General features: G+C 71.9%; 46 protein-coding genes. 20 read left to right on the forward strand and 26 right to left on the reverse strand.

The window, feature by feature from the left end; genetic code table 11:
• Window positions 1–1195: PucR family transcriptional regulator ligand-binding domain-containing protein (locus tag ABZ297_RS24965; RefSeq protein ID WP_355350548.1), on the reverse strand; the 1195-nt coding region annotated here is incomplete at its 3' end.
• A 210-nt stretch (window positions 1196–1405) separates the two neighbouring features.
• Between ABZ297_RS24965 and ABZ297_RS24970 the strand changes: the two genes are divergently transcribed.
• From ABZ297_RS24970 to ABZ297_RS24980, 3 genes are read left to right on the forward strand one after another with little or no spacing between them, the layout of a single operon-like run.
• Entirely contained in the window at window positions 1406–3562 is a 2157-nt protein-coding gene (locus ABZ297_RS24970; protein WP_355350550.1) for a molybdopterin cofactor-binding domain-containing protein, read from the forward strand.
• 41 nt (window positions 3563–3603) lie between these two features.
• Entirely contained in the window at window positions 3604–3837 is a 234-nt protein-coding gene (locus ABZ297_RS24975) for an EF-hand domain-containing protein (protein WP_350806272.1), read from the forward strand.
• Window positions 3838–3889: 52 nt separating this feature from the next.
• Window positions 3890–5281, forward strand: coding sequence for an NCS2 family permease (locus ABZ297_RS24980; RefSeq protein ID WP_355350553.1), 1392 nt, complete (start codon window positions 3890–3892; stop codon window positions 5279–5281).
• Here the strand turns inward: ABZ297_RS24980 and ABZ297_RS24985 are convergent.
• Window positions 5274–6251 (reverse strand): excalibur calcium-binding domain-containing protein, encoded by a 978-nt coding sequence (locus ABZ297_RS24985; protein ID WP_355350555.1) that lies wholly within the window; start codon window positions 6249–6251, stop codon window positions 5274–5276. The genes ABZ297_RS24980 and ABZ297_RS24985 overlap by 8 nt on opposite strands.
• A gap of 170 nt (window positions 6252–6421) precedes the next feature.
• Between ABZ297_RS24985 and ald the strand changes: the two genes are divergently transcribed.
• A complete protein-coding gene (gene ald, locus ABZ297_RS24990) occupies window positions 6422–7537 on the forward strand; it encodes an alanine dehydrogenase (protein WP_355350557.1) in 1116 nt (371 codons plus the stop codon).
• 1 nt (window position 7538) lies between these two features.
• Here ald and ABZ297_RS24995 read toward each other — a convergent pair whose 3' ends face one another.
• Window positions 7539–8258 (reverse strand): DUF3105 domain-containing protein, encoded by a 720-nt coding sequence (locus tag ABZ297_RS24995; RefSeq protein WP_355350559.1) that lies wholly within the window; start codon window positions 8256–8258, stop codon window positions 7539–7541.
• A gap of 120 nt (window positions 8259–8378) precedes the next feature.
• Between ABZ297_RS24995 and ABZ297_RS25000 the strand changes: the two genes are divergently transcribed.
• The 3 genes from ABZ297_RS25000 (at window position 8379) to ABZ297_RS25010 (ending at window position 11474) form a co-directional block, all read left to right on the forward strand.
• Window positions 8379–9023: a DUF305 domain-containing protein gene (locus ABZ297_RS25000; RefSeq protein ID WP_355350561.1), complete on the forward strand. Its 645-nt coding sequence runs from the start codon at window positions 8379–8381 to the stop codon at window positions 9021–9023.
• Window positions 9020–10423, forward strand: a complete 1404-nt coding sequence (locus ABZ297_RS25005; RefSeq protein ID WP_355350562.1) for an NAD(P)/FAD-dependent oxidoreductase — start codon at window positions 9020–9022, stop codon at window positions 10421–10423. Before ABZ297_RS25000 ends, ABZ297_RS25005 begins: the two co-directional genes overlap by 4 nt.
• A 271-nt stretch (window positions 10424–10694) precedes the next feature.
• Window positions 10695–11474, forward strand: coding sequence for a M23 family metallopeptidase (locus ABZ297_RS25010; RefSeq protein WP_355350563.1), 780 nt, complete (start codon window positions 10695–10697; stop codon window positions 11472–11474).
• A gap of 45 nt (window positions 11475–11519) precedes the next feature.
• Here the strand turns inward: ABZ297_RS25010 and ABZ297_RS25015 are convergent, their stop codons facing one another.
• From ABZ297_RS25015 to ABZ297_RS25025, 3 genes are read right to left on the reverse strand one after another with little or no spacing between them, the layout of a single operon-like run.
• Window positions 11520–12578 (reverse strand): low specificity L-threonine aldolase, encoded by a 1059-nt coding sequence (locus tag ABZ297_RS25015; RefSeq protein ID WP_355350564.1) that lies wholly within the window; start codon window positions 12576–12578, stop codon window positions 11520–11522.
• Window positions 12575–13204: an SDR family NAD(P)-dependent oxidoreductase gene (locus ABZ297_RS25020; protein WP_355350566.1), complete on the reverse strand. Its 630-nt coding sequence runs from the start codon at window positions 13202–13204 to the stop codon at window positions 12575–12577. The genes ABZ297_RS25015 and ABZ297_RS25020 overlap by 4 nt, the downstream gene beginning before the upstream one ends.
• On the reverse strand, window positions 13201–15288 hold the full coding sequence (locus ABZ297_RS25025) for a DUF6421 family protein (RefSeq protein WP_355350568.1): 2088 nt from the start codon (window positions 15286–15288) through the stop codon (window positions 13201–13203). Before ABZ297_RS25025 ends, ABZ297_RS25020 begins: the two co-directional genes overlap by 4 nt.
• A gap of 162 nt (window positions 15289–15450) precedes the next feature.
• Between ABZ297_RS25025 and ABZ297_RS25030 the strand changes: the two genes are divergently transcribed.
• Window positions 15451–16155, forward strand: coding sequence for a hypothetical protein (locus ABZ297_RS25030; RefSeq protein ID WP_355350570.1), 705 nt, complete (start codon window positions 15451–15453; stop codon window positions 16153–16155).
• On the opposite strand, the gene ABZ297_RS25035 is transcribed toward ABZ297_RS25030, so the two are convergent.
• From ABZ297_RS25035 to ABZ297_RS25045, 3 genes are all read right to left on the reverse strand, one after another.
• The gene (locus ABZ297_RS25035) at window positions 16095–16757 is read right to left on the reverse strand and encodes a response regulator transcription factor (protein ID WP_355350629.1); all 663 of its coding nucleotides are present in this window, start codon (window positions 16755–16757) and stop codon (window positions 16095–16097) included. The two genes, ABZ297_RS25030 and ABZ297_RS25035, sit on opposite strands and share 61 nt — an antisense overlap.
• Window positions 16758–16874: 117 nt before the next feature.
• On the reverse strand, window positions 16875–18464 hold the full coding sequence (locus ABZ297_RS25040) for a serine/threonine-protein kinase (protein ID WP_355350572.1): 1590 nt from the start codon (window positions 18462–18464) through the stop codon (window positions 16875–16877).
• A complete protein-coding gene (locus tag ABZ297_RS25045; protein WP_355350574.1) occupies window positions 18464–19948 on the reverse strand; it encodes a S1C family serine protease in 1485 nt (494 codons plus the stop codon). The genes ABZ297_RS25040 and ABZ297_RS25045 overlap by 1 nt, the downstream gene beginning before the upstream one ends.
• 104 nt (window positions 19949–20052) lie before the next feature.
• On the opposite strand from ABZ297_RS25045, the gene ABZ297_RS25050 reads away from it, so the two are divergent.
• Window positions 20053–22050: a hydantoinase/oxoprolinase family protein gene (locus ABZ297_RS25050; RefSeq protein ID WP_355350576.1), complete on the forward strand. Its 1998-nt coding sequence runs from the start codon at window positions 20053–20055 to the stop codon at window positions 22048–22050.
• A complete protein-coding gene (locus tag ABZ297_RS25055) occupies window positions 22047–23714 on the forward strand; it encodes a hydantoinase B/oxoprolinase family protein (protein WP_355350578.1) in 1668 nt (555 codons plus the stop codon). The genes ABZ297_RS25050 and ABZ297_RS25055 overlap by 4 nt, the downstream gene beginning before the upstream one ends.
• Before the next feature lie 24 nt (window positions 23715–23738).
• On the opposite strand, the gene ABZ297_RS25060 is transcribed toward ABZ297_RS25055, so the two are convergent.
• The 7 genes from ABZ297_RS25060 to ABZ297_RS25090 form a co-directional block, all read right to left on the reverse strand.
• On the reverse strand, window positions 23739–24512 hold the full coding sequence (locus ABZ297_RS25060) for an ABC transporter ATP-binding protein (protein WP_355350580.1): 774 nt from the start codon (window positions 24510–24512) through the stop codon (window positions 23739–23741).
• Window positions 24509–25555 (reverse strand): iron ABC transporter permease, encoded by a 1047-nt coding sequence (locus ABZ297_RS25065; protein ID WP_355350582.1) that lies wholly within the window; start codon window positions 25553–25555, stop codon window positions 24509–24511. Before ABZ297_RS25065 ends, ABZ297_RS25060 begins: the two co-directional genes overlap by 4 nt.
• Entirely contained in the window at window positions 25555–26526 is a 972-nt protein-coding gene (locus ABZ297_RS25070; protein ID WP_355350584.1) for an ABC transporter substrate-binding protein, read from the reverse strand. Before ABZ297_RS25070 ends, ABZ297_RS25065 begins: the two co-directional genes overlap by 1 nt.
• 198 nt (window positions 26527–26724) lie before the next feature.
• On the reverse strand, window positions 26725–27585 hold the full coding sequence (locus ABZ297_RS25075) for a Gfo/Idh/MocA family oxidoreductase (protein WP_355350586.1): 861 nt from the start codon (window positions 27583–27585) through the stop codon (window positions 26725–26727).
• A 76-nt stretch (window positions 27586–27661) separates the two neighbouring features.
• On the reverse strand, window positions 27662–28852 hold the full coding sequence (locus tag ABZ297_RS25080) for a cytochrome P450 (protein WP_355350588.1): 1191 nt from the start codon (window positions 28850–28852) through the stop codon (window positions 27662–27664).
• Window positions 28849–29805, reverse strand: a complete 957-nt coding sequence (locus ABZ297_RS25085) for a phosphotriesterase-related protein (protein ID WP_355350590.1) — start codon at window positions 29803–29805, stop codon at window positions 28849–28851. The genes ABZ297_RS25080 and ABZ297_RS25085 overlap by 4 nt, the downstream gene beginning before the upstream one ends.
• On the reverse strand, window positions 29790–30575 hold the full coding sequence (locus ABZ297_RS25090; RefSeq protein ID WP_355350592.1) for a phytanoyl-CoA dioxygenase family protein: 786 nt from the start codon (window positions 30573–30575) through the stop codon (window positions 29790–29792). Before ABZ297_RS25090 ends, ABZ297_RS25085 begins: the two co-directional genes overlap by 16 nt.
• Before the next feature lie 198 nt (window positions 30576–30773).
• Between ABZ297_RS25090 and ABZ297_RS25095 the strand changes: the two genes are divergently transcribed.
• A complete protein-coding gene (locus ABZ297_RS25095; RefSeq protein ID WP_355350594.1) occupies window positions 30774–31685 on the forward strand; it encodes a TIGR03621 family F420-dependent LLM class oxidoreductase in 912 nt (303 codons plus the stop codon).
• Between the two features lie 107 nt (window positions 31686–31792).
• On the opposite strand, the gene ABZ297_RS25100 is transcribed toward ABZ297_RS25095, so the two are convergent.
• Window positions 31793–32761: a zinc-binding dehydrogenase gene (locus ABZ297_RS25100; protein WP_355350596.1), complete on the reverse strand. Its 969-nt coding sequence runs from the start codon at window positions 32759–32761 to the stop codon at window positions 31793–31795.
• Window positions 32762–32820: 59 nt separating this feature from the next.
• On the opposite strand from ABZ297_RS25100, the gene ABZ297_RS25105 reads away from it, so the two are divergent.
• Complete coding sequence (locus tag ABZ297_RS25105) at window positions 32821–33405, forward strand: histidine phosphatase family protein (RefSeq protein WP_355350598.1); 585 nt, start codon at window positions 32821–32823, stop codon at window positions 33403–33405.
• Between the two features lie 147 nt (window positions 33406–33552).
• Entirely contained in the window at window positions 33553–34710 is a 1158-nt protein-coding gene (locus tag ABZ297_RS25110; protein WP_355350600.1) for a DUF418 domain-containing protein, read from the forward strand.
• Here the strand turns inward: ABZ297_RS25110 and ABZ297_RS25115 are convergent.
• The 4 genes from ABZ297_RS25115 to ABZ297_RS25130 all read right to left on the reverse strand — a co-directional run bounded on the left by ABZ297_RS25115 (window position 34685) and on the right by ABZ297_RS25130 (window position 36884).
• Window positions 34685–35434, reverse strand: coding sequence for a hypothetical protein (locus ABZ297_RS25115; protein ID WP_355350602.1), 750 nt, complete (start codon window positions 35432–35434; stop codon window positions 34685–34687). The two genes, ABZ297_RS25110 and ABZ297_RS25115, sit on opposite strands and share 26 nt — an antisense overlap.
• 46 nt (window positions 35435–35480) lie before the next feature.
• On the reverse strand, window positions 35481–35726 hold the full coding sequence (locus ABZ297_RS25120; protein ID WP_355350604.1) for a hypothetical protein: 246 nt from the start codon (window positions 35724–35726) through the stop codon (window positions 35481–35483).
• Between the two features lie 99 nt (window positions 35727–35825).
• Window positions 35826–36062, reverse strand: a complete 237-nt coding sequence (locus ABZ297_RS25125) for a DUF397 domain-containing protein (protein ID WP_350806233.1) — start codon at window positions 36060–36062, stop codon at window positions 35826–35828.
• Window positions 36063–36884: a helix-turn-helix transcriptional regulator gene (locus ABZ297_RS25130; protein WP_350806658.1), complete on the reverse strand. Its 822-nt coding sequence runs from the start codon at window positions 36882–36884 to the stop codon at window positions 36063–36065.
• Between the two features lie 223 nt (window positions 36885–37107).
• Here ABZ297_RS25130 and ABZ297_RS25135 point away from each other — a divergent pair, with 223 nt between their 5' ends.
• Window positions 37108–37611: an ATP-binding protein gene (locus ABZ297_RS25135; protein ID WP_355350607.1), complete on the forward strand. Its 504-nt coding sequence runs from the start codon at window positions 37108–37110 to the stop codon at window positions 37609–37611.
• 78 nt (window positions 37612–37689) lie between these two features.
• Window positions 37690–40092, forward strand: coding sequence for a helicase-associated domain-containing protein (locus ABZ297_RS25140; protein ID WP_355350609.1), 2403 nt, complete (start codon window positions 37690–37692; stop codon window positions 40090–40092).
• 184 nt (window positions 40093–40276) lie between these two features.
• Here ABZ297_RS25140 and ABZ297_RS25145 read toward each other — a convergent pair whose 3' ends face one another.
• The gene (locus ABZ297_RS25145) at window positions 40277–40873 is read right to left on the reverse strand and encodes a helix-turn-helix domain-containing protein (protein ID WP_355350611.1); all 597 of its coding nucleotides are present in this window, start codon (window positions 40871–40873) and stop codon (window positions 40277–40279) included.
• A 98-nt stretch (window positions 40874–40971) separates the two neighbouring features.
• Window positions 40972–42225, reverse strand: a complete 1254-nt coding sequence (locus tag ABZ297_RS25150; RefSeq protein ID WP_355350613.1) for an ArgE/DapE family deacylase — start codon at window positions 42223–42225, stop codon at window positions 40972–40974.
• A gap of 55 nt (window positions 42226–42280) precedes the next feature.
• On the opposite strand from ABZ297_RS25150, the gene ABZ297_RS25155 reads away from it, so the two are divergent.
• Together ABZ297_RS25155 and ABZ297_RS25160 are read left to right on the forward strand one after the other, a co-directional pair.
• Entirely contained in the window at window positions 42281–43216 is a 936-nt protein-coding gene (locus ABZ297_RS25155; protein ID WP_355350615.1) for an endonuclease/exonuclease/phosphatase family protein, read from the forward strand.
• A gap of 97 nt (window positions 43217–43313) precedes the next feature.
• The gene (locus ABZ297_RS25160; RefSeq protein ID WP_355350617.1) at window positions 43314–43634 is read left to right on the forward strand and encodes a co-chaperone GroES; all 321 of its coding nucleotides are present in this window, start codon (window positions 43314–43316) and stop codon (window positions 43632–43634) included.
• On the opposite strand, the gene ABZ297_RS25165 is transcribed toward ABZ297_RS25160, so the two are convergent.
• Together ABZ297_RS25165 and ABZ297_RS25170 are read right to left on the reverse strand one after the other, a co-directional pair.
• The gene (locus tag ABZ297_RS25165; RefSeq protein WP_355350619.1) at window positions 43631–44518 is read right to left on the reverse strand and encodes a hypothetical protein; all 888 of its coding nucleotides are present in this window, start codon (window positions 44516–44518) and stop codon (window positions 43631–43633) included. The two genes, ABZ297_RS25160 and ABZ297_RS25165, sit on opposite strands and share 4 nt — an antisense overlap.
• A gap of 55 nt (window positions 44519–44573) precedes the next feature.
• Complete coding sequence (locus ABZ297_RS25170; protein WP_355350621.1) at window positions 44574–45026, reverse strand: TIGR02611 family protein; 453 nt, start codon at window positions 45024–45026, stop codon at window positions 44574–44576.
• A 171-nt stretch (window positions 45027–45197) separates the two neighbouring features.
• Between ABZ297_RS25170 and ABZ297_RS25175 the strand changes: the two genes are divergently transcribed.
• The 3 genes from ABZ297_RS25175 (at window position 45198) to ABZ297_RS25185 (ending at window position 48375) form a co-directional block, all read left to right on the forward strand.
• Complete coding sequence (locus tag ABZ297_RS25175) at window positions 45198–46094, forward strand: aryldialkylphosphatase (protein ID WP_355350623.1); 897 nt, start codon at window positions 45198–45200, stop codon at window positions 46092–46094.
• A gap of 278 nt (window positions 46095–46372) precedes the next feature.
• The gene (locus ABZ297_RS25180; protein ID WP_355350625.1) at window positions 46373–47605 is read left to right on the forward strand and encodes a histidine kinase; all 1233 of its coding nucleotides are present in this window, start codon (window positions 46373–46375) and stop codon (window positions 47603–47605) included.
• 128 nt (window positions 47606–47733) lie between these two features.
• Window positions 47734–48375: a response regulator transcription factor gene (locus ABZ297_RS25185; RefSeq protein WP_355350631.1), complete on the forward strand. Its 642-nt coding sequence runs from the start codon at window positions 47734–47736 to the stop codon at window positions 48373–48375.
• Between the two features lie 145 nt (window positions 48376–48520).
• On the opposite strand, the gene ABZ297_RS25190 is transcribed toward ABZ297_RS25185, so the two are convergent.
• A partial coding sequence (locus tag ABZ297_RS25190; RefSeq protein WP_355350627.1) for a nuclear transport factor 2 family protein occupies window positions 48521–48959 on the reverse strand: 439 nt, incomplete at its 5' end.

Here is a 48959-nt window from a genome sequence, read left to right on the forward strand (position 1 = left end):
CGACGCAGAGGCGGACGTCCGGGAGCGCCGACAGCATCTCCGCGCCGGCACGCAGCCGCGCGGCCAGCTCGCCCACGCTCTGCCCCCGCAGCGGCACCACCGCGACCGCACCGCTGCCCACTCCCGCATCACCGCCCCCGCTCGCCCCGCTGGCGCGATCGGGTTCTCGGGCACCGCCAGAACCAGGCACCCCGCTGGGACGATCGGGTTCTCGAGGACCGCCGGCGGGAGCGGCCGGAAGCACTGCCGCGACCACCTCGCGCCCCAGCAGCTCCTCCACGATCTGGCCGCCGAGCGTCGCCGGGTCGAGGGCGCGCTGGACGCCGGGGCTGGGCGCGGCGACGTTCACGACCGCGTACGGCTCCGCGCCGTCGATCCCGCAGGTGCGGAGCCGGGCGGTGAGGTCGGCGGCGTCCGAGCCGGAGAGCGCGGCCGCGACCAGTTGCTCGGCCAGCCGCCGCTCGACGCGCCGCCCCTCCTCCATCCGGCTGCGTTCCAGCGCGACGGAGGCGGCCAGCTCGTAGCCGAGGTCGGCCCGGCCGAGCAGGTCGCCCTCGCAGGCCAGCACCCAGCCGGCGGCCCGGTGGCCGCGTCCGACACCGAAGATCGTGTGCTCGCCCACGAGACAGGGCAGCCGCGGCGCGGTCAGGTACGCCCGCGCCAGCGCCGCCGGATCCGGCACGGCACCCACGACCATCTGCCCGGACGCCGACACGACCGCGCCCCTCACACCCAGCTCGGCGGCGGCCAGCGCGAACAGCTCGGGCAGGTCGGTCCCCTCGGCGACGGCGGCGACCAGCCGGCGGTGCCGTCCGAGCGCGTCGCGGACGTCACCGGACAGGCGCGGCGCCGCGAACTCCGCGAGCGTGCGGAAGGAGACCTCGGTGGGGACCTCCAGCAGCGGCAGCCCGGCCTCCCGGCAGGCTTCGACCAGATCGTCCGGGACGTGCCCGAGCCACGCCTGGCCTGCGCCGACCGCCGCCACCCCGGCCTCGACCAGGGCGGTCACGAATCGTGCCGAGTCGCCGGGTGAGTGCCGCCACATGAGGCCCGTCAGCACCAGCTCGCCGCCTGACAGGTAGCGTCCGGGCTCGGGCAGGTCGGTGATGTGCACGGTGCCGAACTCGCGCTCGGGATCGCCGGTGAGCAGCCTCAGCCCCAGTTCCTCGACGGCCAGCAGGTCAACGATGCGCACTTGGAGGAATATACAATCCCGAGTTCACGCCATTCCCTACGCTTCCGCCCAACTTTCGGCTTCTGGCTCGCTTCCCACCGTTACCGCTACTCCCCAGGTTCTCCCCCGTTGCGGGCTTGGAGGAAGGTACGAAGTCCGGCCGCGAAGACCTGGCAGTGATTTCACCTTCCACGCATAGGAGCCGCCGGGCCGCGGTGCTCTACTCGGAGGATGACCGAGACGGCGAACGTGACGCGGCAGGGCGTCGGCGAGAGCGCGCGGCGGCCCGACGCGACCCTGAAGGTGACGGGTGAGTTCGCGTACGCGTCCGATCTGTGGCTCGACGGCATGGTGTGGGGTGTGACGCTGCGCAGCCCGCACGCGTCGGCGTGGATCAGGTCGATCGACGTGGGGCCCGCGCTCGCGATGCCCGGCGTGCTGACCGTGCTCACGCACGAGGACGTCCCGGGCGAGAAGTTCTACGGTCTGGAGCTCAGGGACCAGCCGGTACTCGCCATCGACCAGGTGCGCTACCAAGGCGAGCCGGTGGCGCTGGTGGCGGCGGACCATCCGGAGACGGCGCGCAGGGCCGCCGCCGCGATCGTGGTGGAGTACGAGCCGCGGGACGCGGTGACGGACCCCCGCGAGTCGCGGACCTTCGTGCGGCGTCAGCCGGTGCGGCGGGGCGACACCTTCGTCGCCGACGTCGTCGTGACCGGCGAGTACGAGGTCGGCATGCAGGACCAGGCCTTCCTCGGCCCCGAGTCCGGGCTGGCCGTGCCCGCCGAGGACGGCGGCGTGGACCTGTACATCGCCACCCAGTGGCTGCACGTGGACCGCGACCAGCTCGCCCCCTGCCTCGGCCTGCCGCCGGAGAAGGTCCGGCTCACGCTGTCGGGCGTGGGCGGCGCGTTCGGCGCCCGCGAGGACCTGTCGATGCAGGTCCACGCCTGCATGCTGGCGCTGCGCCTGGACCGTCCCGTCAAGATCGTGTACGGACGGGAGGAGTCGTTCTTCGGCCACGTGCACCGCCACCCGGCCCGGATGCGGTATGAGCACGGCGCGACCCGCGACGGCAGGCTCGTCTACGTCAAGGCCGACATCCTGCTCGACGGCGGCGCGTACTGCTCCTCCTCCCCCGCCGTGGTCGGCAACGCGGCCTCGCTGGGCGCCGGCCCCTACGAGGTGCCGAACGTCGACGTGGTGGCGACCGGCGTCTACACCAACAACCCGCCGTGCGGCGCGATGCGCGGCTTCGGCGCGGTGCAGGCGTGCTTCGCCTACGAGTCGCAGATGGACCGGCTGGCGGAGGCGTGCGGCCTGTCGCCCGTCGAGATCCGGGTGCGCAACGCCGTCTCGCAGGGCTCGTCCCTGATCACCGGGCAGGTGATCGACTCCCCCGCGCCGCTCGCCGGCATGCTGCGCGAGCTGGAGTCGTTCCCGCTGCCGCCTCCCGCCGGGCAGGACCTGCGGGCGCTGCCCGGGGGCGTGTCACAGACCACCCACGGCGAGTCGGTGCGCCGCGGCGTCGGGTACGGGGTAGGCATCAAGAACATCTGCTTCTCCGAGGGCTTCGACGACTACTCGACGGCCAGGGTGCGGGCGGAGCTGATCGGCGGCGAGCCGCACGTCACCGTGCACACCGCCGCCGCCGAGGTGGGGCAGGGCCTGGTGACGCTGCAGGCCCAGATCGCCCGCACCGAGCTGGGCGTCCACGACGTGACGGTGGCGACGGCCGACACCGCGGTGGGGTCGGCGGGGTCGTCGTCGGCGTCCCGGCAGTCGTACGTGACGGGCGGCGCGGTGAAGGCGGCCTGCGAGGCCGTGCGGGCTCGCTTCGAGGGGCTGCCCGCCAGGGAGGCGCTGGAGAAGTTCGGGCCGATCGAGGAGACCCGGGAGTTCCGGCACCGGCCCACGTACCCGATGCACCCGAAGACCGGGCAGGGCGACTCGCACACGCAGCTCGCGCTCTGCGTGCACCGCGCGGTGGTGGACGTGGACGTGGAGCTGGGCCTGGTCAAGGTGGTCGAGCTGGCGGCGGTGCAGGACGTCGGCCGGGTGCTGAACCCGCAGGCGCTGGAAGGCCAGATCCACGGCGGCTCGGCGCAGGGGCTCGGGCTGGCCCTGATGGAGGAGATCCAGGTCCGTGACGGGCGGGTGCTGAACCCGTCCTTCACCGACTACCTGATCCCCACGATCCTCGACATGCCGCCCATGGCGATGAAGATCCTGGAAAATCCGGACCCGGCCGCACCGTACGGGCTGCGTGGCGCGGGCGAGCCGCCCACGCTCTCCTCGACGCCCGCCATCGCGGCGGCGGTGCGGGCGGCCACCGGGCTGCGGTTGACTCGCGTTCCGATCAGACCCGAAGATATCGCCTTGGTCTGATTGCGGGGCTCACAGCGGGCTCCGCCATGGGGAGGGATCCGATGACAGACGCGCGTGACGCGGCCAGGGCGGAGTTCGAGCGGTTCGACGCCGACGGCGACGGCCTGCTGACCGCCGACGAGATCAGGCAGGCCAACCAGGCCCTGGGCGGCAGCGGCGCCGGCGACGCCGAGATCGAGCAGTTCATCAGTGCGGCCGACGGCGACGGCGACGGCCGCATCGGGCTGGAGGAGTTCGTCGCCCTCGTGGGCGGCGGCAGGCACGAGAAGGCGTGATCATCTCGCCCGCCGGGTAGGGCACCGGCACTCCCCCTGATCGTGAAGGGGGATGGCGGTGCTCGACAGGTTCTTCCAGCTGTCAGCGCGTGGCACGACCGTCGGACGTGAGGTGCGTGGCGGTGTTACCACCTTCATGGCCATGGCCTACATCATCCTGCTCAACCCGATCATCCTGGCCGGAGCGCACGACGTCACCAGGGCCAAGCTCACGATCGGGCAGCTCACCACGTCCACGGCGCTGGCGGCGGCCGTGTCGACGCTGCTCATGGCCTTCATCGGGAACGCGCCGTTCGGCCTGGCCGCCGGGCTCGGGCTGAACGCGGTGGTGGCCTACCAGGCCGCCCCCTTCATGACCTGGGCACAGGCGATGGGCCTGGTCGTGCTGGAAGGCGCAGTGATCATCGTGCTGGCCGTGACCGGCCTGCGCACGCTGATCATGAACGCGATCCCGCTGGCGCTCAAGCACGCCATCAGCGTCGGGATCGGGCTGTTCATCGCGCTGATCGGGTTCGTGGACGCCGGGTTCGTGACCGCGGGCACCGGCACGCCCGTGCAGCTCGGCCGGGCCGGGCACCTGGCGGGCTGGCCGGTGACGGTGTTCTCCTTCGGACTGCTGCTGATGATCGTCCTGTACGTGCGCAGGACGCCCGGGGCCATCCTGATCAGCATCGTCGTGACCACCGTGCTGGCGGTGGTGGTGAACTCCGTCAGCCGGGTCCGCCCCGGCGCGTGGGGCGTGGTGACCCCGCGGATGCCGCGATCGCTGATCTCCGCGCCGGACTTCGGGCTGGTGGGGCAGGTCGACCTGTTCGGCGGATTCGTCAGGGCCGGAGCGCTGACGGCGACCGTGGTGCTGTTCACGCTGGTGCTGTCGGGGTTCTTCGACGCGATGGGCACGATCATCGGCGTGAGCGACGAAGCCGGGATGGTCGACTCGCTGGGACGGGTGCCGCGGCTGGGCGCGATCCTGACCGTGGACGGCGTCGCCGGCATGGTGGGCGGCGCGGCGAGCGCGTCGGCGAACACCGTGTTCGTGGAGTCGGCGGCGGGCGTCGGCGAGGGGGCCCGCACCGGGCTGGCGTCCGTGGTGACGGGGGCGCTGCTCGGGCTGACGATGCTGTTCACGCCGCTGGCGGCGGTCGTGCCCGCGGCCGCCGCGGCGCCCGCGCTGGTGCTGGTGGGGGCGCTGATGATGACGCAGAGCAGGAACGTGCCGTGGGTCGACCTGGAGCTGGCGATACCGGCCTTCCTGACGATCGCGCTGATGCCGTTCACGTACTCGATCACCAACGGGGTCGGCGCGGGGCTGATTTCGTACACGCTGATCAAGGCGGCACGCGGGAGGTTCGCGGAGATCCCCTGGCTGCTCTGGGTCGTCTCGCTGATCTTCCTGGCCTACTTCGGGATCACCGCGCTGGAGGAGCTGTTCGGCGCTAGGTGATGTCGGCCGAGTTGCAGGCCACGCCGTTGTGGTCGATGTCGCGGTACCAGTCGTACTCGGGGTGGACGCCCTTGGAGTAGGGGCCGTCGCCCGCCGCCCTGGCCGCCTTGCAGCTGGCGTACTTGGGGTCGAGAGCCCCCGTGGCCCCGCGGCTGACCGGCGCGGTGGTGGGCGCAGTGGTGGGCGCACCCGCCTGCGGTGACCCGTTCTGTGGTGTGCCGTTCTGCGGTGTGCCGTTCTGCGGCCCGCCTGTGGGTGGCGTGCCCGTCTGCGGATCGCCCGTCTGCGGCAGGCCCGTCTGGGGTGCGCCCGTGGACGGCAGGCCGGTCTGCGGGTCTCCCGTCGTGGGGGCTCCGGCGGACGGGTCGCCCGTGGAGGGCTCCGCCGAGCCGGGCGCGCCACCGAGGAGGCGGGCTGCCAGGGCGTCGGCGTCCTCCTTGGTGAAACCGGTGATGCTCAGGCTGTCGCCGTCCATGCCCTGGACCACCACGGGGGCGGCCACCACGGTGCGCGGCACGATCACCACGGCCACCTGCCGCTGCTTGGGCGCCAGCTCGTCGATGAGCCCCACCAGGCGCTCCTTGAAGGCGGGCGCGACCGCGATGCGCACCGAGTACGTGCCGTCCTTCTCCCGCACCGGCTCGATCCGCTGCACGGCGTTGACCGTGACGCCGTCCTCCAGCAGGTAGCAGGTCGTCTGCTTGTCGTCGAGAGCGGCCTCGACGCCGGGGCACGGCGCGTTCTTGGTCTCCCGGACGGCGGCGAAGTGGATGGGCACGACCAGCCGCTGCGGCGGCACGCCGCCGAGCAGCGGGGCGTCGGGGCTTCGTGTCATGAGCACCGCCACCGTGCCGAGCACGCCTGCGACCAGCACGACGAGGACGAGCGAGACGATCAACACGATGGTGGTGAGTCTGCTCGCCTGAGGCTCCCCCGGGACCGCGGGTTGCGGCTCTTCCGGCTTCTCCATCGTTGGCGACCCCATCCTGACGTTCGGGCTGCGGCGAGCCTATCGAGGACGGGCTGAACCGAGGTAATCAGCCGAATAATCTTCATATTTCTGGACAGCGAGGAGAAGCATGGAGGAACCATTACAGATTGCCGATGGTTCCCTGCGCTCGGCGAAGCGAGAGTGAAGGCATGAAGGTCGGTGTTCCACGCGAGCTCAAGGACCACGAATACCGCGTGGCGCTCACCCCGGCGGGCGCCCTCGAACTGGTACAGCACGGCCACCAGGTGCTGGTGGAGCGTGACGCCGGTCTCGGCTCCGCGATCCCAGACAGCTACTACCAGTCGGCGGGCGCGCTCATCGTCGACGGCGCTGACGAGCTGTGGGCCGAGTCCGACCTGGTGCTCAAGGTGAAGGAGCCGGTGGCCGAGGAGTACCACCGGATGCGCAAGGGCCAGATCCTGTTCACCTACCTGCACCTGGCCGCCTCGCCGCCCTGCACCAGGGCCATGCTCGACTCGGGCGTCACCGGGATCGCCTACGAGACCGTCCAGACGCCCGACGGGGCGCTGCCGCTGCTCGCGCCCATGTCGGAGGTGGCGGGCAGGCTGGCCCCGCAGGTCGGCGCGTACCACCTGATGCGCTCGCAGGACGGCAGGGGCGTGCTGATGGGCGGCGTGTCGGGCGTGCACGCGGCGCGCGTGGTGGTGATCGGCGCGGGCGTCTCCGGCATGAACGCGGCCGTCATCGCGCTGGGCATGCAGGCCGAGGTGCTGCTGCTCGACCGGAACATCGACAAGCTCCGCCAGGCGGACATGATCTACCAGGGGCACTGCCAGACGGTCGCCTCGAACATACTGGAGATCGAGCGGGCGGTGCTGGAGGCCGACCTGGTGATCGGCGCGGTGCTGGTGCCGGGCGCCAAGGCCCCCAAGCTGGTCAGCAACGAGCTGGTCAGCCGGATGAAGCCGGGCTCGGTGCTGGTGGACATCTCCATCGACCAGGGCGGCTGCTTCGAGGACTCACGGCCGACCACGCACGCCGACCCGACGTACCGCGTGCACGACTCGATCTTCTACTGCGTGGCCAACATGCCGGGCGCGGTGCCGCACACCTCGACGTTCGCGCTCACCAACGTCACGCTCCCGTACGTGCTGGCCATCGCCGACCTCGGCTGGAAGGACGCGCTGCGCCAGGACGGCTCGCTCGCGCTCGGCCTGAGCACCCACGACGGCCACCTGACCAGCGAGCCGGTGGCGGAGGCGCACGGCCTCGACTGGGTCGCCGTCGAGGCCGTGCTGGGCTGACCTACTTCTTCTGGGCCGGCGACTGGGTCGGCGACGGGGAGATGGTCTCCATCGGGACCTGCGACTGGTTCTTCGGCTCCGGCGGGAGCGGCGCCTGGTCGGCGGTGGTGGTGATGGCGTCGGGGCCGCCGCAGATGGCGCCCGGCTCAGGGGTGTCGGGGCCGTTCTGGAACTTCTTGATGAAGGCCGGCAGACGCGGGTCGTCGGGATTGTCGAGCTTGAGCTGGTGCCCCCAGGCGGTGGCCACGACCGGCGACGGCAGGTTCGGGTACGGGCTGACCAGCATGTAGTCCTGCTGGCCCGTCGAGGTGGCCACCGCCTTGAGCGCGTCGACCTGCTGCTTGGGCAGGTCGGGACGGTAGGTGATCCAGACGGCGCCGTGCTCCAGCGAGTGGACGCCGTGCTCGTTGTGGATCGGCTTGTCGTAGACGGCGCACTGCTGCCAGTAGTTGTTGTGCTGGCCGCCCACGGGCGGGGTCTCCTTGTAGGTGACCTGGTTCCAGACGTGCTGGCCGGCTTCGTACTTGGCAGAGGAGACGGCGTCGAGGGAGGTCTCTCTGGCCTGCTTGACCAGGTAGAAGCCGACCAAGCCCACCAGGAGCACGATGACGAGGCCGCCCGCCCCCCACATGAACACCGCGGTACGGCGCTCCTTGCGCTTCTGCTCGGCCCGCATCTTCTGCAGATGCTCGCGCCGCGCCTGCGCCTTCTCCTTCGTCATCGGCCCTCCATAGGCGTAACAACTCCGGGTCACCCTATTCCCTTGGGGCGTATATGGAGAATAAGAGCGGCCCAAGCCGCCGATCACAGCTCGGCGACGGGTGGGTACGCTTGACGAGCCATGGAAAAGCGCGCCGGAAAACCACTTCTGTTCGCCCTCGCGGTGCTGGTCGTCGCTGTCGCGGCGGCCTTCCTGCTGTTCAGCAGGAGCGGCACGCCCGGCGACACCTCGCCCGAGGCCGGGTTCGCCCGCGACATGGCCACGCACCACGCGCAGGCCGTCGAGATGTCCTTCGTCATCCGCGACAAGTCGCAGTCGAAGGAGATCAGGAACCTGGCCTACGACATCATCACCACGCAGTCCAACCAGCGCGGCATGTTCCAGGGCTGGTTGCAGCAGTGGGGCCTCGACCAGGCAGGCGGCGATCGGCCGATGGCCTGGATGAGCGGTCACGGGCACGGTGGCGGCACGGCCGCGGCGCCGGCCACGACGCCGGGCGTGATGCCGGGGATGGCGACACCGCAGGAGCTGGCCAAGCTGAAGGAACTTCAGGGCACGGCGGCCGAGGTGCTGTTCCTGCAGCTGATGATCCGCCACCATGAGGGCGGGGTGGAGATGGCACAGGGGCTGCTCAAGCTGTCGAACCGCGACGAGGTGGTCGGCATGGCACAGAAGATCGTCAACGGTCAGACCGGGGAGATCAAGTTGATGACCGAACTGCTCAGGCAGCGCGGCGCGCAGCCGTATCCGTCGATCCTGAAATGACGCACGACGCGGTCGTGGTGGGGTCGGGCCCGAACGGGCTCGTCGCGGCCGTCCTGCTCGCCCAGACGGGGCGCAGGGTGCTGCTGCTGGAGGCCGCCGAGCGGTTCGGCGGCGGGCTCCGCTCCGAGGAGCTGACCCTGCCAGGCCGGGTCCACGACGTCGGCGCGACCGTGATGGCCATGGCTCTGGCCTCCCCCGCGTTCCGCGACGCCCTCGGCGGGCTCGCGGAGGTGGAGTTCGCGCATCCGCCCGTCGCCGCCGCGCACCCGCTCGACGACCGTCCCGCGGTGCTCGTCCACCGCGACGCCGGGCGTACCGCCGAGGGGCTGGGACGCGACGCCGCCGTGTGGCGGGCGAGCGTCGGGGCGGCGGCGCGGGCCGGGTTTCCGCTGGTCGACCTGCTGCTCAAGCCGCTGGGCCCGTGGCCGGCCGACCCGCGGGCGTTCGCGGCGGCGGCCAGGTTCGCCGTAGCCGCGGTCCTGCCCGCCACGACGCTCGGCCGGCGGGCCTTCAGGACGGTCGAGGGTCGCGCGGTGCTCGCGGGCATGGCCGCGCACTCCATGCTGGACCTCCGCGCGCCGATCACCAGCGGGTACGGCCTGCTCCTCGCGGCGCTGGCGCATCTGGTGGGGTGGCCGCTGGCCAAGGGCGGCTCGCAGGCCGTGGCCGACGCCCTGGTGGCCAGGTTCAGGGCGCTCGGCGGCGAGGCCGTCACCGGCCACCCGGTGCGGAGCCTCAGAGAGCTCAACGCCCCCACGATCGTGCTGGACGTGACCCCCAGGCAGTTCCTCGCCATGGCGGAGCTTCCCCCGCGCTACCGCCGGCGGCTGGAGCGTTTCCGCTACGGGCCGGGCGTGTTCAAGCTGGACTGGGCGCTCGACGGCCCCGTCCCTTGGCGGGATCCGGCCGTCGCCGCGGCGGGCACCGTCCACCTGGGCGGCACGCTGGAGGAGATCGCGCTCAGCGAGGCCGAGATGGCGAGCGGCCGGCACTCGCCCCGCCCGTACGTGCTGCTCGTCCAGCCGTACGCGGCCGACCCGACCAGGGGCGGGCACACGCTGTGGGCCTACTGCCACGTGCCGAACGGCTCGGCCGTGGACATGACGGGGGCGATCGAGGCGCAGATCGAGCGGTTCGCCCCCGGCTTCCGCGACCGCGTGCTGGCCCGGCACGCGATGACGCCCGCCGATCTGGAGGCGTTCGACCAGAACCTGGTCGGCGGCGACATCGGCGGCGGGCTGGCCAGTCTGGGCCAGTTTGTCCGGCGCCCGGTCTGGTCGCCGTCGCCGTGGCGCACCCCGCTGCCGGGCGTCTTCCTCTGCTCCGCCTCGACTCCGCCCGGCGCGGCCGTCCATGGGATGGGCGGCTGGCAGGCCGCGCGTCTCGCCGTGCGGGGCTAGTCAGCCCGGCCCACTTCTTCTGGCCGAAATTGACGATTTATCCCGACCTGGCTACGAGATCAACACATATCAACTCATCGCGTGAACAGTTGGTGCGTGATCTAGACGTACTGATCATCGGGATGGGAGCCTTTCCCGCATGCGGATGAAGATTCTTTTAGCGGGCCTGTGCGGCGCCGCTCTTCCTCTCGCCGGACTGGGCCTGACCAGCGCGTCCGCGCGAACGGCAGGGCCCACGTTCCAGCTTCCCTTCCCCTGCGGGGAGACCTGGGTGGGCAGCAGCAAAAGCTACGCCCACACCGGCAACGAGATCGACTTCAACGGCAGCGCCGGCGACGGCGACGCGGACCGCGGCAGGACCGTGGTGGCCTCGGCGGCGGGCACCGTGGTGATGTCGGAATATCGGACCACCGACGGCTTCGGCAACGTGGTCAAGATCCGTCACTCTGACGGCAGCGTGACCCTCTACGCCCACCTGAAGTCCCGCGCGGTCTCCAACGGCCAGAACGTGGCGCAGGGTCAGCAGGTCGGCGCGGTCGGCAACACCTCGGCCAAGTACAAGATCATCTCGCACCTGCACTACGAGCAGCGCAGCTCTTCCGGCGAGATCCTCCGCGCGAGCTTCAACGGCAGCCCCTACCGCTACCCGAACCAGACGCTGACCTCGAACAACAACTGCGGCAGCGGCACCACGGGCAAGCCCACGACCAAGGCCAACACCAGCACGTCCAACCCGTACTCGCCCGAGCAGGTGTGCGGCGCGGGCTTCGCGCAGGTCGACTCGGCCACGCTGGGCAAGCAGGGCCGGGTCTTCCTGCTCTACTCGGCCTCCACCGGCCAGAACTGCGTCACCACCGTGCGCAACGGGACCAACGGCAAGGTGTCCGCGAAGGCGTACCTGGAGGTTAAGGGCAAGCGGCGCGTCACGGACTCCGGCAGCTTCCAGTACTACGCGGGCCCCGTCCGCGCCAAGGCCGCCCACACCTGCGTCAAGTGGGGCGGCGCGATCGGCTCGGACGTCTACGACAGCCCGTTCGAGCACTGCGACTGACGTCCAGGGGCTGTGCCGAAGACCGGCACAGCCCTAGGCGCAGCCCTAGCCCAGTTCCTCCGCGACCGCGGCGGCGAAGGCGTCGACGTCCGCTTCGGTGGTGTCGAAGGCGCACATCCAGCGCACCTCTCCGGTCGCCTCGTTCCAGGTGTAGAAGCGGAAGCGCTTCTGCAGCCGCTCGGTGACGTCCTTCGGCAGGACCGCGAAGACGGCGTTCGCCTCCACGGGACGCGGTACCTCGACGCCCGGGATGTCCCGGACCGCCTCCGCCAGCCGCCTGCCCATCGCGTTGGCCTGCCGCGCGTTGCGCAGCCACAGGTCGCCCGACAGCAGCGCCTCGAACTGCGCCGACACGAACCGCATCTTGGACGACAGCTGCATGAACGTCTTGCGGATGTAGTCGACCCCGGTGGCGGCCTCGGGGTTCAGCACCACGACCGCCTCCCCGTACAGCATGCCGATCTTGGTGCCGCCGAACGACAGCACGTCCACGCCGGCGTCGGTGGTCAGCGCCCGCATCGGGACGTCCAGCGCGGCGGCGGCGTTCGTCAGCCGCGACCCGTCGAGGTGGACCAGCAGGCCGAGATCGTGCGCGTGCGCGCAGACGGCCGCCACCTCGTCGGGCGTGTAGACGGTGCCGAGCTCGGTGGTGTTCGAGATCGACACGACGCGCGGCTGGGCGCGGTGCACGTCCCCGAAGCCCCACGCCTGGCGGTCGATCAGCTCGGGGGTGAGCTTGCCGTCGGGGGTGGGCCCGGAGGTCGGCACGGTGAGCAGTTTGATGCCGCCCGCCACCTCGGGCGCGCCGCCCTCGTCGGTGTTGATGTGGGCGGTCTCCGCGCAGATGACCGCCTCCCAGTGGGCGGTCATGGCGCGCAGCGAGACCACGTTGGCGGCGGTGCCGTTGAACACCGGCCAGGCCTGGGCCTGCTCGCCGAAGTGCTTCTTGAAGACGTCCTGCAGGGCCTCGGTGTAGACGTCGTCGCCGTAGGCGATCTGGTGGCCGCCGTTGGCGACGGCGATGGCCTGGAGGATCTCCGGGTGCACCCCGGCGTAGTTGTCGCTGGCGAAGCCCTTGAGCTGGGGGTCGTGCCTGAGGGTCACGTGGTGAGATCCAATCGGGTGCCGTTGATGTCGGCGGCGGGCCGGTCGTAGAGCCCGCCGATCGCCTCCGCCAGGTCGCGGACGTCGGTGAACCCGGCGAACCTGGCGTCCGGCTTGGCCGCGCGCATGGCGTCGTTGACCAGGGCCTTGACGACCAGGATGACGGCCGCGCTGCCGGTGTCGCGCAGGGCGTCGGCCAGGGAGAGCGTCCACGCCTCCGAGGCGGCCTTGGCGGCGGCGTAGGCCGCGCCGCCCGCGGTGGGGCGCTCGGCGGCCTTGGCGGAGACGATCACGAAGCGGCCGTTCTCGCTCCTGCGCAGCAGCGGCTCGAAGGCCAGCGACACGTGCTGGAGCGTGCGCACGAGCAGGTCGTGCAGGGCGTCCCAGTCGCCGAGGTCGGTCTCGGCGAAGCTCTTCGCGCCTCGCCAGCCGCCGACCAGGTGCACCACCCCGTCGACGTGGCCGTGCTCCTTCTCGATCCGTTCGGCGAGGTCCTGGACGGCGGCACGGTCGAGCAGGTCGACGTCGTCCTTGTCCACTCCGATCACGGTGTGACCGTGATCGGTGAAGTATCCGGTGACGGCCTCGCCCGTGGGCCCCGCTGACCCTGTAACAAGAATGATCACGCCCGGATCCCCTTAGTTGATTCGACCACTTCGCCCAGCTTACGGCGGAGTGCCTCGTAGAACATGCTCAGGGGGAACTCGTCCGGAAGCACCGCGTCCACCTTGGCCTTCTGCTCCTCGGGCAGCGCCGCGACGCCCTTCGCCCAGGTGGAGGCCGGATGCGGCTCGACGTAGCCGCTCACCAGCTCGTAGGCGGCCAGCCAGTGCGCCAGCTTGGACCTGTCGATGCTGTCGCGGTACAGCTTCTCCACCTCGCCCCGCAGGTCGGCGACCCCGTCGGCGACCCGCTCCCAGTCGACGCTGAGCCGGTTGTCGGTCCAGCGGACGATGTCGTTGCGGTGCAGATAGGCGAACAGGAGCTGCCCGCCGAGCCCGTCGTAGTTGCGCACCCGCTCGCCGGTGATCGGGAACCGGAACAGCCGGTCGAACAGGACCGCGAGCTGGACGTAGCGGGCGTGCGGCACCCCCTGCCGCTCCAGCTCCACGGCCTCGCCGAACGCGGTCAGGTCGCAGCGCAGCTCCTCCAGCGAGTACAGCCAGTACGGCATCCGCTGCTTGATCATGAAGGGGTCGAACGGCAGGTCGCCGTGGCTGTGCGTGCGGTCGTGGATCAGGTCCCACAGCACGAACGTGTCCTGGGCGAGCTGCTGCGAGTCCAGCAGCCTGTCGGCCTCGGGCGGCAGGTCGAGCTGGAGCGTGTCGGTCGCGGCCCTGGACACCCGCCTGAACCGGGCGGCCTCGCGGTCGGCGAAGATCCCGCCCCAGGTGAAGCGCGCGGGCGTGGTCCGCACGGCCACGGTCTCGGGGAAGAGCACCGCGGAGTGGCTGTCGTAGCCGGAGGTGAAGTCCTCGAACGCGATCGGCACGAACATCGGGTTGTCGTACCCGGTCGACTCCACCCTGGCCAGCCAGTCGGGCCAGATCGTGCGGATCCAGACCGCTTCGAGGTTGCGGTTCGGGTTGCCGTTCTGGGTGTACATCGGGAACACCACGACGTGCTCCAGGCCGTCCACGCGCTGCGTGTCGGGGTGGAAGCGGTCGAGCGAGTCGAGGAAGTCGGGCACACCGAGGCCCTGCTCCGCCCACTTGGCCAGGTCGTCCTGGACGGCCCGCAGGTACGCGGCGTCGTGCGGGAAGTGCGGGGAGAGCTCGCCGACCCGGGCGGCGACGGCGGCGACCAGCGCCTTGGCCTCGTCCTTGGCCTCGGGCACCGAGCCGTCCTTGACCTGGAGCGGGCGCAGCTCCTCGACGGCCGCCTTGAGCGCGCCGAACAGCCGGGCGACCTCGGGGTTCCCGCGGCCGGCTACCTCGTCGCCCGACGGCACGCGGGCCGCCCAGGTGACCACGTTGCCCCAGAGCGCCTGGTGGTCGTAGTCGTCGATCGAGTCGTCGCCGAACAGGTCGGAGTCGGCGAACACGACGACGCGTCCCTCGCCGTGCCGGAGGGCGACGGCCAGCGGCGCCCCGGCCGGGTCGGCGGTCGGCGAGGTCGCGAACAGGACGGTCGCCTCCGGCGCGGCGTCGGGCCGGGCGGCCTGCGCGACGCTCAGCACGCCCGCGCGGTAGAAGCACGCCTGCTTGACGCCTGCGAGCAGGCCGTCGCCGGTGGCGCGGTCGGCGAGGACCCAGGTGGCGACGTCGCGGTGGGCGTGGCGGGGGTCGCGCACGGTGGTGTGCTCCACCGTCACGCCGAACCGGGCGAGCAGCTCGTTCAGGTTGTTGCCGTACTTGTCCTGCTCTTCCTCGGCCAGCACGACCAGTCCGCCGCCGGCCGCGACGAAGGACTCGACGGCGTCCAGCTCGGCGGCGGTGAAGACCGGGCTGCCCTGGCCGGTGGTGCGCTCCCACCGCTCACCCGACGGGTGCGCGATGACCAGGACGTCCTGGTCCTGGAGCGTTCCCTGGTCGAGCGGGCCCTGGGTGTGGGCCGTCACCGTCTGTCCCAGGTGCCGCAGCAGCCCGGCGGCGCGGGAGTAGCTGTTGTCGTCGGGATGTGCGGGGTTGATGGTCTCGGCCACCTCGCGCCGGATGGTCCACGACTCGCTGTGGGCCTCATCGAACAGCACCCTGGGAAACGCCTTCATGAAAAATCTCCTGCAACAGACGCTCTTTCACGAAAAATATACACATAACCGGGCAATGCTCCACCAGACCCTTCCGCATGCTGAGATCCGCCGCCAGGATGGCCCCGGATCGCCCCCCAGGCGGACGACGCAGGAACCGCCGCGCGCCTAACGTTCCCGGACATGTTGAACAACCAGGTGACCTTCCGCCGGATCGCCGCCGGAACCCTGCTGATCGTCGCGCCGTCGCTGCAGGCGCTGGCCGTCGTCCTCGACCCGGGCACCTGGGGCGACGACCGCGAGAGCGTCAGCTTCGGCCAGAACCCGGCCCTCGCGCAGACGCAGTCGGCGCTCTACCACTGGAGCTGGCTCCTCATGGCCGTCGCCGTGTTCGGCCTGGTGCACCTCACCAGGCGCAGGGCGACCGGGCTCGGCCACGTCGCGGGCGCGCTGACGGCGGTCGGCTACGTCAGCGCTTCGGGCCTGCTGATGACCGACCCGGTCGAGTGGTGGCTGGGCAGGCACCACCCGCCCGAGCAGGCGCAGCGGATCCTGGACGAGATGCTGAACCTGCCCGGGGTGATCTACGGCTTCCAGCTGCCGTGGATGTTCTTCGCCGTCCTCGGCCTGCCCGTGCTGACCGTCGCCGTGTGGCGGGCGGGCTTCGTCGGCTGGTGGGTGCCGCTGCTGGTCACGATCGGCTACGTGGCCTCGTTCCCCGTCCCGTACGGCCCGCTGACCGCGGCGTTCTGGACCGTTCCGGTCGCCGCGCTCGGCTGGACCGGGCTGAAGATCCTGCGCATGGGCGACGAGGCGTGGGCGTCGTACTACCCCGCGACGGCTCCCGGCCTGACGACGCCCGACTCGTACGCGAACACCACCGCCTGAGCCCTGTCGCGCAGCCCGAGCTTCATCAGCACCCTGGCCACGTGCGTCTTGACCGTGGCCTCGCCGACGAACAGCTCCCGCGCGATCTCGGCGTTGCTGATGCCGCGCGCCAGCATCCGCAGCACCTCCAGCTCGCGCGGCGTCAACTCGGCCAGCCGGGGCGACGGCCTCGGGTCGGGGGCGGCGGCGAAGGTGGCGATCACCCGGCCGGTCACGGCCGGGTCGAGCAGCGCGTCACCGGCGTGCACCACCCGGATCGCCTCGATGAGCTGCTCGGGCGGCGAGACCTTCAGCAGGAAGCCGCTGCTGCCCGCGCGCAGCGCGGCGTAGAGGTTCTCGTCGGTGTCGAAGGTGGTCAGCGTGATGACCTTGGGCGGCGCGGGGTCCTCCAGCAGCTCCTTGGTGGCCGACGGCCCGTCGAGGCGCGGCATGGTGATGTCCATCAGCACGATGTCCGGGCGGGTCCGCCTGGCCACGGCGATGGCCTCGCGGCCGTCGGCGGCCTCGCCCACGACCTCCATGTCCGGCGCGCTGTCCACGACCATGCGCAGCCCTGCCCGGACCATCGCCTGGTCGTCCACGATGACGATGCGGATGCCCACAGCTCGTATGCCCACAGCCGCGAGGGTAGACGCCGGGCGCCGCCTTGGACACCCGGCTCAAGCCGGGCACAAGCCGGTTCCAAGTCAGGCCGGTTCCAAAGTCAGGCCGGTTCCAAGTCAGGAGGGCCTGATGCTCTGCCTGATGCGGCGCTGAGTGGCGTCGTCGCAGCTGTTCTTGGCGCAGAAGTAGAGCAGCAGCATCGGCTTGGGCTTGCGCTCGATCACGTAGCTGACGAAGCCGAGCCTGGAGCCGCCGCCCTTGGGGTCGTGCAGGGAGCCGTCGTAGCGGGTCGCGGGCGCGGTGCCCGCCTGGTCCTGGACGGGCCGGGCGAGGTCCACCTCGCCGGGCAGCAGCCCTTCGAGCGTGGCCTTCATCTGCTCGGCCGTGGCGGCGGCGTCCAGCGTGTCGGAGACCTGGACGTAGAAGCCGGACGCGGCGTCGGGGTCGTCGGTGATGGTCGGCGCGACCGTGGACCAGTCGGCGCCCACCCCCGCGACGAACAGCGTCTCGAACTCCTCCGCGTGCGGCGAGACGAGCGCGAACAGGTCGCCGTGCGTCCTGACGGCCCAGCTCGCCGGGTAGTCGAAGGCCACCGGGGCGGCCGTGGTCACCTTGTAGTGCGACCACACGTCGCTGCGCTGCCCCATGATGACGAGCACGATCATCACCAGCGCGGCGACGGCGGCGGTCAGCGTGACCAGGATCACCGGCAGCCGTCCGGGACGGCGGTCGGCCTCCTGCCCGGCGGGGGGATCGGCCGGAGGAGCGGGCGGGGAGTCCGCCGGGGAAACGGCCTCGTCCACGGGTGGCCGGCGCGGGAACGTGAGCGGTGAGCTGGGCGCGGCGGGCTCGCCGGGCTCGGCGAGGTGGCCGCCCATCGCGTCACGCAGCGCGCTGACGAACTCGGCGCAGCTCGGGTAGCGCTCGTCCGGGGACTTGGCCAGCGCCCGTCCCATCACGTCGTCCACCTCGCGCGGCAGTTCGGGCCTGATCCGAGACAGCGGCGGCGGCTCCTCCGCCAGGTGGGCCCAGAGCAGCGCGATGTCGTTGTCGCGCTGGAACGGCAGGCGGCCCGACAGCGCCTCGTAGGCGACGCAGGCCAGCGCGTACTGGTCGCAGCGGCCGTCGATGTGCTCCTTGTTGATCTGCTCGGGGGACATGTAGCGGGGTGTCCCGATGAACTGATCCGTCTGGGTCAGACCGGAGATCGAGGTGCGGTGCTTGGTGATGCCGAAGTCGGTCAGGTAGACGTGGTCCTGGGCGAGCAGGATGTTGGCCGGTTTGACGTCCCGGTGGATGAGGTCGTGCGCGTGCGCGGCGTCGAGCGCCGCCGCGACCTGGGCGAAGATCTGGTTCGCCTGGCCGAGCGGCAGCGCTCCCCGGTCGTAGATGAGGCGGCGCAGGTCCAGGCCGTCGACGTAGCGCATGGCGATGTACAGCACGCCGTCGGCGTCGGCGTTGGCCTCGTAGATCGGGATGATGTTCGGGTGCTCGATGCTGGCGACCGTCCTGGACTCCAGGATGAAGCGCTGCCTGAACCTGTCGTCGACGCTGAGCAGCGGGTTGAGGATCTTCAGCGCCACCCGGCGGCTCAGCCTGGGATCGAGGGCGAGGTAGACGACGGCCATGCCGCCTTTGCCGACGATGTCCTCGATGTAGTAACCGGCCACTTCCTGGCCGATCAACGAACGCTCGTTCAAGTGCATCACGTCTCGCTGGGGTGACCGCAGTAGCCGCAGAACCGGTGCGCGTGGCCCAGCCGCATCCCGCACGCGGTGCAGTACTTCGTGGCCGTCTGCTGGGCGGTGAGCACCTTCTTCTGCTGGGGGATCGCGTGCAGCGGCAGCTGCGTCCTGCGCACCATGACGGTCTGGCCGGCGCCGTCGTCGTTCGCCTGCGGGGTCGCGACCAGCGGCGGGGGCAGGTCGGGTTCCTCGTCAGGACCTCGCCGCCGCCACAGCAGGAACGCGCCCGCCCCCGCCGCCAGGAACAGCACCGCGGCGGCCACGCTGACCGGCCAGAGCGGCGTCGACTTGGCCGCGGGCGCCGCCGCCTGCTTGGTGCCCGCGTCCTCGGGGCCGCCCCGCTTGGACAGGGACGTCTTGAGCAGCCCGGCGGCCACCACGTTGCCCGGGTACAGCTCGAGCACCCGCTGGAAGCCCGGCGCGGCGTCGGTGTAGTAGTGGGTGTGGTAGCGGGTCAGCGCCGCCTCGAAGGTCGAGTCGATCGCGCCTCTGCGGGGGGCGACCTTGGCCTTGGCCAGGGCGGCGGCGACCTCCCTGACGCCGATCATCCTGGCGTCCTTGCCGCCGCCGATGAGCAGCCCGATGACGTGCCCGTCCTTGTCGCCGATCACCGGCGCTCCGCGCATGCCGCGGTCCACGAGGCCGCCGAGTTTGACCGGTTCGTCCACCTTGTTCTCGGGGTCGGCGAACTGCCTGCCGTTCTCGCCGGTGCCGCCCTTGCCGAGGTGCGCGATCTCCACGGTGTGCTGGACGTTCGGGCCCGGCCTGCCGAGGAAGCCCGCGACGTTGGTGGGCGAGCCCTGCTGGTCGGGGACCTTGTCGGCGAGCGGCGCCGTCGGCATGCCGACGCTGCCGACGACCCGCCCTGACGGGACGAGCACGGCCGGGCTGTCGGGCTGCGACCCGGCGTAGACCAGGTCGGCCTTGAGCCCCTTCGGGTCGGCGGGCGAGACGTTGGGGAAGATCGTGATCTCGGTGGTCACGTCGATGATGCAGGTGGCGGTGTCCGTCTTGGGCGGGTAGCACTCCTTCAGGTGGTGGTTGAGCAGGTCGTCCTTGAGCTTGTGCCGTTTGAAGTCGGCCGGGATCTTCACCTTGTGGTGCTCGGCGAAGACCCTGTTGGCGGCGTAGACCGCCACGTCCTGGTCGGTCCGCACCACGCGGGTGAGCGTGACCACCGCGCCCTCGGGGTTGACCACGGTGCCCGTCCCGACGCCGATGGGGACGTCGTAGGAGCGCTCCACGTGGACCAGCTCGCCGATGTGGTCGAGCAGGGTGATCTTCACATGGGACGTCGCTTCGACCCGCACCACGGCCGGTGTCACCAGGTCGGTGATCCCGCTGGGATGCTCGTGTGCCATCGCGGGCATCGCGGGCAGCACGATCGGCACCAGCGACACCAGGGCCACCGCGACGCCACCTGCCAGAGCTGTGAGACGCGCCATCTCCGCTCCCAACTGTGGGGATGTAACCAGAGTCCCAAGCACCTGCCGTAAGTCAAGAGACCCGTACATAGACAAGCGCTTGCTTGTGCCCCTACCGTGCCAGCATGGGCTACGCGATCGGGGTGGACGTCGGCGGCACCTTCACCGACGTCGTCCTGCGCGGCCCCTCCGGCGACGTGACCGTCGCGAAGTGTCTGAGCACCCACGACGACCCCATCGCGGGCATCGTCACCGGCGTTACGCGCGTCCTCGCCGACCTGGACCCGGCCCTCGTCACCAGGGTCGCGCACGCCACCACCCTGGCCACCAACGCCATCCTGGAACGCACCGGGGTGCGGGTCGCCTTCGTGACGACCCGCGGCTTCCGCTCCGTCGTCCCGCTCGGCCGGTACGCCCGCGTCGAGGAGGACCGCTACGACCTGCGCTTCACGCCGCCACCCCCGCCGGTCGCCCCCGGCGACTGCTTCGAGGTGGACGAGCGGGTCTCCGCGCGAGGCGAGGTCCTGACGCCCCTGGATCCCGGCTCGGTGCGGCGGGTGGCGGCGGAGATCGCCGGGCGCGGCATCACGTCCGCGGCCGTCTGCCTGCTGCACTCCTACGCCAACCCCGCGCACGAGCGGGAGGTGGCGGTGATCCTGCGCGCGTCGATCCCGAACGTGGTGGCCTCGTCGGAGGTGTGGCCGGAGATCCGCGAGTACGAGCGCGCCACCACCACCATCATGTCCGCGTATATCGGCCCGTTGATGGCGTCGTACCTGTCGAGGCTCCGCGCCCGGCTCGCCGAGCTGGGCGTCACCGCGCCGATCCACGTCATGGAGTCGGGCGGCGGCGTGATCTCCGCCGAGCTCGCCGCGCGGCGGGCGGTGGCCACGATCGAGTCGGGCCCCGCGGCGGGCGTGCTGGCCGCGGCCTCGGCCGGCTTCCGCGACGTGATCTCGTTCGACATGGGCGGCACCACGGCCAAGACCTGTGTCGTCCGCGACGGCAGGCCCGAGATCACGCACGAGTTCCACGTCGGCGGCAAGGGCAGCTTCGGCGGGCGGCGGGCCGGCACCGGCGTGCCCATCAAAACCCCCGCCATCGACCTCGCCGAGGTCGGCGCGGGCGGTGGCAGCATCGCCTGGCTGGACGCGGCCGGCGCCCTCCACGTCGGCCCCCGCTCGGCGGGCTCCTCCCCCGGGCCCGCCTGCTACGGCCTGGGCGGCGCCGAGCCCACCGTCACGGACGCCGACCTCGTGCTCGGCTACCTCTCCTCCGCCTCCATCCCCCTGTCTCCGTCGCTGGCCGCCAAGGCCTTGGACCGGCTGGCGGGTCCGCTCGGCGTGTCCAGGGCGGAGGCGGCGCACGCCGTCCACGAGATCGTCAGCGCCTCGATGGCGGCGGCGGTCCACGTGGTGACCGTGCAACGCGGCATCGACCCGCGCGGCTTCCCGCTGGTGGCCTTCGGCGGCGCGGGCCCCATGCACGCGGCGCGGGTCGCCGAGCGCTTCGGCATCGGCACGGTCGTGGTGCCCGCCCACTGCGGCGTCGCCTCGGCGGCCGGCCTGCTCGCGAGCGCGCCGTCCACAGACCGGGTCCTGTCCCGGCTCGACGCGGGCGACCCGGAGGAGGTCTTCGCCTCGCTGGAGCGGGCCGCGGCCGGCGACCTCGGCGTGGCCCTGACGGACGCGGGGGTGCGGGTGTCGCGCTCGGTGGACGTCCGCTTCAGGGGCCAGTCGCACGACCTGACCGTGGCCTGGTCGCCGTCCCGGCCGGTGCTGGAGTCGCGGTTCTTCGCCCGGTACGCCGAGGTGTACGGGATCGACCAGCGCGGCGAGACGGAGCTGGTGAGCTACCGCGTCCGCCTCACCCTCCCCCGGGCACCCAGCGCACCGCCGGTGAGCGGCTCGCCCGGCTCGGCAGGCCCGGTGGGCACGCGGCCCGCGTACTTCGCCGCTCTGGGCGGCTACGCGGACGTACCGGTGCACACCCGCGACACGCTGGACGTCCTGGCCGGGCCGGGGATCGTCGAGGACGCCGAGTCGACGATCGTCGTCCCGCCGGGCTGGACCGCCCGCCTCGGCCCGGACCGCGCCGTCCGCCTGCTGAGGGAGGCGCCATGAGCGACGGGCTCACCGCGGAGGTGCTGCGCAACGCGCTGGTGGTGGCCGCCGAGGAGGCCAGCATCGTGGTCGTCAGGTCGGCGTACTCGACGTTCATCGTCGAGGGCTCCGACGCGTCCGCCGCCATCCTGGACGTCCGGGGGCGGCTGATCGCGCACTCGACGGCGACCACGCTGATGAACAGCATGGCGCTCAAGGTCGCGCTGCCCGAGCTGCTGCGCGACGTGCCGCCCGGCACGATGCGGCCCGGCGAGGTGTACGTGCTCAACGACGCCTACCGGGGCGGCGTCCACACCAACGACCTGCTCGTCTACCGGCCCGTCTTCGTCGGGGACGCGCCGCGCTATTTCACCGCGACCATGATCCACGTGTCGGACCTCGGCGGGCTGTCGGCCGGCGGGATGGCGCCGCTGGCCACCGACATCTTCCTCGAAGGGCTGCAGCTGCCGCCCGTCAGGCTGGCCACCGCGAACGGGCTCGAACCGGCCGTCGAGGCGATCCTGCGGGCCAACAGCCGCACCCCCGACAAGGTCATGGGCGACGTCCGGGCCCTGGTCGCCGGGGCGGCCGTCGCCGCCGCCCGGGTGGCGGCCCTGGTCGAGGAGTACGGCGAGGACGGCTTGGAGGCGGGCGTCGAGGACTACCTCGACCACACCGAGGCGAGCACCCGCGCGGCCCTGTCCGACCTGCCCGAGGGCCGCTTCGAGGCGTCCTACCCGATCGACGACGACGGGGTGCACCCGGGCGAGCCCCACCACGTGCGGGTGGCGGTCACCCTCGGCGGGCGGCGGGCCGTGGTGGACTTCGCCGGGACGGGGCCGCAGGTGCCCGCGGCGATCAACGCGTCGGCGTCGCAGTCCATGGCCGCTGCCGTGTTCGCCGTGCGGTGCTTCCTCGACCCGTCGATCGCGATGAACGACGGCTGCCTGCGGGCGATCGAGGTGCGGCTGCCCGAGGGGTCGCTGCTCAACGCGCGCTCCCCGTTCCCGTGCGGGGGGCGGTTCGTGCCCGTCTACGCGGCCATGGAGGCGATCTTCCAGGCGCTGTCCGACGCGGTGCCCGAGCGGGCGATCGCGGCGAGCGGGATCCTGCAGCCGTTCTCGATCGCAGCCGTGGGCGCGCCGTACTGGATCCACCTGTCGTACGACTTCGGCGGCGTCGGCGCGCGGCAGGGGCTGGACGGGCCGGACGCGACGGGCGTCCACTTCGGCATCGGGCGGAACTCGGTGCCGCAGGCCGAGCCGGTCGAGAGCCGCTGCCCGCTGGTGGTCGAGTCGATCGAGACGGTCCCGGACTCCGGCGGCCCCGGCAGGCACCGGGGCGGCCTGGGCTCGCGGACCGTCTACCGGTTCCTGGCCGACTGCCACGTCACGACCCGGGGCGACCGCCTCCGTCTCGCCCCGCCGGGACGCGACGGCGGCCTGCCCGGACGCCTCGGCGGCTTCTTCCGACGTCACCTGGACGGCACGGTCGAGCCGCTCGCGTCCAAGGTGAACAATGTCCGGTTCGCTGCGGGTGAGGCGTTCATCGTGGAGACGACGGGCGGCGGCGGCATCGGCTCCCCGGCCGAGCGTGATCGCGAGGCGGTGCTCGCCGACCTCGAGGCGGGCCGCGTCACCCCGCGCGGCGCCCTGGAGGACTACGGCGTCAGCCCGGACGGCTGAGGACGGGCAGCAGGAGGGAGAACGTCAAGATCCTCCTCTGAGCAGGTGGACGACGGGCCGCCCGCCGGGGCCCGGCTCGATCGTGACATGGGCGTCGAAGTGCTTGCCCACCAGTGTCTCGGTGAGCACCTGATCTGGCCTGCCGACGGCGGCGGCGTGCCCGCGGGCGAGCAGCAGGAGGGTGTCGGCGTACTGCCCGGCCACCGTCAGGTCGTGCAGGGTGGTGACGACGGTGAGGCCGTCGGCGAGCCTGAGCCGGTCGACGAGTTCCAGGACCTGCTGCTGGTGCCCGAGGTCGAGGGCGGTGGTGGGCTCGTCGAGCAGCAGCACGGGCGCCTGCTGGACGAGCGTCCTGGCGAGCACCACCCGCTGTCGCTCACCGCCGGACAGCTCGCCGAGCCTGCGGCCGGCGAAGCCGTCCAGATCGAGCCGGTCGAGGACGGACGCGGTCACGTCCCTGTCGCGGCGGCCCTCCCTGCCGAGGTAGGGGATGTACGGGGTGCGCCCGAGCAGCGCGTAGTCGAAGACCGTCATGTCGGGCGGCAGCGCGGGCGTCTGCGGGGCGTAGGCCACCAGCCTGGCCCGGTCCCTGGGCCGGAGCGCGTCGGCCGGCCTGCCGTCGATGGTCACCTCGCCGCCGTGCGCGACCAGGCCCATGACGGCCTTGAGCAGGGTGGACTTGCCGGCGCCGTTCGGCCCGATGACCGCCAGCCACTCGCCTGCCCGCACCTGGACGTCCACCTCGTCCAGCACCTGGCGCTCGCCGAGCCGCACCGACAGGGACGTGGCCGAGATCACGTGGCGGCCCGCCTGGTCATGCGCAGGACGCCCACGAAGAACGGCGCGCCCACGAACATGGTGACGACGCCGATCGGCAGCTCGGCGGGGGCGATGACGGTGCGCGCGATCAGGTCGGCCAGCACCAGGAAGGCCGCGCCGCAGATCAGCGAGAGCGGCAGCACGATCCGGTACGAGCCGCCCGCCAGCCGCCGCACCACGTGCGGGACGACGATGCCGACGAACCCGATCAGCCCGCTCACCGCGACGGCCGCGGCGGTGGCGAGCGAGGCGGCCAGCAGCACCGCCAGCCGCACCCGGGACGCCCGCACCCCCAGGCTGACGGCCTCCTCGTCGCCCACGGACAGCACGTCGAGCATCCTGCCGTGCAGGAGCAGCAGCACAGCCGACACCGCCGCGTACGGCAGGACCAGCCAGAACTGGTCCCAGCCGCCGCCGACGTCGCCCAGGATCCAGGCGTAGATGCGTTGCAGCTCCTCCACCTTGAACTGCTGGATGAACGTCTGGATCGAGGTGAGGAACGAGGTGACCGCGACGCCGGCGAGCACCAGCGTCGCGGTGCCGCCGGAGCGTCCGGCGGTGTTGCCCAGCAGGTACGCCAGCAGCACGCCGCCCACCGCCCCTGCGAACGCGGCCACCGGGATCGTGCCCAGCGGCGCCGGGAACAGCACGATGACCACCGTCGTCGCGAGCCCGGCGCCCGCGGCGGCGCCCAGCAGGTACGGGTCGGCGAGCGGGTTCCTGAACACGCCCTGGTAGCCCGCGCCCGCCATGGCGAGCAGCCCGCCGACCACGGCCGCCACCAGCACCCTGGGCAGCCGCAGCTCGAACAGCAGGGTCTGCTCGACCGGCGCGAGCCCGGAGTCGACGTCCGTGAACGGCAGCCAGTCGACCACCTGGAGGACCACCTGCCAGGGCGAGATGCTCGCGGCCCCGGCGAGCAGCCCGGCGACCATGCAGGCGGCCAGCACGCCGAGCGCGCCGACCACCCACACGGGTCTGGCCCTGGACGCCCGAAGGACGGGCACCTGAAGCGCAGGCACTAGGACTTCGCGGCCTTCGCGGCCTTGCCGACGGCGTCGCCGATCGTCTGGGCGAGGTCCACGACGCGCGGCCCCCAGCGGGAGGCGATGTCGTCGTCGAGCTGGACCACCTGGTCGTTCTTGATCGCCGACAGGTCCTTCCAGCCGGGACGCTTGGCGAGCGTCTCCTTGCTCTGCTGGCAGCACTTGGTGTCGGCGAGGAAGATCAGGTCGGGGTCGGCCTGGGCGACGAACTCGGCCGACAGCTTGGGGTAGCCGCCCGCCGGGTCGGGCGCCTTGTCGGCGATGTTGGTGAGCCCGAACAGGCCGTAGATCTGCCCGATGAAGGTGCTGGACGTCGCCGCGTACGGCGTCTGGTCGAGCTCGTGGTAGTAGGTGAGCTTCTTCCCCTTGGGCGCGGCGGCGGCCAGCTTCTCCAGCGACGACTTCATGGTGGCCACGACCTCGCCGGCCTTGGCCTGGTTGCCGGTGGCCGCGCCCAGGTCGGTGATCTCGTCGTACGCCTCGTCCAGCTTGGTCGCGGCGGGTTCGAGCAGGACGGGCACCTTCAGCTTGCCGAGCTCGGCGACGACCTTGTCGATGTCGTTGGAGACGATCACCAGGTCGGGCTTCTGGGCGACGATGGCCTCGACGTTGGGCTTGAAGCCCGACAGGTTCGTCTTGGGGGCCTCCGGCGGGTAGTTCGACTGGTCGTCCACCGCGACGACCTGGGGGCCCGCGCCGATGGCGAAGAGGGTCTCGGTGTGGGCGGCCGAGAGGGAGACGATCCGCTCCGGCTTCTTGTCGAGGGTGACCTTGCCGTTGCCCGCCTCGACGGTGACGGGGAAACCGGCGGTGGCGGCCGGGGCGGTTGCAGGGGACGCAGCAGTGGGGGCGGCGGTGGGGGCGGCGGTGGTGCCGTTCTGGCCGCATCCGGCGAGAACGAGCGTTCCCAGCAGCGCGCCCGCGAAGGCCGTGCGTACGGGCCTCACGAGAAGTCCTTTCACACTGTCGGAACCGAGAGACCCGCGATGAGCGACGGATCACCCTTTTCCACGAGGGTTGATGACGTCAGCGCGGAGGCAGGCGACCTGGCTATGACAGTTGCGGGACAGCGCCGGACTCGCACCGGACTTCGCTGCGCTCTGCGCGTCGGACAAACGCTATCAATTCCCCGGATGCGTCCGAAGTCAAGGGGCGGCGAGCTGACGCTCCGCCTCCGCGAGGACGTGCTGGAGCCGCAGTCCGTGCGCCGCGTCGAGCGGGTGGCCGCCGCCCGCCCTGACGGTCGCGGCGAACTCCTCGGCGACGGTGTCGAACGGGTCGTCGTCCCAGGGCTGGAGGACCGCGTTGCCCGTCCGTCCGTAGACCGCGAACGTGGACGGCGGCAGGTCGCCGACGGCGGCCATGCACAGCGACGCCTCACTGACCGCGCCGCTCTCGTGCTCGAGCAGCAGGCCGGTCCAGCGGAGCGGGTCGCCGTGCGCGCGCACGCCGGTCACCCGGCCGAGGGCCGCGTCGAGCAGGTCCACCACGTGCGGGCCGACGTCCAGCAGCGCGCCGCGTTCCAGCCGCCACGGCGTGCCGAACACGTGGCCGCCAGTCAGCACGCCGGAGATGTTGGCCGCGTGGCCGCCGAACGGCTCGATCTCGCCGCAGCGGGCGAGGAACGCCCGGGTCTGGGGGGCGTAGCGCATGGTGAGCACCATCTGCGTGGGCACGCCCGTCTCGGCGACCGCGTCGGCCAGCCGCCGCGCGTTCTCCAGCGAGTCGGCCAGCGGCTTCTCCAGCAGCAGCGCCTTGCCGGCCCGCGCGGCCAGCACGCCCAGCTCGGCCTGCACGGCGGGCGGAACGCTGAAGGCGACGGCCTCGCACGCGTCGAACAGCTCCTCGATGCGCTCGAACACGGGCGCGCCGAGCCGTGCGGCGGCCTCGGGACGCCGGGCCCACACGCCCGCGAGCCGGGTGTGCGGCCCCTTGGCCAGCATCGGCGCGTGCGCCATCTCCGCCCACGGCCCAGCACCGATCAGACCCACCGCTACCGGCTCCATCGAACCCTCCCAGATCAGCTTTTGTCCGACCTTATTGGAGACGCCACGGGCTTTGCGGAGGGGGATCGATCGGGTGTCACCATTCCACGTGGAGTGCGGCCAGCCCGCGACCCACGATCGACCTGCGGTAGGAGATCGGCCGGTCCGCCAGCCGGAGGGCGGGCAGGCGACGGCCGAGCACCTCGATCGCGGTCCGCAGCTGCAGGCGGGCGAGGGCCGCGCCGACGCAGAAGTGGATGCCGTAGCCGAACACCAGGTGCGCGTCGGCGTTGGGGCGGCCGATCAGGAAGCGCTCGGGCTCGGCGAAGACGGTCTCGTCGTGCGCCGCCGAGTCGGTGGACAGCAGGACGAGCTCCCCTGCCGGGATCGTCACGCCGTGCAGGGAGAGGTCGGACGTCGCGTACCGGAACGAGCCCAGCGAGGCGCCGTCGATGCGCATGCACTCCTCGACCGCGTTCCGCACCGACGCCGGCGGGACCGGCCACGCCTTCTCCCTCAGCAGCCGGAGCACGCTGTTGCCCAGTTGGTTGGGCACGGTGTCGTTGCCGCCGAGCAGGATCGTGGAGATCAGCTCCACCACCTCGCGATGGGTCAGCTCCTGCCCGATCAGCGAGGCCATCAGGGAGGTGAAGTCGTCCCGCGGGTTGCCGGCCCTGGCGGCGACCAGCTCGTCCACGTACGCCAGGTAGGTCAGGAAGCTGTCGGCCAGCTCCAGCTGCCGCTCGGGCGGCTGCGGTGACAGGAAGAGCTGGAACCAGTCCTTCACGTGCGCCTGGACGAACGCCTCGTCCTGCTCGGGGACCCCGATGAAGCGCGCGGTCAGCTTGATCGACGGCTCGTGCCCGATCTCCCGGACGAAGTCGGCCGCCCCCCGCGGCTGGACGCGATCGAGCAGGTCCTCGTTGAGCTCGCTGAACCGCCGCTCCAGCGCCGACACCGCGCGCGGCGTGAACGCCTTCGACACCGAGCGCCGCAGCCGGGTGTGGTCGGGCGGGTCGACGTTGGCCACGAAGCTCGACAGGAACGACCCGTGCTCGCCCAGCTTCTCGCGCGTCTCCCTGGTGAGGCTGCGGGAGATCGTCAGCGAGCCGGCCGAGGAGAACCGCCGCGGATCGCCGTACGCCGCCCGGACGTCCGCGTGCCTGGTCAGGACGTACGCGCCCAGGTGCTCGCTGCGGAACACCGGGCGCTCGCGGCGCAGCCTGGCCAGGAACGGGTACGGCGCGGCGACGTGCCAGTCCGCGCTGACGTCGAAGTCCTCGATCATCCGAAGATCCTCCGCGGGTTGTCGACGAGCATCTGACGGATCTGCTCCTCGGTGACGCCCCGCCTGCGCAGCTCGGGCAGGACGTCCCGGGAGATGTGCAGGAGGTGGTAGTTCGGGTGACGCTCCCGGACGACCTGCGGATCGAAGCGGTCGTTGAAGCAGTACGAGTCGTGCCCCAGGACCATCCGGCCCGCGTGCCCGCGCTCGCACAGCGTGGCCACGATCGACACCCGGTCCTCGAAGGGGCTGATCGTCTCGATGCCGAAGCGGTCCATGCCCAGGTACGAGCCGTTGGCCAGGAGCTCCTCCAGATAGGCCAGGTCGGTGGAGTCCCCGGCGTGCCCGATCACGACCCGTCCGAGATCGACGCCGAGCGAGGCGAACAGGCGCTGCTGCTCCAGCCCGCCCCTGGAGGCGCTGTGGGAGTGCGTGGTGATCGGTACGCCGGTCTCCAGGTGCGCCTCCGCGACCGCGCGGAACACCCGCTCGCATCCGCTGGTCAGGCCGAGATGGTCGGAGGCGCACTTGAGCATGGCCGCCTTCACCCCCGTCCTGCCGATGCCGTGCACGATGTCCCGGACGAAGAACTCCGCCAGCCGGTCGGGCCCGCCGAACAGCGTGCCCGGCCCCCGGTTGCCGAAGTACGGCGGCAGCGCGTCGTAGGTGTAGAGGCCGGTGGCGGCCACGATGTTCACCACGGTCAGCTCGGCCACCCGCCGCACCGCCGGGACGTACCTGCCCAGCCCCACCACCGTCAGGTCCACGATCGTGTCGACGCCCTCGGCCTTGAGCGCGTCCAGCTTGGCGGCCGCCTCCCTGGCGCGTTCCTCCAGGTCCCAGCCCTCCGGGAGGTCCGGCCAGTTCCACAGGATCTCCGGGCTCAGCCCGAACACGTGCTCGTGCATCAGCGTCGCCCCCAGTTCGGCGACCGGCCCCCTCACGGTCTCAGGCACGGGAACCTCGGATGCTCGAACGGCCGGTTCACCTCGAGGCCCAGGCCGTCCGTCTGCCGGTACGGCGTGCCCGTGTAGAGGGCGTCGGCGTCGAAGTAGGTGACGGTGAACGACAGGCGCGGGCTGTCGCGGCGGTTGGCGGGGGCGCCGTGGACGGTGAGCGCGTGGTGCACGCTCGCGTCGCCCGCCCGCAGGTCCAGCGGCGGCGACAGCTCCAGTTCCTTGAGCCACGGGTGCTGGCTGAGCTGGTCGTCGCCGACGCGGGTGAAGCTCCGTCCGAGCAGGCCGTGACGGTGGGAGCCGCTGTAGAACCTGAGCGAGCCCATGTCCGCGGGGACGTCCACCAGGGCGAGCCAGAACGTCAGCATGGCCGAGCGGTCCATCGGCATCCACGGGAAGTCCTGGTGGAACTCGGTGGCGCCGTGCTCGCCCGCCTCCTTGACCAGCAGGTTCGTCACCTGCACGCGGACGGCCCGCACGCCGTGCAGCAGCCGGACGGCGTTTCGGCCCATCTCCGCGGCGAGCGCCAGCGCCCCGAACAGCTCGTCGCTCTCGCCGATGTCCCTGCTCTGCCCGAACGCCCGGTCAACCAGTGTCCCCCGCTCTACGGCACCGGGCCCTGCCGCGCCCCGAGCCGTCACGTGCGCCACGGCCCGCTCCCGCAACGCCGCCACGTCCCCGGGGCCGACCAGGCCGGGCAGCCGCACCCAGCCATGCTCCTGGAAGAAGCCGACCTCGTCGTCCGTCGCCTGACGCACCGCGATGTCCATGCCTCAGTCTCGCATCTGTAGCAAGCGCTTGGTAGACCTCGCGCATCTTGGAGCGGGCAGGCATGCACCGGGCCCGGTCGGCGCGATTCTCATCTTCGCCATGGCGACCCCGCTCTCACGGAGGGCGGCGCGCAGGGAGTCCGCCCTCGCGTACACTCCTAGCCAAGCGCCTGCTTGTCTCATGAGAGGGGTGGCGGAGTGCGGCGGTTCAGGTTCGGGGCGGTGGTCAGGCAGGCGGCGTCCGGGAAGGCCTGGGCCGCGAAGGCCCGTCAGCTGGAAGAGTCCGGGTTCGACGTGCTGCTCGTCCCGGACCACCTGGTCGGGCCGAGGTTCGCGCCTGTCGCGTCGCTGGCCGCCGCCGCCTGCGCCACCAGCCGCCTGAGGGTGGGGACGCTGGTGTTCGCCAACGACTTCCGGCACCCGGCCGTGCTCGCCAAGGAGGTCGCGACCCTGGACGTCCTGTCCGAGGGGCGGGTGGAGGTCGGGCTGGGGACGGGCTGGATGGCGTCCGACTACGCGGCGAGCGGGCTCGGGTTCGAGCCCCCCGGTGTCCGGGTGGACCGGCTGCGCGAGGCCGTCACCGTGCTCAAAGGGCTGTGGAGCGAGGGCGCATTCGATTTCGAGGGGACGCACTACCGGATTTCGAAGCTCGACCAGCAGCCGAAGCCCGTACAGCGGCCGAACCCACGGCTGCTTCTCGGCGGTGGCGGCCCACAGATGCTGCGGCTCGCCGCCCGCGAGGCCGACGTGGTCAACATCGGGATGCGGGTCCGCGCCGACGGGACCGGCCCCGACGGAGGCGACGGCGGGGTGGAGGCGTTCCTGGGCAAGCTCCGGGTGGCCAGGGAGGCGGCCGGAGCCCGGTACGAGCACCTCGAACTGGGCACCAGCGTGATGCAGGTGGGCGTCCGCAAGGCCGAGGAGACGTGGAGCGCCGCCGACACCCGGTCGCTGGACGACACCCCTCAGGTCCTCCTAGGCACCCATCACGACATCGTGGACAAATTGCGCTATTGGCGAGACGGCCACGACATTTCGTACTTCGTACTCCACCACGAACGCGACCTGAAAGCGTTCACCCCGGTAGTCGAGGAACTCGCCAGCACCTGAGGGCACTCCGACGCGCACACCACGCCGGAGGCGTCCTCATTGATCAACCCCCACCGCCGACAACGCTCGTGTGGGCACCACACCGAACGCGGCCGAGCCACCGCCACTCACACGGCCAGCACCACCTTGCCCATCGTGTTCCTGGCTTCCAGGGCGGCGTGCGCGGCGGCGGCCTCCGCCAGGCGGAAGGGCTGGACCGCCGGTTCCAGGAGGCCGTCGGCGGCGGCTCGCAGGGCCTTGTCCTGCAGGTCGGCCACGCCGCCCGGGCGGCCGAGCAGGTAGCCGATGCCGTCGAAGCGGGTGACCTCACGGGACTTCAGCTCGCTGTCGTCCGGCGCGAACCACTCCCCCGAGGCCTGGCCGAACACCACGTGACGACCGCCTCTCGCCAGCAGCCCGAAGGCGGCGCGGGCCAGGGGCCCGCCGACCCCGTCGAACACCACGCTCACCTCGCCCACCGCCTCGCGTACCAGCTCCGTCCAGCCGGGCCGGGTGTAGTCCACCGCGACGTCCGCGCCCAGCTCCCGGGCGCGGGCCGCCTTCGCGGCGCCGCCCGCCGCGCCCACGACCGTCGCCCCCACGCGGCGGGCGTGCCGCACCAGCAGCGTGCCGATCCCGCCGGCGGCGGCCGTCGCCAGCACCACATCGGACGCCGTCACGGGGGCGAGCTCCAGCAGTCCCATGGTGGTGGCGCCGGTGGTGCTCATCGCGACCGCGGCGCCGTACCCGAGATGATCGGGAAGGGCCGTCACGTCCGCCGCCGGCGCGACGGCCAGCGAGGCGTACCCGCCGGACGTCACGCTGGACGTCACCACGCGCCTTCCCAGCAGAGCGGAGTCGGCGCCGTCCCCCACCGCGTCGACCAGCCCCGCCACCTCGCTGCCGAGGATCGCGGGCAGGTCCGGCGCCGGGTGCGGCCCGACGGGGACGCCCCTGCGCAGCTGGGTCTCCATGAAGTGCAGCCCGGCGGCGTGCACGGCGATGCGGACCTGCCCCGGCCCCGGCTCGGGATCAGGGACGGTCTCCAGGCGCAGGTTCTCAGCGGGGCCGTAAGAGTGAAGCGTGATTGCGTGCATGCGCCCCAGCTTGGTACCTGAAGCAAGGTTGAGGTCAAGCGTGCCGGATGATGGTGCACATGAATGAGATGTTGCTGCTCAGGCATGGTGAAACCGAATGGAGCCGGACGGGCAGGCACACCGGGCTGACCGACGTGCCGTTGACGTCCGCTGGAGAGGAGCAGGCTCGCGCGCTCGCCTCCGTGGTCAAGGCGTGTACGTTCGATCTGGTGCTCGTCTCGCCCGCGCAGCGCGCCCGCCGCACCGCGGAGCTCGCCGGGCTGGCCGACTACGAGGTGGACCCCCACCTGTGGGAGTTTGACTACGGCGGCTATGAGGGCGTCACCACGCCGGAGATCCGCAAGTCACACCCCGGCTGGTACCTGTGGCGCGACGGCGTGATCCCGGGTGACGCGCAGCATCCCGGCGAGAGCGTGGAACAGGTGGGCGCCCGCGCCGACCGCGTGATCGCCCGCGCCAGGCAGACGGAGGGACGAGTGGCGCTGGTCGCGCACGGCCACATCCTGAGAGTGCTCGCCGCCCGCTGGCTGGGCCTGCCACCGCAGGACGGACGCCTGTTCAAGCTCGACACGGGCACCTACTCCCGCCTCGGCTTCGAACACGCCGAACCCGTCGTGACCACCTGGAACGCCCCGGCCACCTGAGTCTGAACCACTCACGGCGAGGCTGGTCCGCGACCGGGACCACGCCTCGCCGGTCCGACGGGCGGTGATCGCCCCCTACTTTGGTCGGCTACGGCCGCTGCCAAGGACCGATGTGCCCGGGCAGGACGCGTCTCTAGCGTCAGGGGCATGACACAGGCCGAGGCGCCACGGCGCTCGATCGCCAGGCGCGTACACGAGATCGACGCCGTGCGAGGGTTCGCGCTCGCCGGCATCCTGGTGGCGAACATCGGGTTCTTCGCCGACCCCGGCTACGCGGTGGGAGGGGGCACGATGCCCATCACCGACGGCCCCGTCGCCTTCCTCGTGAGCACCCTCGTGCTCACCAAGTTCTACATCCTCTTCTCCTTCCTGTTCGGGTACTCCTTCACGCTCCAGACGCGCGACGGGACGCACGTGAAGGCCAGGATGCTGCGGCGCTGCCTCGGGCTGTTCGTGATCGGGGTCCTGCACGGCATCCTGCTGTGGGTCGGCGACATCCTGACGCTGTACGCCGCGCTCGGGCTGATCCTGCTGGCCGTGCGCAACGTCCCGCCCAGGAAGGCGGTCGTCGCCGGCTGCGTCATCATCGGCGCCATGTCGGTGATCTGGCTGCTGCTGGCCGGGCTGTCCCTGCTCGACCCGTCCGGCACGGCGACGGCGGCGGTGGATCCGGCGGCCGCGGCGCGGGCGGAGGCGCTGGTCACCGGCGGGCCGTTGAGCTTCCTGACCTTCCAGGTGGAGACCTACCCGGCACTTGCCGGGCTCGTGTGGATCGGGCAGGGGCCGATGGCGATGGCGCTGTTCCTGTTCGGGCTGGCGGCGGGAAGGGCGCGGCTGTTCGAGGAGCCGGAGCGGTGGGCCCATCTGGTGCCGCGCATCCAATGGGTGGGCTTCGGCGTCGGGTTGCCCGCCGCGGTCTTCTTCGCCTGGATGTCGCACTTCGAGGGCGCGTTGCAGCTGGTCGCGCTGGCCGTGAACGACGTGACGTCCGTGCTGCTGACCGCCGCCTACGTGGTCACCGTGCTGCGGATGCTCAAGCGGTTTCCCGCTGTCGTGGGGGTGCTGTCGCCGGCCGGGCGGGTGGCGGCGTCCAACTACGTCGGGCAGTCGGTGCTGTGCTGCCTGATCTTCACCGGGTACGGGCTGGGGCTCGCCGGCAAGCTGCCGCCCGTCGCCGTGATGGGGGTCGCCGTGGTGATCTACGGGGTGCTGCTGGCGGTGAGCGCCTGGTGGCTGCGCGGGCACCGGTACGGGCCGATCGAGTACGTCCTCCGCCGCGTCACCCGCTGGTCTGCTGCTCCCTAGGTTGCGGGCGGGCCAGCATCGTTTCCCTCCACGGGCCTTCCAGGAACTCCCGAGCCCGCTTGCTCCACTGGAGCAGACGGGGATCGGGGGCGACCTCGTCGTCCAGGCCCAGGGCGGCGTCCCGGGCGCGTTGCATGGCGAGGTGGTCGTCGAGCGACACCGACCAGAGGGTGACGGCCTCGGTGTCGCAGAACAGCACCTCATACAGGCCCACCAGGCGGTGGCCGTGCTCCGCCAGCAGCGGGGCGCGCTCCGTGCGGACGGCTTCGAGGTAGTCGAGCGCGGCCCCCGGACGTACCCGGGCGCTCTCGAAGAGGTAGAAGGGCTCGGCCGGCAGCTCGTCCATGGGCGGGCAGCCGGGCACGGCTCCGAGCGGCCGGGAGAACGCGGAGAAGCGCAGGTCGTCGATGTCCGACAGGAACAGGCGCTCGTCCACGCCCTGGTAGATCTCCATCATCTGCCGCCAGCCGCCGTCCCAGCCGCCGCGGCACTGCCAGAGCGTGACGACCTTGAACTGGGGGTGGCCGGTGATGCCGACGGCGTAGAACGCCCCCGCGAGGTGGATGTCGCGCGACCTGATCGACATGCCCGACGTCAGCGTGGGCACCGAGCGCGTCTCGTCCTGTTTCTTGTAGCGGGTGAGCCAGGTCAGGTACTCCAGCGGTCGCCGCGAGTTCATCGGCCTGAAGTCGACCTCTTCGAGAAGGAAGATCTCGCGCCGCACCACGCCTCCTCGACCAAGCGATTGCTTGGCCTCAAGATAGCATGGATCAGGCGAGCGCCTGGGACGGCTGCGGCCCCCTGCCCGTCAGCCATTCCAGGACCCTGCGGTGCCCGGACGTGGCGTCCTCGAAGTGCCCCCAGTGCCAGTAACGCGGCTGGTCACGCAGGCCCGTAACCCAGGTGCGGTAGGCGACGGAGCCACCCGAGGCCACGGGCGCGACACCGTAGGTGCGGATCACAACCTTGCCGCCGGGCGCGAAAAGCACGTCGTCGGCGATCGGATAGAGAGTCATCTGGTCGAGCATGTCCCGAGCTTGTCGGTATGACGAGACCGGGCGGTTACGCCTCCGGCGCGCCCCCGTAAATCGAGCACGCCGGAGGTTAACAGGCCGTTACACCAGCAGGCCGTCGAACTCTCCGTCCTTCACACCGAGCACCAGGGCCCGGATCTCGTCGCGGGTGTAGATCAGAGCCGGGCCGTCGGGGAAGCGTGAGTTGCGCACCGCGATCGCACCGTCGGGGAGCTCCGCGAGCTCCACGCAGTTGCCCTGCGAGTTGCTGTAACGGCTCTTACGCCAGGCGACCTGAGCGAGGTCGGTCGCGGGCATGCCGTTGTAGTTCTGCTTCATCTACATCTTTCTGAGAAGACCGCCGATGAGCTCGACGGTGCCTCCTGGCGTGGTGCTCTCCACGCACAGCTGCTCCATGGCGGTGAGATACGGGTCGATGTCCTCACGCTTGTCCAGGTACAGGGCACCCCAGAGCTGCTCGACGTAGACAACGTCCGACAAGTCGGACTCGGGAAACCGCAAGATGCTGAACGCGCCCCCTTCAGCGGCGTGCATGCCGAACCGGAAGGGCATCACCTGAATGGTGATGTTGGGAAGGGCGGCGACTTCCAGCAGATGCTGAAGCTGCTCGGACATGACCTCCCGCCCGCCGATGGTCCGCTTGAGAGTCGCCTCGTCGATGACCGCCCACAGCCGCGGGCCGTCCTTCTGCGTGAAGCGCTCCTGCCGCTGCATGCGCAGATGCACGCGGCGTTCGATCTTCTCCGGGCTCTCATCGGGGTTCCCGAGCCGGAAGACCGCTCGTGCGTAGTTGGCCGTCTGCAGCAGGCCGGGCACGAACTGCACCTCATAGGTGCGGATCACGCTCGCGGCCTCCTCCAACCCCACATAGGTGGTGAACCACCCCGGCAGCTCGGCCGAATACTTGTGCCACCACCCGGGGGTGTTGGCTTCGCGGACCATTTCGAGCAGGGCACGGCGTTCGGCATCGTCGACGACGCCGTACAGGGTGAGCAGGTCTTCCACGTCACGTGTCTTGAATCCGACCCGTCCGAGCTCCATCCGGCTGATCTTGGACTCGGACGCCCGGATGTGGAAACCGGCCTGGTCACGAGTGAGCTCGCTGGCTTCGCGCAGGCGTCTCAGGCTTGCCCCGAGCATGATGCGCCGAACCGTCGAACCTGAACCGGGCGGATCGAGGGACACGTGCTGCTCCTTGGTCGTCTCCTAGCCACACAGTCTGTCACTTCACGGCCGAAAGATCATGGGCCGCGGCCAAGATCCCCTTTCCCCCACATTGACCATTTGATGGCCAACCGTAGCGGTTGCATGGTGTGCCTGCACGTGCATTCGCTCTTGCACCTGCACGAGAGTTTCCAGCAGAATGATCAACGTGCAATCCCCCACGGCACACGGCCAGTGGACCACGTTCGACTGGTGGCCCCCGGTCGGCTGGTGGCCAGAGGCGGCGCGCGACCTGCTGGTCGCCGGACCGTCCGCGAGCGCCACGTTCGTGCTCCCGCCCACCGCCTCCTCGATTCACGCGGCTCGCAGCTTCACCACCGGCACGTTGACGGGCTGGGGGATGAAGGAGCTGATCGAGAACATGGAACTGGTGGTCTCGGAACTGGCGACCAACGCGTTACGGCACGGCCTGCGCCTGCCGGAGCCGAGCTGCGAGCGTCCCGTGCACATGTCGCTGGTACGGCGGGGCCCGCTGGTCACCAGCGCCTTCACCGACCCCGCCTCCTCGGTGCCGGTGCTGCGCTACCCGGGCCCGCTCGACGCGGGCGGCCTGGGGCTGCACATCGTCGAGTCGCTCAGCCACCGCTGGGGCTGGTCGGCACTCTCGCCACACGGGAAGATCGTCTGGGCAGTCCTCTCCTGACCGGGGGTCTTCTGCACTACCGTGGATGGCCATGGCTCACGGTGAGTCCCGCGCGCGACCCCACGAGAGTGCTGACCGATGGATGATCACCTGCTCGGCTGGCTGCGAACACTAGAAGAAGACCGACTGGGCCGCATTCTCGCGAACCGGCCCGACGCCATCGCGGCGCCGTGGCCGCGGCGGCTCGACACGCTGGCCCAGCGCCTCGGCAACGGTTTCGCCGTGATGGAGGCGATGCGGGGGTTACCGCTTCCGTGCTTGGAACTGGCCCAGGCCTGCCTGGCCCTGCGGGAGACCACTCCCGAGCGGCTGGCCGCCTTCGTCGGCGTCCCCGCCGCCGAACTGACGCCCTGGCTCGACCGTCTGTACGACCACGCGCTCGCCTGGCCGGGCGCCGACGGCGTCGTCCACCTGGCCGACGGGGTCGCGCGCTGGTGGACCGCTCCGCTGGGCCTCGGCGAGCCGCTCGACCACTACCTGAACTCGTGGACGATCAGCAACGACATGCTGCGCGCGCTCGCCCGCAACCTCGGCCTGCCGCCCCACGGCAACAAGCGCCGCACGATCGCCAGGGCCGCCGAGACGCTCGGCGACCCCGACCGGCTCGACGCGCTGCTGCGCGACGCCCCCGACGGCACCCGCCCGCTCCTCGACGGCTTCGCCTGGGACGGCCCGGTGCGCGACGTCGAGGGCGGCAGGTTCGTCATGCCGGGCACGCCCGAGAAGTGGGCCGCGGACCACGGCCTGCTCTACCGTCCGAGCTGGCACGTGGCCGAGATGCCGCGTGAGGTGGCGCTCTGCCTGCGCGGCCCCTCCTACCACCCGCCCTTCACGCCGGACGCGCCCGAGATCGCCGCCCTCCCTGTCGACCCGGAAGAGGCCGACCACCTGATGACGCTCGCCGCGCCGCACGTGGTCGAACGGTGCGCGGCGCTGCTCGACAACACCTCCAAGGTGCCGCTGCCGCTGCTCAAGACGGGCGGCGTGGGCGTCCGCGAGGTGCGCAGGGTGGCCAAGGAGACCGGCTGCGACGAGGACGAGACCCGGCTGCTGCTGGAGATCTGCGCGGTGGCCCGGCTGCTGGCCTGGGACGAGCAGTCGGCCGGGATGGTCCCGACCGAGCGGTACGACCGCTGGCGGCTCGACGAGGGCTCGGCCCGGCTGCGGGTGCTGCTGTCGGCCTGGTGGCGGATGGAACGCTCGTCCCTGCGGAAGATCGACGGCAAGTACGGCACGGTGCTGGGCGACGACCAGTCGGGCAGCGCCGTGGCCCGGGTGCGGCGGGCCGTGCTGTCGGCGCTCACCGCCCTGCCCTCGGGCACGGCCTTCGCCGGCCAGAGCGGCCTGGTGCGCAACGTCCACTGGAACGCGCCGCTGCTCGACCAGGCGCTGCTCGCCGAGTGCGCCCCCGCGGTGCTGGCCGAGGCCAGGCTGCTCGGCCTGCTCGCCAACGACACGCTCACCGACCTCGGCAGGGCGCTGGCGGGGCTGGCCGCGAGCGCCGGCGACGAGAACGACGACACGGTGCCCCTGGTGGAGCACGATCCGGCGCTGGTGGAGGCGTCCACGAGGGCGCTGGCCAGCGTCCGCAGAAGCGCCCTTTTCGGGCCCGACCTGACCGCCGTCGTGACGGGGCCGCCCTCGGCGGAGCTGGCCGCGCTGCTCGACCGAGTCGCCGAACGCGAGTCGCGGGGCGCGGCGTCGGTGTGGCGGTTCAGCACCGAGAGCCTGCGCCGGGCGCTCGACCGCGGCTTCGACGCCGACGAGCTGCTGGACGAGCTGGCCGGGGTCGGTACGATCCCGCAGCCGCTGGAGTACCTGGTGCGCGACACGGCCCGCAGGCACGGCGAGGTGACGGTCAGCACGGTCGGCTGCGTGGTGCAGGCGTCCGACTCCGCGCTGCTTTCGGAGATCGCCTCGCACCGGCGGCTGGCCCGGCTCGGCCTGCGCCTGCTCGCGCCCACCGTGCTGGTGAGCTCGGTGGGGCCGGAGCCGACGCTCGCCGCGCTGCGTGAGAACGGCTACTCTCCGGTGGCCGTCTCCGACACCGGCGAGATCGCGATCCACCGCACCCGGGCCGCGGAGCCGCGCAACGGCAAGCTGATCCTGCTGCCCGGCGGCCAGGTCGCGGAGCTGTCCGACTTCGCGGCTCCGCACCACGCCTTCGCCGAGCCCGCACCCGACCCGCACGAGCACGCCCGCCGCCTGATCGCCGCAGGTCAGAACGCGAACGAGCAGAACGGGCGCACCTGGGCGGTCATCGGCCGGATGGCCACCAGGCTGGCGACGGCGCAGCAGTCGCTGCTCGGCTTCGTCGTCGACCGGGGCGTGCGCGCGGGCATCACGCTGACCGACGGCCTGACCGCCACGATCAGCCACGGCGAGCTGCGCGGCGGCGTGCTCGACGCCTGGTGCGAGGAGGCCGGCGACTACCTGGAGTTCCCCCTCGCCGAGATCGTCGAGGTCAGGGGAGCTTACTAGCCTTCTCCAGGTTGGCCGCGAGCTCCTCCATGACGGCCGCGTACCCCTCGAGGGCGACCCGTCGGAGGTCGTCACGCCGGAGCTGGTGGAACGGGTCTTCGACGTGCGGTGCGAGATCATCGAGGACCCGCGGTCGGGCACTCCCCTGATCGTGCCGGAGTCGCGCCGCCGGGCGGCCGTCCGGTCACGATCCTGAGCACACCGCGCGGGCCAGCTCGGTGACGCCCGCTCTCGCGCGGGCCTCGCCGAGCTCGTCGCGCAGAACCCCCACGACCTCGGCGGCGACGGCGGCGAGCAGGGTGTGCGAGAGCGCGTCGGCGTCGCGGCCCGGGGCGGCCTCGGCGAGGAGGATGGCGACGTGGCGGTGCCAGAAACGGTAGGCGCCGATCCGGTAGCGCGCGCCCTGGCTGGCCGTCTCGGACATCCGTACCAGGTCCAGGTGGGCGAGCAGGTAGTCGAGGTACGCGGTGAAGAAGGCCACCAGCCGGTCGCGGGCCACGGCGCCGGGGCCGAGCGGGGGCGGGCCCGAGAGGATGCGCTCCTGGAGCTCGTGCTCCCGCGCGTCCAGCAGCGCCACCGCGAGCCCGGACTTGTCGCCGAATCTGCGGAAAAGGGTGCCCTTGCCGACTTCGGCTTCGGCGGCGATCGCGTCCATCGAGACCGCCTCGACGCCCTTCTCGGCGAACAGCTTGGCCGCGGCGGCGAGCACCTTCTCCCTGTTGCGCGCCGCGTCCGCCCGCTCCCGCACCGGACGGGACCGCAGCAGCTCCAAGGATTCCACGAATCGGACTGTAGTCCCATTCATCTCGGGGCTGCAAACGCGGCGCGCGCCACCGGGGTCAGCGGACTCAGCGGCGGCGCACCGCGAGCGCCACCGGGTCAGCGGGCACCGCAGCGGCGCACCGCGAGCAGCGCCAGCGCCCTGGTCACCTCCAGCAGCTCGCTCAGCTCCACCTGCTCTCTGGGAGCGTGCGCGAACCGCACGTCCCCCGGGCCGTAGTGCAGCGACGGGACGCCGCCCGCCGCGTACAGCCGCAGGTCGCTCCCGTACGGCGCGGCCGCCTCGGCGATCGTCCGGCCCGCCGTGTCGGCGACGGCCCTGCGCACCTCGTCGAGCAGCGGGTGCCCGGCGGGCAGCCGCCCGCTGGCGAACTGCCCGCCCGGCCAGGTCACCGCGGGCGGGTTGGCGCGCAGCCACGGGTGCGCGGTGCCCAGCACGGCCTCCTCGAACGCGGCCCGCGCCTCGGCGGGGTCCTCATCGAGCCGGACCCCCAGGCGTCCCTCGGCGACGAGCAGGTCGGGGACGCTGCTCGCCCAGTCGCCCGCCCGCACGGTGCCGATCTCGATCGGGTACGGCATCGCGTTGCCGTCGAAGACGCCCGGCAGGTCGCGGTTGCGCTCGGCCTCCAGCCGCCTGATCGCCTCGAACACCGGCCAGAACACCTCGACCGCGTTGACCCCCTCGTACCGGGTGGCGCCGTGCGCCGCCCGGCCGGCGACCTCCAGCCGGAACGTCAGCGCGCCCGCGTTCGCGGTGATCACGGCGCCGCTCGTCGGCTCGGTGATGACGGCCGCCTCCGCGGTGTGGCCCCTGGCCAGGGTCGCGAACGCGCCGAGGCCGCCGTCCTCCTCGCTGATCACGCAGTGCACGGCGAGCGGCCGGTCCAGGCTGACGCCCGCCCGCTTCAGCGCGCGGACCACGGCCAGGTTGGCGACGAGCCCCGCCTTCATGTCGCAGGCGCCCCTGCCGTGCAGGACGCCTCCGGCGATGCGGGCCGCGAACGGGTCGCTGCCCTCCCACTTGGCCAGGTCACCGGTCGGGACGACGTCCACGTGGCCCTGCAGGGCGAGCGCCGGAACGCCCTCCCCTCCGGTGACGGCCGCCACGCCGTACCCCTCCGTCCTCGGGGCCTCGGTGCCGGGGAAGCCCGCGCGCCGCCTGAGGTCGTCGAGGTCGAGCTTCCAGACGTCCACGTCCATGCCCGCCTCGGCGAGCATCCCGGCGAAACGGTGCTGCAGGTCAGACTCGGCGTCCGTGCCCGTGACGCTGGGCACCCTGACGGTCTCGGCCAGCAGGTTGACGGTCTCCGCCTCGTCGATGGCGCTCAGCACCCTGGCTTCCACGTCGCGCATGGTGCACACCATCTCATGAACCTTCTTGGGGGTTCGTGGCGATACAGAGTCGGAGGTGCGTGTGCGAGTTCTGGTGAGTGGGCTGGTCTGGCTCGCTGTGACGCCGTTCGCGGCATGGGCGGTGCTGAGGGTCGGCGGGTTCGAGGGGCCGTGGCCGTGGGCGCCGGTGGCGGCGTACACGCCGTACGCCGCGGCGGCGTCCGTGCTCGTCCTGGTCGGGGCGGCGGCGCTCAGGAGATGGACGGCGGGCGCGGTCGCGCTGGTCGTCGCCGTGGCGTTGGCCGCCGCCGTGCTGCCCAGGGGCGTGTCCGACGGCGCGGTTCCCGCTCGGGGGCGGGAACTGCGGGTGCTGGCGGCGAACCTGATGGTGGGCTCGGCCGACCCGGAGGAGCTGACGGCACTGGTCACCCGGCTCAGACCGGACGTGCTGACCCTGCAGGAGCTCACCCCCGAGGCCGCCGAGCGGCTGGGCGAGATCCGCAGGGCGCTTCCGCACGCGGTCGAGCTGCCCGGTCCGGGGGCGAGCGGGTCGGGCGTCTACTCCCGGTACCCGCTGACCGCCGCCGAGCCGATCACGATCCGGTTCACGCAGGCCAGGGCGGTGCTGGCGGAGCCGGGCGGGGCGCGGGTGGAGATCGTCTCCGTCCACCCGTGCCCTCCCAAGCGCCGCGAGAGCCTGACGTGCTGGCGGGCCGGACTGGACGCGCTGCCCCGCGGGGGCGGGCAGCCGCGCGTGCTGGCCGGCGACTTCAACGCCACCCTCGACCACCAGCCGCTGCGCGCCCTGCTGGCGGCGGGCTACCGGGACGCGGGCGACGCGACAGGGCAGGGCTTCACGGCGACCTGGCCGCAGCCCGGCTACAGCCGGTTTCCGGGTGTGGTCATCGACCACGTGCTGGCGGACGCCCGGATGACGGTGACCTCGTACGGCGTCCACCCGCTGGCGGGCACCGACCACCGGCCGGTGTTCGCCGTCCTCAAGCTTCCGTGACGCCTCAGGGCTTCGTGAGCCGCAGGTCACCGGCGGCCGCTGGTAAGCGCACGGCGGGTACGTACGAGTTTTCGGGCGGGCACGTAAACTTCCCGTTGTGGTAGAGCCTAAGTTCGAGATCCAGATGCTGCACGACCGGGTCATGCTCCGGCTGGAGCACGAGGCCGAGGAGCGCCGGAGCGGTTCCGGGATCGTCATCCCGGCGACCGTTAAGCTGGCCAACCGCCTGGCCTGGGGCGAGGTCTGCGGCGTCGGGGCGAACGTGCGCTCGGTCAAGGTGGGCGACAAGGTCCTGCTCAACCCCGAAGACCAGTTCGAGGTGGAGCTGCACGCGCGGGTGTACCTGGTCATGCGCGAGCGCGACCTGCACGCGGTGGCCACCCAGGAGACCGACCACGGCACTGGGCTGTACCTCTAGTTCCTGGCGAAGGCCACCCAGAAGCCGCCGTCCCACGTCTTGCGCGTGACGGCGGCGAGCACCCGGGTCGACTTCCCGTTCAGGTCCAGCACCGACAGCCGGTACGCGCCCCGGTACGCCGTGGCGGCGATCACGTGGTCCTCGTCCCACCAGCCGAACAGCGCCACCGGCTGCGCCGCCACGCGCCTGGTGATCGTGCCCTTGGCCGGGTCGACCACGCAGAGCTGCTCCTTGAACTGCGACGGGCACCACGTGGCCAGCCGTTTGCCCGACGGCGAGTACGACCGCTCCGGCCCCGTCGGCCGGCCGAGGCCCGGCTGGGTGCTCACCACCGCGCCGTCGCTGGGGCGGTAGACGCGCAGGCCGGTGCCGTACCTGGCGACGAGGTTGCCGTCGGGGTTCCACCAGAAGGTGGTGCCGCTGTCGACGCCCGTCAGGGTGACCGTGCTGGTGGAGCCGGTCTTCACGTCGACGACGGCGAAGCCGGTGCTGCGCCACTTGCCGCCGTCCTTGCGCTCGACGGTGAGGGCGACCTTGGCGCTGTCGCGGGACCAGGACGCGTAGGAGGCGGTGAGCGGCTGCTTGACGGTGCGGATCCGGCGGACCGCGCCGGTGCCCCGGTCGGTGAGAAGGAGCTCGTCGTAGCCCGAGCGGTAGCTTCCGGCGACCGCGGCGACGGCGCGGCCGTCAGGCGAGAGCGCGGCCTCCTCGACGCCCTTCTGCTGGGTGAACGCGGTGCCGTCGCGGTTGCGCAGGTAGACGCTCTTGGTGCCGAGTCCGTACGCGACGACCCGGACGGGATCGCCTGTCTTATCGAGATATGTCACCCCGGTTCCGGGGAGCGGCATGGTCAACGACAGCGCGAGGGTGAGTTCGGCTAGCACGCCCGCAGAATAGACAGCCAGGCCGCGCCAGTCGCCGATCGATAGCGAGCGGGTCTCAGAGCAGTTTCCGGCCCCACTCAAGGAGATCGATGCCGACGGTCCGCATGCCGAAGTAGACGATCACCGCGGCGGCGGCGACGGTCACGACCAGCACCAGGATGCGGATCGTCCAGCCCTGCCGCTTGTACCACTCGGTCCAGGCGTGCAGTGTGCGCTTGCCGAACTCCAGCACCTTGTGCGCCCAGTGGAACTCGGTGGCGAGCACGGCCAGCCCGGCGAACACGACCAGCCACCCGGGCCCGGGGAACGGCACCATGATCAGCCCGCCGCCCACCATGACGGCGCCGATCACGCCGATCACGATCTTCAGGGTGAGCGCCCCCGTGCGGGTGGCCCTGATGCCGTCAAGCCGGCCCTGCAGGCCGGTGCGGGCGGGCATGGCGGAACGGGCGGCCGCCTCTTCCTTCATGGCGTCGGCGTCGCCGGTTTCGAAGTTCTGGATGGGCACGTCTCCCCCCGGACGTAGATGTGCCCTCCAGGATACGGGCGGCGACCGGGAGAGGCCGCACGCAACGCTTGACTCTCGCACTCAACCGCCAAACTACCCAGACAGTAAAATTTCACGTCTTTACAGGCGAGATCCGGCAAGCATCGGTTAAGGTCCACTATGCCCGAGGTCATGCTACGCACCGTCACCGGCCCGATCCGCGCGGCCGCCGTCAACGGTGCCGTTCTCCCCCATGAGCATCTGCGCACCGACATGCGCTGGGCGGTCGGCATCGACTCCGACCCGCACCGCTGGCTGGATGAGGAGCAGACGGTCACCGCCGAACTCCTCGGTCTGCGACAGTCCGACCAGCTCAACCTCGTGGTCGAGCTGACCTGCATGGGGATGGGGCGCGACGCCGCCACCCTGGCGCGCGTCGCCGCGGGCAGCCGGGTCCCCGTGGTGGCCTCGACCGGCCTGGCGACGCAGCCGTTCGCCGACCTGGCCGACGCGGACGTCAGCACGCTCACCAGGCGCCTGATGAGCGAGATCACCGACGGCCTCGACAGCAGCGGCGTGTTCCCCGGCGTCATCGGCGAGGTCGGCGCCTGGGGCGCCGAGCCCACCCCCGCCGAGGAGCGCGCCCTCATCGCCGCCGCGCACGCCTCCCTGGCGACCCACCTGCCGGTCGCCACGTACGGCCAGGACGGGCTCGGCCTGCTGGAGATCCTCCTCACCCAGGGCCTGCCGGGCTCCAAGGTCGCCGTCGGCTACGCCGGCACCGACCCCGTCATCGCCCGCAAGATCGCCGAAGCGGGCGCCTACGTCAGCCTCGGCGCGCTCACCCACGGCCCCGACCAGGCGGCCAGGACCGCGCTCGGCCTCATCGACGACGGCCACGCCGACCGCCTGCTGCTGAGCACCGGCGTCTGCCGGGTGGCGCACCTGCAGAAGTACGGCGGAGCGGGATACGCCCAGCTCTTCCACGCGCTGCTGCCGCGCCTGCGGGAGGTGGGCGTCGACGAGGACACCATCCGCGTCATCACCCACGACAACCCGCTGCGCTGGCTCACCGGCGAAGCCGGCTGACCTCAGCCGGCGTCCACCACCCCCGTGGACCGTCCGGGGCGCCGAGATCCGCGGGCCCTCACCGCCCAGCAGCCGCCCTTCCCCGGCTTCAGCCCCGAGCTCATCCGGATCACTCTGCGGAAGATCATCTCTTGGGGGCTGGGAGAGCCGAGCTCGAACCGCACGCTCTGAAACTGGCTAGGATCGGGGCTGCACGAGCCTGGCTCCGAGCCGCTGGTGGCCCGAAGCCGCCGCACCCTCGCACGGCGGGCCGAGGAGCAGCAGCGGCTGGTTGGAGGATGGTGACCGAGCACACGCACAAGAGCGGCCGCCTGCGCGGGCCGCTCGCCACGCTGTCGCGCCTGGCCCGGCTCGGCGACGTCCCGGTCGTGGTCATGCTGGCGTGGGCGGGCTGGCTCGCCGTCCCGTGGTCGTTCAGCGGCCTGGCGCAGGCCCGCGCCGCCGCTGCGGCAGCCGCCGCCGACGCCACCCCGCCGCCTCCTGCGCACGCGTCCGACACCACCCCGCCGCTCCCGGCCCTCGCGCGCGACACCTCCTCACCCCCGGCCCTCGCCTCTCCGTCCGCGCCGTCCGCGCCGTCCGGGCTCGCGTACTCGGGCCAAGCGCGGCCCGCGTCGCCGGCGGCCGCCGTACCCGCCACGGCCTGGGGCATCCCCGCCGCTCTCAACGTCTCCCCGACCATCCGCACCCTCCACGAGACGCCCGTGGGCGAGGAACTGGGCGCGTCCGCCGGTAGCGCGTTCGTACCGTCGGCAGCCGACGCGATCGCGCTGGAGCGGGCGCGGATCGCCGGTGAGGTCCACGACGCGGCCGGGCACGGGCTGGCGGCCATCGCCCTGCAGGCGGGCGTCGCGCTCGTCACCCTCGACGAGAACCCCGAGCAGGCGCGCGCCTCGCTCCAGGCCATCAGGGAGACCAGCCTGACGGCACTCACCCAGCTCCGCGCGGCCCTCGACCGCCTCGACCCACCGCGTTCGGCCGTCGCCTCAAAGAGCCCTGACGACCCGATGACGAGCACCAACGCGACGACACCCGCAGCCACCCTGACACCTGCCGGCGTGCGGGCGCCCGGCGAGGGGAGGGAGCGCGGCGAAGGCTGGGTACGCGGCGACGGGCCGGCGCGCGGGGAGGACCTGGCGAGCCTGATCGACGGCGTCCGTGCCACTGGGCTGGCGGTGGACGTCGAGCCCGCCACCCTGGACGTGCCCGCCCACCTCCAGGACACGGTGTACCGGGTGGTCCGCGAGTCGCTCACCAACGTCCTGCGCCACGCCGGTCCGACGACGGCGCTGGTGCGGGCGAGCCACGCCCCTGGCGCGTTCGTCCTGGAGATCGCCGACCAGGGCAGCGGCCGGGTGGGCGCGGACGAAGGCCACTCCGGGGCCGTCGAGGGCAGGGGGCTCGCGGGAATGCGCGCCCGGGTGACCGCGGCGGGAGGGCAGTTCGCCGCCGGCCCCCGCGCGGACGGCGGTTTCCGCGTCGTCGCCACGTTCCCGCAGGGCGCGGCGTGACCCCACCCGAACACACCCCGGCCGGTCACACCGCGCCCGAACACACCCCGGCCGATCACAGCCCGGCCAGTCGCACCGCGCCCGGACACCCTCCGGCCGATCACGCCCGGCAGGACGGCGGTGTCAGGGTGGCCATCGCCGACGACCAGGCGGTCGTACGGATGGGGTTGAGGGCGCTCATCGAGCGGGAGCCGGGCCTGGAGTGCGTCGGCGAGGCGGGTGACGGGGCGGCGGCGTTGCAGCTCATCCAGGAGACCCGCCCCGACGTGCTGCTGCTCGACATCCGCATGCCCGGCATGGACGGTCTCGCCACACTCCGGGCGATCGCCGACGATCGGCAGCTCAGCGACACCAGGATCGTGGTGGTGACCACGTTCGCCGTGGACGAGTACGTCTTCGCCGCCCTCCAGGCCGGGGCCAGCGGCTTCGTCCTCAAGGACAGCGCCCCTGACGAGCTGGTCAACGCGGTCCGCGTGGTGGCGGCGGGCGAGGCGCTGCTCTCCCCCGCGATCACCAGGAAGGTCATCGGCCTGTTCGGGCGGCACGGTACGGAGCCCGTCGAGGGGCTCGACACGCTCACCCCTCGCGAGCGGGAGCTGGTCGCGTGGGTGGCCACGGGCAGGTCGAACGAGGAGATCGCCAAGGAGCTGGTGATCAGCCCCGAGACCGTGCGCACGCACGTCAGCCGGGCCATGGTGAAGCTGCGCGCCCGCGACCGCGCCCAGCTGGTCGTCTTCGCCATGCGCGCCGGCCTCGCCCTGCCCACCTGACTCACCTGACGCTGCCCACCTGACGCGCCGCGGGCGCCCGGCGGGCCGCCGGTGCCCACCGCCCGAACCCACCAGACCGGCGGCCCACCAGACCGGCCGAACCCGCTAGAGGGGTTGCTCCGACGGCTGCGCGTCTGGGTTGGCCCTAGTGCTGTGGCCCCACCGTCCACGACCGGAGCTTGTCGGGGTTGCGTACCCCCCAGAGATGCTTGATCCGGTCGCCTGCGACCTCGAACGCCATCACCACCACGGTGACGCCGTCGTGCTGAGCCACCAGACCGGGCTGGCCGTTGACCCTACGCTCCAGGATCGTCAGGTCGGGTACCCTGCTGGTGATCTCGATCGCGTAGCGCGCGATCTGCTCGGCGCCTTCGATCGGGCGGAGCACGGCGCTGACCACGCCGCCACCGTCGGCGATCGCCGTGGCGTCGGGGTCGAGGAGGCCGATGAGGGCATCGATGTCCTTGGCTTCCCAGGCCTGCTTGAAGCTCCTGACGATGCCGGCCTGCTGGGCTGCCGGAGCCGCGGGAGCCTGCGACGCGCGGATGCGGCGGCGGGCCGAGGAGGCCAGCTGCCGGCAGGCC

Source organism: Nonomuraea sp. NPDC005983, assembly GCF_040614375.1.
In the GTDB taxonomy this organism is placed as follows: Bacteria; Actinomycetota; Actinomycetes; order Streptosporangiales; family Streptosporangiaceae; genus Nonomuraea.

What these genes read in the sequence shown, in the direction of transcription:
- ABZ297_RS25080 (WP_355350588.1), bottom strand. Translation starts at nt 28,852, where the DNA reads ATGATCGAGGACTTCGACGTCAGCGCGGACTGGCACGTCGCCGCGCCG.
- ABZ297_RS25025 (WP_355350568.1), bottom strand. Translation starts at nt 15,288, where the DNA reads ATGAAGGCGTTTCCCAGGGTGCTGTTCGATGAGGCCCACAGCGAGTCG.
- ABZ297_RS25140 (WP_355350609.1), top strand. Translation starts at nt 37,690, where the DNA reads ATGGATGATCACCTGCTCGGCTGGCTGCGAACACTAGAAGAAGACCGA.
- ABZ297_RS25130 (WP_350806658.1), bottom strand. Translation starts at nt 36,884, where the DNA reads ATGCTCGGGGCAAGCCTGAGACGCCTGCGCGAAGCCAGCGAGCTCACT.
- ABZ297_RS24995 (WP_355350559.1), bottom strand. Translation starts at nt 8,258, where the DNA reads ATGACGAAGGAGAAGGCGCAGGCGCGGCGCGAGCATCTGCAGAAGATG.
- ABZ297_RS25180 (WP_355350625.1), top strand. Translation starts at nt 46,373, where the DNA reads ATGGTGACCGAGCACACGCACAAGAGCGGCCGCCTGCGCGGGCCGCTC.
- ABZ297_RS25135 (WP_355350607.1), top strand. Translation starts at nt 37,108, where the DNA reads ATGATCAACGTGCAATCCCCCACGGCACACGGCCAGTGGACCACGTTC.
- ABZ297_RS25050 (WP_355350576.1), top strand. Translation starts at nt 20,053, where the DNA reads ATGGGCTACGCGATCGGGGTGGACGTCGGCGGCACCTTCACCGACGTC.
- ABZ297_RS25030 (WP_355350570.1), top strand. Translation starts at nt 15,451, where the DNA reads ATGTTGAACAACCAGGTGACCTTCCGCCGGATCGCCGCCGGAACCCTG.
- ald (WP_355350557.1), top strand. Translation starts at nt 6,422, where the DNA reads ATGAAGGTCGGTGTTCCACGCGAGCTCAAGGACCACGAATACCGCGTG.
- ABZ297_RS24975 (WP_350806272.1), top strand. Translation starts at nt 3,604, where the DNA reads ATGACAGACGCGCGTGACGCGGCCAGGGCGGAGTTCGAGCGGTTCGAC.
- ABZ297_RS25055 (WP_355350578.1), top strand. Translation starts at nt 22,047, where the DNA reads ATGAGCGACGGGCTCACCGCGGAGGTGCTGCGCAACGCGCTGGTGGTG.
- ABZ297_RS25075 (WP_355350586.1), bottom strand. Translation starts at nt 27,585, where the DNA reads ATGGAGCCGGTAGCGGTGGGTCTGATCGGTGCTGGGCCGTGGGCGGAG.
- ABZ297_RS25150 (WP_355350613.1), bottom strand. Translation starts at nt 42,225, where the DNA reads ATGCGCGACGTGGAAGCCAGGGTGCTGAGCGCCATCGACGAGGCGGAG.
- ABZ297_RS25000 (WP_355350561.1), top strand. Translation starts at nt 8,379, where the DNA reads ATGGAAAAGCGCGCCGGAAAACCACTTCTGTTCGCCCTCGCGGTGCTG.
- ABZ297_RS25040 (WP_355350572.1), bottom strand. Translation starts at nt 18,464, where the DNA reads ATGCACTTGAACGAGCGTTCGTTGATCGGCCAGGAAGTGGCCGGTTAC.
- ABZ297_RS24980 (WP_355350553.1), top strand. Translation starts at nt 3,890, where the DNA reads ATGGCGGTGCTCGACAGGTTCTTCCAGCTGTCAGCGCGTGGCACGACC.
- ABZ297_RS25110 (WP_355350600.1), top strand. Translation starts at nt 33,553, where the DNA reads ATGACACAGGCCGAGGCGCCACGGCGCTCGATCGCCAGGCGCGTACAC.
- ABZ297_RS25090 (WP_355350592.1), bottom strand. Translation starts at nt 30,575, where the DNA reads ATGGACATCGCGGTGCGTCAGGCGACGGACGACGAGGTCGGCTTCTTC.
- ABZ297_RS24985 (WP_355350555.1), bottom strand. Translation starts at nt 6,251, where the DNA reads ATGGAGAAGCCGGAAGAGCCGCAACCCGCGGTCCCGGGGGAGCCTCAG.
- ABZ297_RS25045 (WP_355350574.1), bottom strand. Translation starts at nt 19,948, where the DNA reads ATGGCGCGTCTCACAGCTCTGGCAGGTGGCGTCGCGGTGGCCCTGGTG.
- ABZ297_RS25105 (WP_355350598.1), top strand. Translation starts at nt 32,821, where the DNA reads ATGAATGAGATGTTGCTGCTCAGGCATGGTGAAACCGAATGGAGCCGG.
- ABZ297_RS25125 (WP_350806233.1), bottom strand. Translation starts at nt 36,062, where the DNA reads ATGAAGCAGAACTACAACGGCATGCCCGCGACCGACCTCGCTCAGGTC.
- ABZ297_RS25100 (WP_355350596.1), bottom strand. Translation starts at nt 32,761, where the DNA reads ATGCACGCAATCACGCTTCACTCTTACGGCCCCGCTGAGAACCTGCGC.
- ABZ297_RS25120 (WP_355350604.1), bottom strand. Translation starts at nt 35,726, where the DNA reads ATGACTCTCTATCCGATCGCCGACGACGTGCTTTTCGCGCCCGGCGGC.
- ABZ297_RS24970 (WP_355350550.1), top strand. Translation starts at nt 1,406, where the DNA reads ATGACCGAGACGGCGAACGTGACGCGGCAGGGCGTCGGCGAGAGCGCG.
- ABZ297_RS25175 (WP_355350623.1), top strand. Translation starts at nt 45,198, where the DNA reads ATGCTACGCACCGTCACCGGCCCGATCCGCGCGGCCGCCGTCAACGGT.
- ABZ297_RS25005 (WP_355350562.1), top strand. Translation starts at nt 9,020, where the DNA reads ATGACGCACGACGCGGTCGTGGTGGGGTCGGGCCCGAACGGGCTCGTC.